Source organism: Sphaerisporangium rufum, assembly GCF_016863395.1.
Lineage (GTDB): Bacteria > Actinomycetota > Actinomycetes > Streptosporangiales > Streptosporangiaceae > Sphaerisporangium > Sphaerisporangium rufum.
This window is the reverse complement of sequence record NZ_BOOU01000014.1, coordinates 113,136-168,895: the sequence shown is the minus strand read 5'-3', so window position 1 is coordinate 168,895 and position 55,760 is coordinate 113,136. Positions and strand designations below refer to the sequence as shown.

The window sequence follows — 55,760 nt, the reverse complement described above, 5'->3', positions numbered from 1 at the left end:
GTCGGCCGTGGAGCTCGCCCAGCAGCGGCTCCCCCGGCTCGTCGACCGGCTGCGCCGGGGTGAGGACGTCGATCCGGCGACCGAGGCCCCCGACATCGAGTCCGCCGGCACCGCGGAGGTGGACGGCGTGGTGCACGCGTTCTCCGCGGTCCAGCGCACCGCGGTGGAGGCGGCGGTCGGGCAGGCCGCGCTGCGCAAGGGCGTCGGCCAGGTGTTCCTGAACCTCGCCTGGCGCAACCAGGGCCTCCTGCAGCGCCAGCTCGCGCTGCTGGACACCATGGAGCGCCGGGTCGAGGAGCCGACGATCCTGGAGGACCTCTTCAAGCTGGACCACCTCACCACCCGCATGCGGCGGCACGCGGAGAACCTGGTCATCCTGTCGGACGCGACTCCCTCCCGGCGGTGGCGCGAGCCGGTGTCGCTGTTCGACGTGATGCGCAGCGCCGTGCTGGAGGTCGAGGACTACACGCGGGTGATCGTCCCGCCGATGCCGAACGCCCCGCTGCTGAACGGCGCCGCGGTCGCCGACGTGATCCACCTGATCGCCGAGCTGGTGGAGAACGCCACCGTCTTCTCGCCGCCGGAGACCGTGGTCACCATCCGGAGCATGGTCGCGGCCAACGGCTTCGCCCTGGAGGTCGAGGACCGCGGCCTGGGCATGACCGACGCCACCCTGGAGCAGATCAACGCCAGGCTCGTCAACCCGCCGGAGTTCGACCTGGTGGACAGCGACCGGATGGGCCTGTTCGTGGTGGCCCGGCTGGCGGCCCGGCACGGCATCAAGGTCAGCCTGCGGCGCTCTCCCTACGACGGCACCACCGCGATCGTGCTGCTGCCGTCGATGCTGCTGGCCGGCCAGGGCACCCCGGCGGACGGCGCCGCGGAGCGACTGCCGCAGGATCCCCCGCCGGTGCGGGCCATCGGCGCCCTCCGGCAGCTGAGCGCGGCGCCGGAGGCCCGGCCGCGGACGCTCGCCGAGATGCTGGGCGAGCCGGCCCCCGCGCCGGAACGCCGATCGGACTGGTTCGCCGCCGAGCGCCCCGACCCGACCGGCCCCATCCCGGTCACGCCCGAAGCGCCGGGCACCGCCCCGGCCGGCGGCGTCCCGAACGGCGTCCCGAACGGCGGCGTCCCGAACGGCGCCCACCACAACGGCGCCCACCGGAACGGCACGCCGCAGAACGGCGGCCCCGCGAACGGCACCTACCAGAACGGCGCCTACCAGAACGATGCCTACCAGGATGGCGCCTACCAGAACGGCGCCATCGACGGCACCGTCCCGAACGGCGGCCACCACAACGGCACCCTCCCCTACGGCGACACCGGCGAGGTGCCCGCCGGCACCGAGCTGACGGACGCGGGGGACGATGACGACCTGGACGGCCTGCCGGTACGGGTGCGGCAGGCCAGCCTCGCCCCCCAGCTCCGCCGGCCGGAGCCCGGCGAGCCGCGCGACGTGACCGCGCGGTCCCCGGAGGAGCTCATGTCGCTCATGTCGTCGATGCAGCAGGGCTGGCGGCGCGGCCGCGACGACACCGGCCGCACCGGCCCGGTGTGAGCCCCGACCCAGGACCCCGCAGGCGTCAACGCGTCAACGCGTCACCGAAAGGAAGGCATCACGATGCCCGATCCCAGACCTGAACTGAGCTGGCTGCTGGACGACCTGACCCAGCGGGTGCCCGGCATCCGGCACGCCATCGTGCTGTCCGCCGACGGGCTCGCCATGGGCGGATCACGGGCACTCACCCGGGAGGACGCCGAGCACCTTTCGGCCATCTCGGCGGGCAGCCACAGCCTCGCCCTCGGCGCCGGACGGCACTTCGGCCTCGGCGGCGTCCGGCAGACCATCATCGAGCTGGAGGACGGCTTCCTGTTCGTCACGGCGGCCGGCCAGGGGGCCAGGCTGGCGGTGATCGCCGCCGGGGACGCCGAGCTGGGCATGGTGACCTACGAGATGGCCCTGCTGGTGAAGCGGGTCGGCGAGCACCTGTCCACCCAGCCGCGGGCGGCCGCCCCGGCGCCGGCCTGGAACGGGGCACGACGGTGACGGGAGACGATCCCGGGCCGCTGGTCAGGCTCTTCGGGCTGACCGGCGGCCGCGCGCGACCACCCGGAGAGGACTTCAACCTGGTGGCCATCGTCACGACCGTCCCCACCGCCCACGCGCAGGGCGACCTGTCGCCGGAGTACCTCACGGTGCTGGCGATGTGCCGCAGGCCGACGCCGGTGGCGGACGTCGCGGCGCAGCTCCGGCTGCCGCTCAACATCACCCGGGTGATCCTCGGCGATCTCCGGTACGAGGGCCTGGTGACCATCGACCGACCCCGGCCCGCCACACAGGCGATCGACGAACGCATCTACAGGGAAGTGCTGCATGGGCTACGCAGCCTCTGAGCCGGCGACCACCGGGACCACCCCGGCGATGGCCATCAAGATCCTCATCGCCGGCGGCTTCGGCGTCGGCAAGACCACCATGGTGGGGACGATCAGCGAGATCCGGCCGCTGCACACCGAAGAGCTGCTGAGCGAGCGCGGCGTCGGCGTCGACGACACCTCCGGCGTGGAGGGCAAGACCACCACGACCGTCGCGCTCGACTTCGGCCGCATCACCATCCGGGAGGGGCTCTGGCTCTACCTGTTCGGCACCCCCGGCCAGGACCGGTTCTGGTTCATGTGGGACGAGCTGGCGCTGGGCGCGCTCGGCGCCGTCGTGCTGGCCGACACCCGGCGCCTGCAGGACTGCTTCCCCGCGGTGGACTACTTCGAGCGGCGCGGCCTGCCGTTCGTGGTGGCCGTCAACTGCTTCGACGGCGCGCGGCGGCACGACCCGGCGAAGATCCGCCGGGCGCTGAGCCTGGACGGGGTGGCGCCGATCGTGCTGTGCGACGTGCGCGACCTGGAGTCGGTGAAGAACGTGCTGACCACCCTGGTCACCTACGCGGTCGGCGGCTCCTTCGGCGACCGCCTCCCGCCCCGCGACGGCTTCACCCACCCCCCCGCCGCCCCGGCCCGTCCTTCCTGACCGTCACCCCGGGAGGGTCACAGCGGGACGTTGCCGTGCTTGCGCTGGGGGGTGGGCTTGCGCTTGTTGCGGAGCATGGCCAGGCCCCGGGCGACGGCGGCCCGGGTCTGCACCGGGTCGATGACGTCGTCCACCAGGCCGCGCTCGGCGGCGTAGTGCGGGTGCATGAGCTGCTCGGCGTACTCCTCGACCAGTTCGGCGCGCAGCCGGGCCGGGTCGGCGGCGGCGGCGAGCTCCTTGCGGAAGATGACGTTCACCGCGCCCTCGGCGCCCATCACCGCGATCTCGTTGGTCGGCCAGGCCAGCGACAGGTCGGTGCCGATGGTGCGCGAGTCCATCACGATGTACGCCCCGCCGTAGGCCTTGCGCACGATGACGTGGATCCGCGGCACGGTGGCCTCGCAGTAGGCGTACAGCAGCTTGGCGCCGTGCCGGATGATGCCCGAGTGTTCCTGGTCGACGCCGGGCAGGAAGCCGGGGACGTCGATGAGGGTGACGATGGGGATGCTGAAGGCATCGCAGAACCGGACGAACCTGGCGGCCTTCTGCGCGGCGTCCACGTCCAGCACGCCGGCCAGCACCATGGGCTGGTTGCCGACCACGCCGACGACCTCGCCGTCGATGCGGGCGAGCAGGCAGATGACGTTCTGCGCCCAGTTCTCGTGCATCTCCAGGTACTCGCCGTCGTCGACCAGCTCGGCGACGACCGCGCGCATGTCGTAGGGCCTGTTCGGCTCGACCGGGACGATGTCGGCCAGCCGGGGCCGCAGGTCGGTGGTCGCGTCACACTCCGGTGAGCGGGGTGGGTACTCCAGGTTGTTGGCCGGGAGCATGGAGACGAGGTAGCGCACGTCGGCCAGGCAGGCGTCCTCGTCGTCGTGCACGAACGTCGCCACCCCCGACCGGCGGCCGTGCACGTCGGCGCCGCCGAGCTCGGCGTGGGTGACGCGCTGGCCGCTGACCGCCTCGACGACGTCCGGGCCGGTGAGGTACAGCTGGGCGGTGTCGCGCACCATGAAGGCGAAGTCGGCCAGCGCCACGGTGTACGCGGCGCCGCCGGCGCACGGGCCGAGCACCACGCTGATCTGCGGGATCACTCCGGACGCCTGCACGCTGCGCTGGAAGATGCCGCCGTACCCGCTGAGCGAGACCACGCCCTCCTGGATGCGGGCGCCGCCGCTGTCGATCAGGCCGATCAGCGGCGACCCGGTGGAGATCGCCAGGTCCATCACCTTGTGGATCTTGGAGGCGTGCGCGGCGCCCAGCGAGCCGCCGAAGATGGTGAAGTCCTGGGCGTACACGAAGACGCGGCGGCCGTCGATGGTGCCGGAGCCGGTGACCACGCCGTCGGTGTGCGGGCGGTTCTCCTCCATCCGCAGCCCGTGCGCCTGGTGCCGCCGGTACATGTCCAGCTCGATGAACGAGCCCTCGTCCAGCAGCGCGTCGATCCGCTCGCGCGCGGTGCGCTTGCCGAGCCGGTGCTGGCGGGCGACTCCGTCCGCACGGCCGGCCAGGATGTCCTCGCGCAGCTCATGGTGCCGGTCGCGCAGCGCGCGCATGGTGCGGCGCGGCGGGTCCAGCGGCGGCGGGGACGCGCCGGGTGCCGGGCCGTCGGCGGGGCGCGGCACCGGCACCGGGACGAAGTCGAGCTCGGCGACCCCGGACGGGGCCGCGGGCCGGACCCGGTCGAGCTGCGGGCCGGCGGCGATCCGGTCGCTCATGGCGGCATCTCCCCTCATCGCGCTCCTACGGACGCCAGATCCGGGCGCACCGCGCCCGCCTGGCGGGCGGTCAGGTGGCCGCTGTCGCGCAGCCACCGCACCGTGTCGCCCACGGTCTCGGCGAGGGGCCGGGGCGCCAGGCCGCCGGTCGGGGCGTGCTCGGCCACCCGGACGGCGCAGGCGCAGGTGTAGATGGCCCCGTACTCGGCGGGGATGTGCCAGGGCCACACCCGCTGCAGCCGGTCGGCCAGCCACCCCACCGGGAGCATGGCCCGGGCCGGCAGGAACACCGCCGGCAGCCGCCGTCCGGTCACCGCGCGCAGCGCCGCGACGTACTCGCGGGTGGTCAGGTGGCGGCCCGGGCCGAAGTACCGGCCGGCGGCGCCGTCGAGCAGCCGGGCATGCAGTGCCGCGGTGTCGCGCACGTCGCCGACCGGGAAGCCGCCGGCCGGCCACATGGGCGTCAGGCCGCGCAGCACGTCCCGCAGCCGGGCGGTCTGGTCGCCGAGGTTCGGGTCGTGCGGGCCGAGCAGCGCGGGCGGGTAGGTGATCACGACCGGCGCCCCGTCCGCCTGGTGGCGGCGGGCGATCTGTTCGGCGGCGGCCTTGGTCGCCATGTAGGTCTCCCGGGGCCGGCCGACCGGCGAGCCCGCGTCGAGCACCCGGGCCGGGGACGCCGGATACAGGGCGACGATGCTGGAGACGTGCACGATCAGGCCGGCGCCGGCCCGGCGGGCCTCGCCGAGCACCACCTCGGTGCCCCGCTCGTTGACCGCCCGCATCTCGGCGTGCCGCCGGCTGTCGAAGGAGTAGACCGAGGCGGCGTGCAGCACCGCGTCCGCGCCGCGCACCGCCGCGCGCACCGCGCCGGCGTCCCGCACGTCGCCCGGCACGGTGTGCACGGCGCCGGGGTCCACGCCGAGCGGCGCCAGGGCGCGCGCGGCCCGGTCGGGGTCGCGGACGAGCATTCTCACCCGGTGGCCGGCCCCGGCGATCGCGGCGACCGAATGGGCGCCGACGAATCCGGTGCCACCGGTCACGGTCACCAGCATCAGACCATCTCCTCAGGATCTACACCAGTGAAATGCCTGCGCCTACGCCATGTCATCTCCGATCGTGCCGTGGGCGACCCGGCATAACACCGGGAAACGGGCATGGTGCACCGCGATGGCGACCTGGAGAAATGGTGATCAGGCCGTGGAAACGGCCGTCAAATCCAATTCTCCTCCTTGGCCCGCAGCGCGGCCTGGAAACGATTGACCGCGCCGAGGCGGGCCATCAGGTCGGCGACGTAGCGGCGATAGGTGCGCACCGAGACGTCGATCTCCCGGGCGGCGATCTCGTCCTTGTCGGCGGTCGCCATCACGGCGAGGACCCGGCGCTCCAGGTCCGACAGCAGCGGCGCGTCGCTGCTCGGCTCGGTGAACTCACGCAGGTCCTTGGCGGCGTCCCACACGCCGTCGAAGTAGGTGACGAGCTGGGAGACCAGGCCCGGCTCGCGCACCAGCAGCGCACCGCGGGCGCTCTCCTTGGGATGGATGGGCACGACGGCGACGCTGCGGTCGAAGATCAGCATCCGGTCCATCGGGTCCTCGGTGATGTGGATCTGGCCGCCCAGGCTGACGATCTCGCGCAGGTAGGCGGCCATGTCCGGGTCGTCCAGCGCCTTGGGGTGGTAGACGGCCTTGACGGCGAGGCCGCGGCGCAGGGACCGGGTGTCCAGCGGTAGCGCGGTCTCGATGGCACCGCGCGACAGCGGGCCGCCGGGGTGCAGGCACAGCGTCTCCTTGTAGGAGAAGAACCCCAGGTCGTCCAGGCGCTGGCGCACCTGCTCCAGGCCCTCGACCCGCTCGATGCCGAGCGCCGTGGCGGAGCTCTCGCCCTGCCGCTGGTCCTCGATGAAGGAGGAGATGGAGTCGCGGGCGGCCAGCACCCGGCGGATCTCGGCGTTCAGCTCGGCCAGGCGCTGCTCGATGAGGCGTTCGATGCCGATGCGCGGCTCGACGGCGACGATGCGGTGCCGGTCGTCGATGTCGAGGAGGGCGAGCCGGCCGAGGGTCTCCACCGCGGCCTCGATGGTGTCGGGGTCGAGGTCCAAGGCCTGCCGGGCCGAGCCGATACCGTCACCACGGTTGCGCAGGAAGTGGCGGTAGATCTGCTCCGCTTCCGCGGAGACACCGATGACCGAAATGTCCATGGCACGCCTCCTGGCCATGTACCTCGAACCCAGGGGACCTCGGCGGTCCGCACCCTCGCCTGGCATTCCACGGATATGCGTATTTACAAACTATCAGAGAGTCAGACGGTCCGGACAACTTCCCGAGTGCGCCGCTCACGCCGGGCCCTCACCGGCCGGCGGGGCGGCCAGCAGGCCGAGGATGCGGTCCAGGTGGGCCCGGTCGCGGCGGCCGAGCCGCCCGGCGAACCGCTCGTGCACCTCGGCGGTGAGCGGGTGCAGCACGTGGGCGAGCAGCTCCTGCCCGGCGCCGGTCAGCTCGATGGCGTAGGCCCGGCGGTCGGCCCGGTCGCGGCCGCGGGCGACCAGCCCGCGCTCCTCCAGCACGTCGACCAGGTGCACCATGGTGGACCGGTCGACGGCGAGCCGCCGGCCGATCTCCTGCTGGGACAGCGGCCCGGCCTCCTCCAGCACGACCAGCACGCCGTACTCGCGCCAGCGCAGCCCGGTGGCGCGCAGCGCCTCCTCCAGCCGCTGGTTGAGAGCGCGGGCCGCGTCGTTGAGCAGCCAGCCGGTGGACCTGGCCAGCAGCCGCGCCTGCTCCTCCTCGCTCACGCCCATCGGCGCTCCGATCGGCAGGAGGGGCGGATTTCACGGATCGCGCCGCTCATCGGCCTGCGACTCCTCCCAGGACACCACGATCTCCCGCACCTCGGACCACACCTCCGGCAGCGCGCGCAGGTCGTCCCACGTGGTGCCGGCGGCCCGGCCGAACCGTCCTGCCGACATGGAACCCTCCTCGCCACGAGCGGCCGCGGGGCGCGGGGCGAACCCGCGGGCACCTTGCATATATTAGGCAGCATGGCAGATCATCAGCTTCCCTGTCAATCAGCGATACTGACGATTGGTGACCCGTTGTTGCGCAGTGCATGTCAGCGTGTGACACTCTTTCCTATATATAGGCATGCTTGATATGGACATGCCGCACAGAACGGGACAGGTGACCACGGAAGGCAAGATGTGAGCGCTGATTCTTCGAATTCCGATGTCTCCCTGCCGCACTTCCCGTCCAGTTCGACAAGCCTTTTGCTGAGCAAGGCCAACGACCTGTTCAACCAGATCCTGGAATCGGCGGTGGAACCTTTCGGGCTGCGCTCCAAGGATTTCATCGTGCTGACCGCAATCGACTCGATGGGCCCGCAGTCGCAGCAGCAACTCGCCCGCTCCCACGGCATCGACCGGACGACGATGGTCAGCGTGGTGGACGGCCTGGAGCGGCACGGGCTGGTCCAGCGGGCACGCAACCCCGACGACCGCAGGAAGTACGCGATCGGCCTGACCTCCGAGGGGCAGGCGCTGCTGCGCCACAAGCTGGGCCCGGCGATGCTGAACGCGCTGGACACCTTCCTGGAGCCCTTCACGCCCGAGGAGCGCAAGCTGTTCAACGAGTTCCTGTGGCGGCTGGTCCACGACCGCACGCCGGCCACCGGCTCCCCCGGCGGGCCGGAGCCGGCGGGCGGCTGACCCGGCTCAGGGCACCGGGCAGGGCAGCGTCGTCCCCGGCGGCAGCGTCCGGTAGCAGGCCGCGCCGGGACAGACCACCTTCACCGGCCCGCCGGGACCGGAGACCAGCACCGGCTCGTGCCCGAACCGCCGGCAGGCCATGTCCGCCCAGCTCAGCGTCTCGTGCCGCTCCTCGAACGGCGCCAGGAGCGCCGGATCGGCCGGCAGCGCCGACCACTCCAGATAGGCCAGGTAGTCCACCTCGCGGTGCCACACCGTCAGCCGGCGCAGCGAGTCGGCGGTCGGCAGGGTGTTCCACGGCTGCGCCCGGGCGGCGACCGCCCGCAGGAACGCCTCCGCCACCGCGGCCGGCGCCGATCGGGCCGCCGCGGCGGCGATCGTGGTGCCGTCCCCGCTGAGCCCTGCGACGGCGATCTGGAACCCCGGGCCGGGCAGCACGTAGGCCGAGACGCGCAGCCCCAGGGCGGGCACCGCCGCGGCGGCACCCGGCGGGATCAGCGTGCCGAGGTGCTCCGACACCCGCAGCAGCGGTGTCCGCGGGTCGGCCCACCAGCGGGTGACCATGTCGTGGGCGAGCAGGTCGGCGATCGCGGCGTCCACCCCGCCGTCCACCACCCCGACCGAGGTCGGCTCCACCCGGCAGTCCCGCTCGCCGAGCCAGACGACCTCGGCCGGCAGCAGGTAGGGTTCCCGGCTGAGCAGCCCGGTGCCCGCGACCAGGCTCCGGGTCTCCGCCGGCGCCTCGGGCATGAAGTCGTCCAGGCACAGCCGCCGGCCGTCCGCCCCGGTGCACGGCCCCGCCCCCTCGTCCGGCAGCCGGCGCAGCACGTCCATCGCCCCGGCCCGCGCCTGGGCCTTCGCCCGGGCCGCCGCCGCGCCGAACGCGGCGGCCACGGTGAGGACCCCCGACTCCGGGTGGCCGGCGTAGGCGAGGAAGACCTCCCCGCCGAAGCACTCGGCGACCTCTTCGGGCAGCGGGGCCACCGGCCGCGGCGCCGAGAGCGCCGACCGCGGGCCGTCAGATGCAGGCGCCATCAGTCACTCCTCGCGACGGCTCCCGGACCTCCCGGGAGTCCCGTGGTGAAGCCCGTCCGGCCGTGCCCCGCGGCCGCCCGGGCCGGGGTGCCCGGGCCCGCCCGCCGGGGCGACACCGCCGGTCGCCCCGGGCACCCGGCCCGGCACCGATGGAAGACGTGCCGGATGCCCAGGTCACGAAGCCGCGGCCTGGGCACCTGCTCGCCGGTCGCCGCTCAGGCGGCGCCGCGCGGGCTGTTCTGGTACCCGGCGAGCTTCCACTCCCCCTCGTGCCGGGTGACCACCCAGGTGGCCCGGATGGCCCGCTCGGCCGCCACCTCGGTCTCGCCGGGGGCCAGCACGCCGCCCTCGGTGATGACCAGCGCGGCGTCCTGGCCGAGGAAGCGCAGGTCGATGGGCGTACCGGTCACCCGGGTGCCCTGGTAGGGGCCGGCGAACGCCGCCGCCATGAACCCCTCGATGTCGGCGGCGCCCTTGCGGTAGATGCCGGGCAGGATCATCGTCCCGTCCGGGGTGAAGACCTCGGCGAAGGCCTTCGCGTCCTGCCGGGCCCAGGCCGCGACGATGCGCCCGGGGACACCGGCCACGGCGGCGCGGTCGGCGTCGGTCACCCCGGCGGTCGCGGTGGCGGTGGGTGTGGCCATGGGATCAACCCTTCTCCGTGGGAGCGTGCTTGCGCAGGTCGGCGGTCAGATGTAGAGCGTGTTGGGCTCCAGGCCGCACAGCACCCGGCCGTACAGCTCGTCGTTGGTGTTCGGGTGCATCAGGGCGTGCAGGTTCACCGCCTGGATGTCCCGCGCGATGCGCTGGATCGGCACGTGGCTGTAGATGGACGACCCGCCGCTCGCCGCGGCGAAGGTGTCCACCGCCTCCTTGGCCAGCCGGCACACCGCGCCCATGTCGGCGCGGGCGCGGGCCCGCTCTTCCAGCGTCCACTCCGCACCGGTCTCGCCCTTGGTGTCCACCAAGGAGGACAGGCGGTGGGCGTGGAACTCGGCCTGGTCGATCTTCATGGTCGCGGCGGCGACCTGCAGGTGGGTCAGCGGCGCCTCGCGCTGGCTGGCGTACCCGGTGTAGGTGATCTTCCGGTCCGGCAGCCGCTCCAGGAACGCGTCCCGAGCGCCGCGGGCCATGCCGATCGCGCTGCCCACCGAGGAGGCCGAGGCCACCGGCAGCAGCGGCGCCCGGTAGATCGGCCGGCCGGCGTTGGACGCCGAGGCGGCCTGCCCGGACAGGATCGCGCCCAGGTGCATGACCCGCTCGGCTGGGATGAACAGGTCCTGCGCCACGGTGCTGACGCTGCCGGTGCCCTTCAACCCGGCGGTGTGCCAGTCGTCGACGATCTGCAGGTCCGACATCGGCACCAGCGCCATGATCGGCGCCGGCTCGCTGTCCGGCGCGACCAGCACGGCCACGATCACCTGCCAGTGGCTGTGCCAGGCACCGCTGATGAACGCCCACTTGCCGTTGACGACGACGCCGCCGTCGGCCGGCGCCGCCATGGCGCTCGGGCTCAGCGTCCCGCACACCCGCACGTCGGGGGTGGCGAAGACCTCGTCCTGCACGTGGTCGGGGAACAGGCCGGCCATCCAGGTGGGGATCCAGTACACCGAGGCCACCCAGGAGGTGGAGCCGTCGCCGCGGCCGAGCTCGGCCGCCACCTCGACCAGGGTGCGGGTGTCGGACTCGTAGCCGCCGTAGCGGTGCGGCACGCGCATCCGGAAGACGCCCGCGTCCGCCAGCGCCTCGATCGAATCCTCGTGGACGCGCCGGTTCTCCTCCGCCCAGGCCGCGTTCCCGCGCAGCAGCGGCACCAGGTCGGCGGCGCGGCGAACAAGCTGCTCCCGCGTCGGAACATCGGTCGTCAGCACCATGTCCTCCTTGAACAGAATCCGGCGAGAATCCGTGGGAAGCCCGGGCGCGCCGGGCGGCCGGTCCGGCCGCGTGCACCTTCCGACGGTCGCACCCGCCGCCGGGCCGCGCATCTTCCGTATTGCGAAGGCACCCCCGGCGGCGCTGGTCAGCGGGCCGGTGACCGCGGACACCGCAACGTGAGAGATGCCCGGCCGGCGTCCCCGGTGTGACGCTGGACACCCGCGGACTTCTGAAAGGTGCCCCCGCGCCGGCGGGCGGCCCGTCCCTTACCCGGGCCCGGCGCCGGCGCCCGGGCGGTCGCGGAGCCTCGCGGACGCCTCCGCGAGGACGGCGACGCCCGGCAGCCACCGATTCATCGAGGAGTTGAGGTGCGAGTAGAGGAAAGAAGTCCGGCGAACGGCCAGGACGCCGCGGCCGCCCCGGCCGCCGCGCCGGCCGACGCGCGGCCCAAGACCCGCCCGCTGACCGGTGCCGAGTACATCGACAGCCTCCGCGACGACCGGGAGATCTACCTGTACGGCGAGCGCGTCAGGGACGTCACCTCGCACCCCGCCTTCCACAACCCCATCCGGATGACGGCCCGGCTGTACGACGCGCTGCACGACCCCGACAAGCGGGACGTGCTCACCAAGCCCACCGACAGCGGCGGCGACGGGTACACCCACCGCTTCTTCACCACCCCGCACAGCGTCGAGGACATGGTCGCCGACCAGCGGGCCATCGCCGAGTGGGCCAGGATGAGCTACGGCTGGATGGGCCGCAGCCCCGACTACAAGGCCTCCTTCCTCGGCACGCTCGGCGCCAACGCCGACTTCTACGAGCCGTTCGCCGACAACGCGCGGCGCTGGTACCGCGAGTCGCAGGAGAAGGTCCTGTACTGGAACCACGCCATCGTGCACCCGCCGGTGGACCGCAACCGGCCACCGGACGAGGTGGCCGACATCTTCGTGCACGTGGAGAAGGAGACCGACGCCGGTCTCATCGTCAGCGGCGCCAAGGTGGTCGCCACCGGCTCGGCGCTCACCCACTACAACTTCATCGCCCACTACGGCCTGCCGATCAAGGACAAGAAGTTCGCGCTGGTGGCGACCATCCCGATGGCCGCGCCGGGCATGAAGCTGATCTGCCGGCCGTCGTACTCCACCATGTCCACGGTGATGGGCAGCCCGTTCGACTACCCGCTGTCCTCCCGGCTGGACGAGAACGACACCATCCTGGTGCTCGACAAGGTGCTCATCCCCTGGGAGAACGTCTTCGTCTACGGCAACCTGGGCAAGGCGCTGCTGTTCACCGGGCGGTCGGGCTTCTTCGAGCGGTTCACCTTCCACGGGTGCACCCGGCTGGCGGTGAAGCTGGAGTTCCTGGCCGGCCTGCTGCTCAAGGCCACCGAGATGACCGGCACCAAGGACTTCCGCGGCGTGCAGACCCGGCTCGGCGAGGTGCTGGCCTGGCGCAACCTGTTCTGGGCGTTCTCCGACGCCGCGGCCCGCAACCCGGTGGAGTGGAAGGACGGCGCGCTGCTGCCCAACCCCGCCTACGGCCTGGCGTACCGGTGGTTCATGCAGACCGGGTACCCGCGGATCAAGGAGATCATCCAGCAGGACATCGCCAGCGGGCTGATCTACCTCAACTCCAGCGCCGACGACTTCAAGAACCCCGACATCCGCCCGTACCTGGACAAGTACGTGCGCGGCTCGGACGGCAGCGACGCCGTCGAGCGGATCAAGGTCATGAAGCTGCTGTGGGACGCGGTGGGCACCGAGTTCGGCGGCCGGCACGAGCTGTACGAGCGCAACTACGCCGGCAACCACGAGAACACCCGGGTCGAGCTGCTGAACGCCCAGCTCGTCAACGGCGAGGCCGACGGCTACAAGGCGTTCGTCGACCAGTGCCTGTCGGAGTACGACCTGAACGGCTGGACGGTCCCGGACCTGTCGTCCTTCGACCACCTGCGCCGCATCGGCAACGGCGGCTTCGAGGCCTGACCCTTCGTTCCTCCCCGGCCACCGGCGCGCCCCCCGGCGCCGGTGGCCGCCCCGTTCCCGACCGGCCGCCCCCTACTCCGGCTATTCCCTCCGGCCCACCGGCGCGACTCCGGCGCCGGCCGCCGGGCCGTTCACGGGTCCGGGGCGCGCTTGCGCCGGCGGTGGGCGGCGACCCGCTCGCGGGAGGCGCACGCCGCCGAGCAGTAACGGCGGGCGCTGCCTGGGCCGGTGCCGAGGTACAGGGCCGTGCAGCCGGTCGCGTCGCACCGCCCCCAGGGCACCCGGCCGTACTCGGTGAGGATCTGCGCCAGGGCCAGGGCGCCGGAGGCGAGGAACCAGTCGGCCCAGCTCGCGTCCTCGCCCCGGTCGACGTGCAGGTGCCAGGGGTGGCCGCCGTGCCGGGCCAGGTGCGGGCGGGCGCCGCACTCGGCCAGCACCGCGTTGATGGCGCCGGCCGCCCGGTCGGCGTCGGTCTCGGCGAGGATACCGGCCAGCCGGACGGCGGCGGCGCGCAGGCCGGCCGCGTCGGCGGCGGTGAACGCCTCCCCGGCGAGTTCTCCGGGCGCCTCCCCGTGCCGCACCAGCAGCTCGGCCAGGGCATCGCGGGACAGGTCCGGGGCGAGCCGGACCGCGTTGACGATGTCCAGCATGCGGCGGGCCGGCCGGAAGCCCGGCCCGATGCCGGCATCGCCCATCACCGCCTCCTCCAGTCGCGGCGATCTCCGATCCGCGACCACGTTACCCGCCTTCTCCGCCGGGCAGCATGTCCTGTAACGTCTTTTCCGCGAAAGACGTTACAGGACGAAGGGCGGCATGGGGATGAGACGCTACCTGGCCACCGCCTTCCTGGCCCGGCTGGCGGCCGAAGGCGTCACGGTGGCGGTGGTCATGCTGGTGCTGGCCCGCACCGGGGACGCGGCCCCCGGCGCCTACGTGCTGGCCGCCTGGACGGCGCCGCACGTGCTCGCCGCGCCGCTGGCCGGCACGCTGGCCGCGCGCACCCCCCGGCCCCGGATGTTCTACTGCGGCGCGCTCGCCGGGTTCGCCGCCGCCGTGGCCGCGCTCGCCCTGCTGGCCGGCCGGGTGCCGCTGCCGGTGGCGCTGGCCGTCGCGGTGGCCGGCGGATGCTGCGGGCCGGTGGTGACCGGCGGCCTGTCCAGCCTCATCGCCGGCCTGACCGGGCCGGGCCCGCGGCGTGACCTCGCCTACGGGCTGGACGCCACGGTCTACAACGCCGCGTCGGTGGCCGGGCCGGTGCTGGTCGGGGTGGCCGCCGCCGCGGCCGGCGCGGACACGGCGATGGGCCTGCTGGCGGCGGTGGCCCTGGCCTCGGCCGTCGCGGCCGGCACCCTGCCGTACGCCCGCGCCCGGGCCACCTCCGCCACCGGCACCGGGCCCCGCCCCGGCACCGGCGGGAAGGCGAAAACCAGCGCAGCGGCGGGCCCTGACGCGGAAGCCGATCCCGGCACCCATAAGGGCATGGGAGCCGATTCGGGCACGGCGACGGGTCCCGGCGGGACGTCGATGCGCGACGGCCTGGTGGCCGGGCTGGTGGCGTTGTGGCGGGTCGCCGAGCTGCGGGCGATCACCGCGGCCACCTGCCTGGCGTTCCTCGGCGTGGGCGCGCTGACCACGACCACGGTGCTGCTGGCCGGGTCGATGGGGAACCCGGCCGCGGGCAGCTGGCTGATCACCGCGTTCGCCCTGGGCGCGCTGGCCGGCTCGCTGGCGGCCGCGCGCTGGGGGACGCGGCTGCCCGCGGCCCGCCAGGCGGAGCTGGGCCTGTTCGGCATCGGCCTGGCCCTCGGGGCCGCCGCGCTGACCGGCTCGCCGGTCGCCGCGGCGGCGCTGTACGCGGTGGCCGGCGTCTGCGACGGGCCGGTACTGGCCGCCACGCTGCGAATCCGCGCCGAGCACGCGCCCGAGCACGCGCGGGCCCAGGTCTTCACCGTCGGCGCCGGACTCAAGATCACCGCGGCGGCGGCCGGTGCCGGGCTCGCCGGGCTGGCCGCCACCGCGCCGCCGGCCCTGCTGCTGCTCGGCATCGCCGCCCTGCAGCTCGCCGCCGCCGCCCTCTGCCGCGCCCTGCGCCCCCGCCGCCCGGCCACCCAGCCCCACCGCGAGCACCCGGCCGCCGCCTGACCTCCGTCACCCCCGGACGAAGGCTCCGGTGCCAGGCCCGGCGGCCGTCAGAATGTCGCGATCGGGTTGACCGGGCTGCCGGAGGTACCGGCGAAGCGGACCGGCGCGACCGCGAGGTGGAAGTCCCACTGGCCGAGCTCGGCGGCCGTCGCCGCGCACGCCTCCAGGTCGCAGTTGTCCAGCAGCCACAGCCCCATCGCGACCAGGCTCACCGCGTGCACCGGCATCAGCACGTCGTCGTACCCCGACGGCTGGACGTCCTGCGGGGTGTCCGCGCCGATCAGCGCGACCTCCCGTTCGTGCAGCCACGGCAGGCAGGACGCGTGCCAGCCGGCCTGGGTGAAGCCGCCGGCCGGACCGGCCTCGTGCCGAGCACGGCCCTGGCCGGTACGCAGCAGCACCGCGTCGCCGGACCGCACCCGCACGCCTTGACGGCGCTCGGCCGCCTCGAGATCGTCGGGGTACACGCCCTCCCCAGGTTCCAGCCACGGCACGTCCCGGACCCCGGCGACGTCCAGCAGCACCCCGCGCGTGATGATCCCGTTCACCGCCGCCGTGACGGCCGCCCATGACGACCCCGTCGCGGCGTCGACCAGCGAGTGCGTCCGCCCGTTGTACAGCTGGCCGTCCCAATAGATGTGGCACGGCGCGTCGAGATGGGTGACGGTGTTGCCGTGGAAGGAGATGCCGAGCCGCTCGGACGAGAAGCCCCAGCGCCGGTCGTCGTGGAACGCGCGTGGCATGTTCTCGGCACCCGGCATGTCGGCGGCGCACGGGCACGTCGTCGTCGACCGCTCCATGTCCTCCGGTGCGGCGACCTCCCACGCGCACGACACGCTCCGGCCGTGCCGCACCGCCCGCGCCGCCGCCAGCCGGACCTCATCGGTGATGTGGTTCAGCGTGCCGCGCTCGTCGTCGTCGCCCCACCGCCCCCAGTTCGACAGCGTCTCGAAGTACCCGAGCACCTCGTCCTGTGCGGGCACCCGCCGCCCTGCCGTCATCCCAGCATCCACTCCTCCGGTCGCGGACGAACGCCGCTCCTCGACCCATGCGACGGCGAATACGTTAGCCATTCGCGCAAGCGATCGACCGGCGTCGGCCCGGACGCTGTACGGTCTTCGCACCCTTCTGAGTCTCCTCGCCGGCGAACGGAGGACCTCGCGGCGGAGGCGGCGCGAGGTTTCCCGCGGACCGTGTCGATCCGCGGGCCGCCCGTTCGACAAGTGGGTGCGAGGGCCGGGAGGCGGCCTCGCGGGACGAGGAGGACACGATGGCGAAGTACCTGCTGATCATGCGAGGCACCGACGAGTCGAACGCGGCCATGATGGCCGACATCGACGAGATGATGGCCACGACCCGGAGCTTCATCGAGGAGGCGGTCAAGGCCGGCGTTCTCCTGGCGGCGGAAGGGCTGGACGATCCGGCTCAGGGCGTCGTGGTCGACTTCAGCGGCGAGGTCCCGGTGGTCACCGACGGCCCGTACGGCGAGACCAAGGAACTGTTCGGGGGCTTCTTCCTGCTGGACGTCGCCTCCAAGGCGGAGGCGGTCGAGTGGGCCAGGCGGGTCCCGGTGGCCCGCGGGACCAAGATCGAGATTCGGCGGGTGCCCGGGAGCGACGAGGTCCCGCAGGCCGGCGCGTGAGCGTCCAGGACCGGGGCGGCTGCGAGAGCGAGGGCCGGAGCTGATGGACGCCGCCGGCGTCGAGGCCGTCTGGCGGATCGAGTCGGCGCGGATCGTCGCCGCGCTGGCCCGGTTCACCGGCGATTTCGGGCTGGCCGAGGACGCGGCCCAGGAGGCGGTGGCCGAGGCGCTGGTGTCGTGGCCGCGCGCCCGGCCGGTGAATCCGGCCGGATGGCTGATGGCCACGGCCCGGCGGCGGGCGATCGACGCGATCCGCCGCCGGGCCGCCCTCCAGGACCGATACGCCCTGCTGGCCGCCGAAGTGCCGGCCGGATCGGCGGTCGAGGAGGACATCGATCCCGACCGGATCGACGACGACGTGCTGGCGCTGATGTTCATCAGCTGCCACCCGGTGCTCTCCGCCGAGGCCCGGGTGGCGCTGACCCTGCGCGTGGTGGGCGGCCTGTCCAGCGAGGAGATCGCCCGCGCGTTCCTCGTCCCGGTGCCGACCGTGCAGGCCCGCATCACCCGGGGCAAGAAGACGATCGCGGCGGCCGGGGTGCCGTTCGAACCGCCGCCGGCCGCCGAGCGCCGGGAGCGGCTGGGCGGCGTGCTCAGCGTGCTGTACGTGATCTTCACCGAGGGGTCGACGGCCACGTCGGGCGACCGGCTGTTGCGTACCGACCTGGCGTACGAGGCGATCCGGCTGGCCCGCACGCTGGCCGCGCTGCAACCGGACGAGCCGGAGGTGCACGGCCTGCTCGCGTTGTGCGAGCTGACCGCCGCCCGCTTCCCGGCGCGGACCGGCCCGGACGGCTCGCCGATCCTGCTGGAGGACCAGGACCGGCGGCGGTGGGACATCTCGGCGATCCGCCGCGGGCTGGCCGCGCTGGCCAAGGCCTCGCCCCGCGGCCTCGGCCCCTACGGCCTGCAGGCCGCGATCGCCGCCGCCCACGCGGCGGCGCCCTCGGTCGAGGCGACCGACTGGGACCGGATCGTGGTGCTCTACGAGGCCCTCGGCCGGGTCGCGCCCTCGCCGGTGGTCGAGCTCAACCGGGCCGTCGCCGTCGCCATGGCCGCCGGCCCGGCGCGGGGCCTGGAGATCGTGGACGAGTTGATCGCCGCCGACCGGCTCCCCGGTTCACACCTGGTCCCGACCGTGCGCGGCGAGCTGCTGGCCCGGCTCGGCCGGCGACCGGAGGCGCGCGCCGAACTCGAACTGGCGGCCCGGCTGTGCACCAACCATCGCGAACGCGAAGTGCTGCTCCGCAAGGCCGCCACACTGCCCTGACCTCTCCACCGGCCGGGCCGTTCCTGGCACGGATGCCGGGCCGACCAGGCGGCCCGGCACCGCCGGCGGGCCGCCCTGCGGCCTCGGACCGGCGATTCCGGACGGTCAGCCCGCCAGTGCCTGGCCCAGCAGGTTGCCGGCGTCCGGGGTGACCGGCTGCGCCAGCAGCACCGGTCCTTGGGCCATGAACCTCGGCCGCGTCCCCCGGTGCTCGTCGGCGGCGTGCACGGTGAACGGGTGCACCAGGAAGACGTCACCCGGCTCGCCCGTGGCGTACGCCACCGGGCAGTCCTGGGTGGCCTGATCGACCACCGGCCCGGCCTTCATCGGGTCCAGCACCTGCCCCGCGAGCGCCGCTCCGGCCGCCCGGTGCGAGCCCACCCGGATCCGGGTCGGCGCGTCCTCCGGGCCCACCCGCGACAGCAAGGTCAGCACCAGCATCATCTCCGGCCGCCCGCTCACCGCGTACGTGCCGTCGGGCAGGGCCACGTTCGCGTCGATGTGCCACCCGCGGTCGTCGACCACCGCCTTGCCGGGGAACCGGACCGGGATCATGCCCAGCGCGCCGCGCGGCGCCCGGCCGCGCGCCCCGCACACCTCGTCCAGGGCCCGCGCCAGCCGAGGGCTGCGCGCCATCTCACCCATCGGCCCCTGACCGGTCAGGTCCGACGCCCACATCACCGGTTCGTCCCAGCCGGACGGGTCATCTGGAGTTCGCCCGCCGAGCTGCGCCCATGCCTGCGCCAGTGCCTTCTCGGCCAGCTCCGGAGCCACCGTCGCGGCCACCTTCACGAACCCGTCGCGGACGAAAGCCGCCCCATCGATCTCTGCCACGACGAACACGTTAGTCAGCGGCGCAACCGATTTAACGGATAGCGGCCTCTCAACCCGTACAGACCATGTTGAGACCGATCAAGGCTTACGCAACCGAGCAATGAGGGCGGGTGTCAGCAGGCTCTACACGGCCGGTCGGCCTCAAGCAGTTGACATCAGACGTGTCAGGGTGCACCATGGGAGCGTCGTAGGCAATAGCTTGCGGAAGTGAACCCGGCAGCTCTCCGGACGGTGAGTCGGCCGGGTTTCGCGTTTTAGTAAGTCTATACCTTGATTACACCTTGTATTGCCCCTCGTGTTCGACGGCGCCAGTCACCTCCTTTCCCATATGCCCACGCCAGGGCGTCTGGTACCCATAGGAGCGGTTCCAACGCCGGGCGGTCATGCCCGTACACCAGAAGGTCATGAGCGTCTGCTTTGCTCAACGCCTCGTGGATTACCAGTCGGTCCTGTCGGTCTTGGTTGCAGGATTCGATGATCAGGCGCGAGACACCCATGGCGATCAGACTCGGAACAGCAGCACGGAAGCAGTCGTCACGAACCACCCGTTGAGCGCTCTTTGCTAGCTCTGCCTGATATACATGCGCAGCTACCTCGATCCCGTCGATCATACTCAAGATCTCGCGGCGGCGACTATCGCTCTCGCTGGCCATGTGGATCCGTTGCTGCCCCGGCTTACAGAGCTTCCTCAACGCGCGCCTACTCGCTGGCAGGTCTGCTGGTGCGATCGCCACCGCACAAATGAGGTAGCCCCCCCTCGCTGACTCGTCCACGAACGCATGCTTCATGATCGGCGAGTTCCTCGGCTAGCCATCATTGTCGGTACCGGATGCCCTGCTACCGCTTTGATCGCTTATTACTTCCGCCCCTAATGGCCGAAGATCGACACTTGGGATGCCTTCATCCAAGAATCCAACCCATTCACCACATGACAGCGGTATCGAAACCGCAGTACTCCGCGAAAGCGATTCGAGGGACGATGTACGGAACGTCGCCACGTTCGGCATGGTTACCTCTAGCAACTGGGCGCCAGGTCAAGAAATCACCGTAGCACGGCCACTACAGGCTCTAACGCTTCGAATGCATACGCAGAATCCGTCAGCTTGCTCAACTAACGCCGAAACTTATTCGGAAGGTGCATAAGGTGCAGGGAATGGGCGGCCCTGGCGAAGGGTCCTAGAGTCGACGCATGCGATGGGGGACCGGGCTGATGATCGCCGGAGTGGCCGCCCTGGCCTGGGGCGAGTGGCTGAACCGGCGCTGGTCTCGGGCCTTGGTCGGCGACGGTGAGGGAACCCGCGAGGTCGTGGTCGTGCTGGGCTTCCGCAACCCCCAGGCGACGGCGAACCTCGTCAACCGATGGCGGGTCCGGGCCGGCCTCTGCTCCATCGACCCGGGCCGCGTGCACGATACCAGGGTGATCTTCACTGGGGGTGCGACCGGCGAGGCGGCCACCGAGGCCCGGGTGATGGCCGACTACGCCAAGTCGGCGCTCGGCTTCGCCGGTAACGTGCTCCTCGAGGAGGAGAGCGCGACGACGTGGGAGAACATCACGAACGTGATCCCGCTGCTCGAGGACGCCGACCGCATCAAGATCGTGTCTCAGCCGGCGCACGCGCTCAAAGCCCGCGCCTACCTGCGACGGCAGCGCCCAGACCTGGCCGGCAGGCTCGTGCGCGTTGACGACTACCGCCTCGGCGAGTGGACGATCGCCAAACCGCTTCTCGCGCTGTACGGCCTCTGGACGCTGCGGGGCCTCACGCCCGACGAGCGAAAGGTCTCGCGCTAACCCTCCAACCTGGCCCGCTGGGAGCGCGGCGAGTGCGTCCCGTGGCCGGACATGGTCATCCGGCTGGACCAGGTCTACGACGCCAAGGGGATGCTGCCACGCTGCACCAGGTGCCGGCGCGGCTGGAGGCCGCTGAATCAGCCCGGCCTCCCGGGGATGGATACCCGGATGATCCCGCATATGGCATGGGAGACAATGAGATGGAACGTCGGAACGCCCTGCGATTCCTCGCCGGCCTCGGCACGCCCAGCGCCTTCGGCGTCTCCACCGAACCTCTCCGCCACCTGCTGGACACCTCCATCGAACATGCGCACCGTTCCGTCACCCCGCCGCCCGCCCCTCCCGTGATCAGTGAGCCGTTCACCCGACGCAGCCCTTCCCGGGCCGGTTCGGGCGCGCCGGTGTTGTGAGGAGGAGGGCGGAAGCGCGAGGAACGAGCGCTTCCAACCGACGAACGAACAACACCGGCTAAAGGGCGCCCGAACCCGCGCGCGCGAAGCGCGCGCCAAACAACACTGCGCGCCTGGGCCGTAACCCCACCGCCCATCCCGCCCGGTGGCGTAGCAGGTCACCCAGCCACGTCACCCACCCCGCGCGCGGAGCATGCCGTTCTCCCGCAGCGGGCCCCTCCCGAACCCGCGCGCGCGCGAAGCTACACAGTCAGCGGGACGCCAGGGGTCGGGGCGTCGGCTTCCAGGACGACGTAGGGGTCCTCCATCTCGTACCAGCCGAGGCCGGGCGGGCAGCGGTCGTAGCCGAGCAGCCGGCGCACCTCCTCGGGGTAGGCCAGTACCGCCTCGCGCGGCACCGCGAGGTACTGGTTCTCCTCCTGGCGGAGGTTGCCCAGGTCCAGCGCGATGGTCATGCCGGTGCGCGGGGTGTCGGTGGTGTTGCGCCCGCCGCCGTGGTAGACGCCGCCCAGCCAGATCAGCCCGGACCCGGCCGGCATCTCCGTCGGGTACGCCTCGCTCTGCTCGGGGGCGCGCTCGTCGTCCCAGTGGTGGCTGCCGGGGATCACCAGGGTGCCGCCGTTGGCGGCGGTGAACTCGCTCATCGCCACCATGAGCTGCACCCGGCTGGTCGGGCCGGGGTGGCGGCGCAGGTGCAGCGCGTCGTCGCGGTGCAGCGGCTGCTTGCCCTGCCCGGAGTGGATCTCGATCAGCTGGGTGCCGCTGATCTGGATCGTCGGCGTCATCTCCACCCGGGACTTGCCGATCCACATCGGCACCGGCTGCTGCATGATGCGGCGGGCGGCACCCAGGTAGAGCGGGTGGGTGACCACCGGCGTCAGGTGCGCGGTGCGGGCGAACAGCGACGACACCCGGCGGGTGCGCTTGCCGTTGTACCAGTCCTCACCGTAGGGGCAGGCGTCCAGCGCCGGCTGGAAGTCGCTCCACAGCGCGGCGAGCGTGGCCTCGTCGACCAGGTTCTCGACGATCACGCCCCCGTCCCGCTCGAGAATCTCCACGACCTCGTCGAGGTCGGCGTCGGGGGTCACCCTGATCAGACCCGCCATCATGGACCACCTTTCGTCACTTGGTCAGCCGTACGGCGCGCCGCCGCGCGGTCACACCCGGGACGGGTCGCCGAGCCGGTCGGCGACCATGCGCGCCAGGCCGGCGGCGTCCGGGTCCTCCTCGAACAGGTCGCCCACCTCGATGCGCACGCCGAACTCGGCCTCGATGCGCGAGGTGAGCCGGTTGGCGGAGATCGACTCGCCGTTCAGCTCGAAGAACGTGGCGTCGTCCTCGCCTTCGGCCACCTGCAGGACGTCCCGCCAGATCTTCTCGACCGCCGCGGTGAGCTCCGGGCCGGCCGCCGTCGTGCCGCTGCTGCCTGTGGTCATGATGTCCTCCCGCCTGCCTGGGCAGGCCCTGTCGTGCCGTTCGGCGACGGCTGGTCGGTTTCGCGAATCGATGGTGACCGGTGGCGGGGCGCCTCAGGCCCACTCCAGCGGCTCGTCCGGGGCGGTCACCGCCCTGCCGAGCACCCGGTGGAACCCGGCCGCCATGCCGGCGATGGTCGCCTCGTCGAAGAGGTTGGTGTTGTAGCCGAGGGTGCCGACGATGTCCCCGGAGGCGTCGATCTCCAGATGCCACATGGCGCCGTCGGGGATGTCGCCGCCCACCGGCTGCGACATGAGCCGCCGGCGGATCTCGGTGTAGCGCAGGTCGCCGGCCCGCTCCTCGGTGGCGAGCGGCGAGCGGAACACCTGGAAGGCGCACGCGGCCCGGTCGTCGGCCATGGAGGGCAGCATCAGCTCGGGGGCCTCGCCGATGACCACGGCGAACGGGATGTCGTTGGAGTACGCCTCGACGCAGGTGCGGCGGGTGCGCGCCACCACGTCGCGGAAGGTGACGCACCCGGTCAGGTCGATGCGCAGCGGGACGAAGTTGAAGAACGACCCGACGGTGTCCTGGAACTCGGGCCTGCCGCGGCCGGAGGTGAACGTCGGCACCACCACGTCGGTGATCCCGGTCATCCGGCGCAACAGGGTGGCGTACGCCGCGAGCAGCACCATGAACGGCGAGCCGCGCAGCCCGCGGCCGATCCGCAGCACCTCGGTGGTGAGTTCGGCGGGGATCCAGAACCGGTGCCAGGCGGTCGACTTGGGCAGCCCGGCCGACCGCGGGTGGTCGGTGGGCAGGGCCAGGATGCCGGCGCCGGCGAGCTTGTCCCGCCAGTACGCGCGCGGCCGCTCCCCCGCCCCGCCGCCGGCGGCCTGCTCCCAGGCCGCGTACTCGCGGTACTGCAGGGCGGGCGGCAGCTCGGCCGGGTATCCGGTGCGGGCGGCGTAGAAGCCGGCCAGGTCCCGCATGACCAGGCGCATCGACCACTCGTCCACGGCGGTGTGGTGCGCGACCAGGATCAGCACCGCGTCCCGCTCGTCGAACCGGCCGAGGACCGCCCGCACCAGCGGCAGCTCGTCGATGCCGTACTCCCCCGACTCGACCTCGACCAGCAGCTCCTCGGCGCGCAGCTCGCGCTCGCCCGGCGCCGTGCCGGACAGGTCGCGCACCTGGAGGGTGGCCGGGGACGGTGGCAGCACCTTCTGGTACCGGTCGCCCGGGTCGCGGACGATCAGGGTGCGCAGCGCCTCGTGCCGCACCACGACGTCGTCCAGGGCGGCGCGCAGCGTGCCGGCGTCCACCGGGCCGGCCAGCCGCCAGCCGCAGACGATGTTGTACTTGGGCCCGAACGGGCCCTCGCCGTCGCCGCGGTCGAAATTGCAGAGGAATTCCTGGTTGAAGGAGAGCGGAATCCGGTCCGCGACGTCGCCTGGTGCCGCCGGCACGGTGGAAATCGTCATGACGCCTCGATTCCTCCTTCTTCCTCCGCCGGCCGGTCGGACGGCGGGCCGGTGAATCAATTCCCGGCGTTTATCGACGGCCGCCCGGCCCGGACGGTGAATACCGCTGATCCGTTCTCACTGTAACCATTCCGGGCCGAGCCGCCGTTATTCTGGATTGCCGACCGGCGGCCGCTGGCGGCCGCCGGTCCGGTACGGTCAGCGCAGCTCGATCTGGGCGGCCTCGGCGACCTTGAGGAACTCGCCGCGCGACACCGCGGCGGCCACCAGCTCGATGTCGTCGGACATGTACCGGTCGCGGTCCAGGGTCGGCACCAGCGAGCGCACCAGCTCGTAGGTCGCCTTGCCCGCCGGGCTGAGCCCGTCGAAGCGGCCGGAGACGTCCACCGCCTGCGCCGCGGCGAGGAACTCCACGGCCAGGATGCGGGTGTTGTTGGACAGCACCCGGCGCGCGTTGCGGGCGGCGATCAGGCCCATGCTGACCACGTCCTGGTTGTCGCCGTTGGACGGCACGCTCTGGGTGCTGGCCGGGCCGATGGTGCGGTTCTCGGCGACCAGCGCGGTCGCCGGGTACTGGGCGCCGGCGAAGCCGCTGTTCAGGCCGGGGTCGCCCGCGACCAGGAACTCGGGCAGGCCGTCGCTGAGGTGCCGGTTCAGCAGCCGGTTGGTGCGCCGCTCGGAGAAGACGCCGAGCTGGGTGAGGGCGATCGTCACGTAGTCCATGGCGAACGCGACCGGCTGGCCGTGGAAGTTGGCGCCGTGGAAGATCTCCTTGCCTTCGAAGAAGAGCGGGTTGTCGTTGGAGGAGTTCAGCTCGATGCTCAGCTTCTCCACCGCGTGGTACAGCGCGTCGCGGACCGCGCCGACCACCTGCGGGATCGCCCGCAGCGTGTAGGCCTTCTGCAGGTAGACCTCGGTGCGGTGCACGCCGTCGCCGTTCTTGGCCTCCTGCGCCTGCCGGCGCAGCTCGGCGTGCTCCAGGGTGAGGCCGCTGCCGCGCATCAGCGTGCGCATGTTGGCCGCGGTGTCGATCTGGCCCCGGTGCGGGCGGGCCACGTCGTGCCCGTCGGCGAGGAACGGGCTGGTCGAGCCGCGCAGCGTCTCCACCACCAGCGCGGTGACGATCTCGGCTTGGCGCACCTGCTCCAGGGCGCGGCCGACGACCAGGCTGCCGAGGCCGGTCATCCCGGAGGTGCCGTTGATCAGCGACAGGCCCTCCTTGAACCGCAGCTGCAGCGGCTCGATGCCGTGCTCGCGCAGCACGGTGCCGGTCTCGACCCGCTTGCCGTCGCGCAGCACGTACCCCTCGCCGATGAGCGTGGTGGCGATGTGCGCCAGCGTCGCCAGGTCGCCGCTGGCGCCGAGCGAGCCGATCTCCGGGATGGCCGGGGTGATGCCCAGGTTAAGGTACAGCGCGAGCCGCTCCAGCAGTTCTGGTCGCACCGCCGAGTAGCCCTTGGCCAGCGCGTTCAGCCGGGCGACCAGGATCGCCCGCGCCTCGTCCTGCGCGAACAGCGGGCCCACGCCGGCGCTGTGGCTGCGGACCAGGTTGGTCTGCAGCTCCACCTCCTTGGAGGTGTCGACCAGCATGTAGATCATCTCACCGTAGCCGGTGGTGACGCCGTAGACCGGGATGTTCTCCCGCACGGTGTCCTCGAACATCCGCCGGCTGGTGGCCGCCCGGGCCAGCGCCGCCGACGAGATCGTGCACGGCGCCCAGTCCTCGGCCACCCGGCGGACGTCGGCGATCTCCAGGCTCTCGCCGTCGAAATCAACTGACCGTTCGGTTTCCACCAGAGTCACGTTCACTCACCCCATCATGGTTTGGGTTACTGCTTCGGTCGGTACGGCGTGCGAATCGATAAGAGACTCGACAAGTGCGGAAAGACCGGCCGGTGTCGGATCGGCGAAGAACCGGGCCACCGGAATGTCCACTCCGAAACGCGTGCGGATCCGGTCGAGAAGCGAAGGGACCAGCAGGGAATGCCCGCCGGCCGCGAAGAAGGTGACGTCCGGCTCGGGGGCGACGGCGCCGGGCCGGCCGGCGTGCAGGACCTCCGACCAGATGGCGGCGACCGCCCGGCCGGCCGGCGTGGCCGCGGCGCGGGCCGCCCGGGCCGACGGGCGGGACGGCCGCGGCAGCCGGGCGCGGTCCACCTTGCCGCCGGCGTTGCGCGGCAGCTCGCCGAGCGCGCGGAACGACACCGGCGGCATGCCCTTGCCGAACCGGCGGCGCAGCGCCGCGCGCCAGGCGTCCGCCGCGGCCTCGCCGCGCGGCACGACGTACCCGACCAGCCGGCTGACCAGCCCGTCCGGCCCGCGGACCGCGACGACGGCGCACTCGGCCACCGACGGGTGCGCGGCGAGCGCCGCCTCGATGTCGGTGAGCTCCAGCCGGACGCCGTTGAACTTGATCTGGAAGTCCGCGCGCCCGCCGAACTCCAGCGCGCCGTCCCACCGGATCCGCCCCCGGTCCCCGGTCCGATACGCCGGTACCGGTGCCCCGGGCCGGTCCGCCTGGCCGGGCCGGTCCGCCTGGCCGGGCTGGTCCGCCCTGGTGAACCGGGCCGCCAGGCCGGCCTGACCGGCTCCGCCCGCATCGGCGGCCGGGGCGGGCTCGTCTGCCTCGACGGCCGCCGCCGGGCCCGGGGTGAGCGGGCGGAAGCGGGCCCGGTCGCCGGCGGCGGCGCCGACGTATCCGGGGGTGACGTGCGGGCCGCGGATCACGATCTCGCCGGTCACCCCGGGCGGGCAGGGCCGGTCAAACCCGTCCACCACCAGGACCTGCCGGCCCGGGATGGGCCGGCCGACCGGCGCCACCCCCGATACCGGCCCGGTGATCTCGTGCCAGGTGGCCAGGATGGACTCGGTCGGGCCGTACAGGTTCACCAGCCGCGCGCCCGGCAGCGCGTCGCGCAGGCCGTTCGCCAGCTCGCCGGGCAGCGGCTCCCCGGCCAGCAGCAGGTGGTCCAGCGCTCCCGGGTAGGCCGCCGGGCCGCCGTCCCGGATCGCGGTCAGCAGGCCGCGGGCGAAGCTGGGCACCGTCTGGAACAGGGTGATCCGCTCGGCCGCCAGCCAGCCGGCCGCCTTGTCGGGGTCGCCGCGGCTGTCATCCGGCACCGGGCACAGCGTGCCGCCCGCGACCAGGGCCGCGAAGACCTCCATCAGCGCGGCGTCGTAGCCGGGCGCCGCCCACTGGGCGACCCGCGCCCCGGGCCGGACGCCGAACTCGCCGGCGAACCAGGTGACGAACTGCGCCAGGGTCCGCCAGGTGTGCGCGATCCCTTTCGGCCGCCCGGTGGACCCGGAGGTGTAGGCCACGTATCCCCAGGCCTCCGCGGCCGGTACGACCGGCGCCGCGACCGGTGGCACGTCCTCGTCCCCCGGCAGGACGGACAGGTCGAGCACCGGGGCGTCGAGCTCGTCGCGGTACCAGCGGGCCAGGTCGTCGCCGGCCTCCCCGTCGACCAGCAGGCGGACCGGCCGGATGTCGGACAGCACCGCCCGGCCGCGCTCGCCGAGGTCGCCGGCACCCAGGCAGACCAGGTGGGCGCCGGCCTCAAGGACGCCGAGCAGCGCGATCACCTGCCGCGCGCCCGGTCCCATCCGCACCGCCACCGGCCGCCCGGCGACCCCGTCCCCGGTTTCCCCGGTACGCAGCGCGGCGGCGACTCGGGCGGCTCCGGCCACCAGCTCGCGGTAGGTGAGATCGGCACCGGCCCAGCGGACCGCGACGGCGTCCGGAATCTCGGCCGCGCGCTCGCGGACCAGCTCCTGCACCGGCCGGATCGGCGCATCCACCGGGTCCGGTGCGAGATCGGCGGGCGGGGCCAAGGGGAGGTCGGCGACCGGGTGGTCGGGGTCGCGCAGCGCGGCGGCCAGCAAGGCGTGCAGCTGACCGAGGACCAGGCCGGCCGCGCCCGCGGAGAACAGGTCCTCCCGGTAGCGCAGCTCGCCGGTGAGGGACGGCCCGGCCGCGTCGACCGTCAGGGCCAGCGCCGCGCCGCTCCAGCCGTCCTCGGCCGCGACCGGCCGCACCCGGGTGCCGGGCAGTTCCAGCCGCGCCTCGGGTGCCGCGCGCAGCGTGAACGTCACCTCGGTGACCGGCGTCCGGTAGGCGCCGCGTCCGGGGTCGAGCGCCCGGGCCAGGTCGGTGAACGGCACGGCGTGCGCGGACGCCTCCCGGGCCGCGGCGGCCACCCGGCCGGCCACCCGCCGCAGGCCGGGCCGTCCGGACAGGTCGGCGCAGATGACCAGGTGGTCCTCGAACGGGCCGGCCTCCCCGGCGTGGGCCGCGTCCGGCCGGGTGTCCACCGGGACGCCGACCAGGACGCGGTCGTCGCCGCCGTACCGGCCGAGCAGGCTGTGCCAGGCGGCCAGCAGCACCGCGAACGGCGTGGTGTCCTCGGCGCGGGCCAGCTCGGCCACGCCACGGAACAGGCTCGTGCCCCAGTCGAAGGGCAGCCGTCCGGGCCGGTGCGACGGTCCGGTGCCGCCGGCCCGGTCGGCGGGCAGCGCGGGCGGAGCGGGCAGCGGGGCCAGCGCCGCCACCCACCACGCGATCAGCGCGGCATCCTCGGCGACGGGCGCGTCCGCGCCGTGCCGTCCGGCCCGGCCGGTACGCATCGACGGCACGAACGGCTCGGCCCGCAGGGACTCTTTGGGATATGCGGGCGGGGCGGTGGGGGCCGCCGCGGGCATCGGCCTGCCCGCGACGGCCGCCGCGTAGCACCGGGACAGGTCGCCGGCGACGATCGCCATCGATCGCGGGTCGGCGACCGCCCGGTGCAGCACCAGGGCCACCAGGTGCTCGCCGCCGCCCAGGGCGGCGACCGCCAGCCGGGCGAGCGGCCCGGTGGCCAGGTCGAACGGGGCGGTGACCGTCGCGGCGCACCACCGCGCGGCCACCGCCTCCGCCCGCGCCGCCGCACCGGCGGCGGGTTCGGTGTAAGTGAGCGAGCACGTGGGATCGGCGGAGATGTGCCGGACCGGGTGTCCGTCCGGGGCCGGGAGGGTGGTCCGGAGGGCGTCGTGCCGCCGGACGACCGCCTGCCAGGCGGCGGACAGGGCCGCCAGGTCGAGGTCGCCGGTCACCCGGTACACGCGGTGGAGATGGTGGGCCGGCGAGCCGGGGGTCAACCGGTCGAGGAACCAGGCGGCGTCCTGGGCGCGTGATGGCGCGGCGCGCCGGGGGGCGGGCCCGCCGGCCGCAGATGCCTCGGTCACTCTGGCTTCCTTCCAGGTTCGCACCGCCGCGCCGCGGGCCGGTGACGGCCGGGCGCGGCCGGCCTCCGGCGGTCGCGGGTGCCCGCCGCGCGGGGCGGCTCCGGCGCCCCGCACGCCGCGGCCGGCGCCGTCCGCGGGGATGGACGGGCGCGCGGCCGCGGCGGGGTGCGGCGGGCGGTCCGCGCCGGACACGGGGCCCGGGCCGCGCGCCGTCGCGCGGCCAGGGCCACCGGGCCGGGTCAGGAGATCGGGACCTCGCGACGCTCGGCGGCCCGGTTGCGCGGGCGGTCCGGCGACGGCTTGGTGATCCCGGTCGCGGCGAGCAGCACGCGGAGCAGGAACTTCGGCTTCATCAGCGTCTTGGGGTGCTCGACCTGGCCGGCGACGCGCATGTAGCCGGCGGTGACCCGGCTGTCGCGGGCGGCGGCGGTCTGCACCAGCTTCATGAACGCCTGCTCCAGCTTCAGCGACAGCGGGCGCTCGCCCTCCACGCCGGGGAAGCTGAGGTCGACGTTGTGGGTCATCTGCCACGGCGGGTCGATGACGTTGCGGGCCAGGTCGCGGAAGTAGTCCAGCGGCTGGGGGGCCGCGCCGCTGTGCAGGTGCTCGCGGATGGTGAGCGCCGACAGCGCGGCCACGGTCATGCCGCCCGCGTACACCGGGTTGAAGGTGGTGACCGCGTCGCCGACGACCAGCAGCCCGTCGGGGAAGCGGTCCATGTCCTCGTAGCGGCGCCGCAGCGTGGTCGGGAAGCGGAACGCGACCGGCTCCTCCAGCGGCTCGGCCTTGATCACCGCGTCGTACACCTCGGGGATGCCGAGGGACCGGATGAACTCGAACAGGCCGGCCTGGTCGGTGGGCGGGTGGTCGCCGAGGATGCCGTAGGTGGTCATCTCGGCCCGGTCGCCGTCGGTCTTGGCGAACAGGATGCCGCGTGGCAGCTTCGGCCAGGCCACCCCGTTGATCGACAGGTCGCCCTGGTAGGGGTCGTTGCGCAGCCGGTAGTGCTGGGTGACGTAGCCGAGGCCGATCTTCTTGCGGTCCTCCTTGACCCGGGGGTAGCCGAGGTCCTCCAGCCAGATGGGGGTGCGCGAGCCGCGGCCGGTGGCGTCCACGACCAGGTCGGCGTCGATGGTCTCCACGCCGCGGTCGGCGTCCAGGTCCTGCACCCGCACCCCGACGATCTTGCGACGGTCCGAGGTGGCGGCCAGGCCGAGGATGTCGTGCCGCTCGGCGAACTTCACGTTGCCCAGCGCCTGGGTGCGCCGACGCACGTGGTACTCCAGCATCGGCCGGCTGGCGCCCACGCACAGCATGTCGGCGTCGCGCTGCTTGAGCCGCTTGCCGCGCACGTACCACCGGACGGTGCCGGCCAGGTCGCCCCGCGGCACGCCGTCGGCGAAGAGCTCCTCGGTGATGCCTGGGTACATGCTCTCGATCGCGCGCTGGCCGCGGGTCAGCAGGCCGCTGATGTGCCGGCCCTGCGGGCAGCCGCGCCGGGCGTCCTTGACGTCGACCAGCTTGTCGCGGTCGACGATGACGACTTCGTCGTAGGCGTCGGCGAGCACTCTGGCCGCGAACAGCCCGCCGAGGCTCCCGCCGAGCACCACCGCGCGGGTATTGGCGTCGTTGCCCATCGTGGTCATCTCCTCGAAAATCCGTATTCTGGTCCGGCATCGTCTCTGCGGCGGGTCCATCGGTGATGGACCGGGAATTCCGCGCCCGATCGGCCACCGGCGGCGCGTCCGGCCGGGGCGCGTCCGGCATGTTCTGCGCGGCCTACGGAAAGGCGTTGTTCCGCGGGCCGGAATCACCGATCGCGGCGCCGGGAACGCCTTTCCCGAAGGCGGCGGACCGGCCGGCGCGGCCGGAGGTGTCCCGGCCGGCGCGGTGGCCGCCGCGCTGGGATGAGTACTGGATTGCCACCGTCGTCACCAGGGGCTCCGTCGGGCGGCGGCGTCGCGCGGCGCCGGCCCGGCCTGGGCGCGTCCTGGGGTCCGTACGGTCTGCCGTCGGCGATGCGCTAGCTACGGGTACGAGGCACGGCAGGCTCCTTCCTTGACCTCTTCGGCCGGTCCGGTCGGCGGGGACGGGCGCGCGGGCGGCGATTGACATTCGCCCGGGTAATACGCTTTCGGCCGCCGATCGGCACCGCTACATCGTCACGTCCGCCCAAGCGGCACCGCATCTCCGGAAATGCTGTGCTCCGCACCTGGACGGCCATTGCCCGGGATTAGGGAACACCCCGGAAAGAGGCCGGTGAAAATAAGTCAGCAATCGCGGAGATGTCGGCCCGCGGCGCGGATGTGAGGCTGGCGGCATGGCCGAGTTCAAAGACAGAACCGTATTGATCACCGGTGGCGGCAGCGGGATGGGGCTGGCCACCGCCGGACGCCTGGTCGAGGCGGGCGCGAACGTGGTGCTCGCCGGCCGCCGCGCCGACAAGCTGGAGGCGGCCGCCAAGGAGCTGGACGCCGGCGACCGCGTCCTGACCGTGCCGTGCGACGTGTCCAGCACCGCCGACCTGGACCGGCTCGCCGACCGGATCGGGGACCGGTTCGGCGAGCTGACCGGCGTCTTCGCCAACGCCGGCGCGCTGGGCTTCGCCCGGGCCGGCGACGTCACCGAGGAGGAGTTCGACCGCCTGGTGGGGACCAACTTCAAGGGCGTGTTCTTCACCGTGCAGAAGTCCCTGCCGCTGCTGGCGGACGGCGGCGCCATCGTGGTCAACGGCTCCTGGCTGACCCACCGGGCGCTGGCGTTCACCCCGGTCTACGCGGCCACCAAGGCCGCGGTGATCAACATGGTGCGCAGCCTGGCCGCCGACCTCGGCCCGCGCCGGGTCCGGGTCAACGCGGTCAGCCCCGGCTACATCGTCACCGAGATGTTCGAGGCCGCGGCGAGCACCGAGGAGGCGCAGGAGGAGTGCCGTAGCCAGGTGGCGATCGGCCGGCTGGGCGCCGCCGAGGACATCGCGGACGCCGTGCTGTACCTGCTGTCGTCGCGCGCGTCGTACATCACCGGCCAGGAGATCCGGGTGGACGGCGGGCTGACCACCTCGGTCGCGCTCTGACCCGTCCCGGCCGCCGCGCCACCGCACGAAGGGAACTGTGATGGACTTCCGGCTGGACGAGGAGTACGAGGCGCTGCGCAAGACGGTGGCCGACTTCGCGCGCACCGAGGTCGCGCCGGTCGTCGCCGGGCTGTACGAGCGGGCGGAGTTCCCGTACGCCCTGGTCGCCAAGATGGGGCGGATGGGACTGTTCGGGCTGCCCTTCCCGGAGGAGTACGGGGGCGCGGGCGGCGACTATCTGGCGCTGTGCGTGGCGCTGGAGGAGCTGGCCCGGGTCGACTCCTCGGTGGCCGTCGCGCTGTCGGCCGGCATCTCGCTCGGCGCGATGCCGCTGTACCGGTTCGGCACCCGCGAGCAGAAGGAGCGGTGGCTGCCCGCGCTGTGCGCCGGGGAGGCGCTGGCCGCGTTCGGCCTGACCGAGCCGGGCGGCGGCACCGACGCGGGCGCGACCCGCACCCGGGCCGTGCTGGACGGCGATCACTGGGTGATCGACGGCAGCAAGTCGTTCATCACCAACTCCGGCACCGACATCACCAGCCTGGTCACCGTCACCGCGGTGACCGGGACCCGGGACGGCGGCCGCAAGGAGATCTCCGCGATCATGGTGCCGGCCGGCACGCCGGGCTTCGCGGTGGCCCCGTCCTACTCCAAGGTCGGCTGGTGCGCCTCCGACACCCACGAGCTGTCGTTCACCGGCTGCCGGGTGCCGGCCGCGAACCTGCTCGGCGAGCGGGGCCGCGGATACGCCCAGTTCCTGGCCATCCTGGACGAGAGCCGGCTGGCGCTGGCGGCGGTCGGCGTCGGGCTCGCGCAGGGCTGCGTGGACGAGTGCCTGCGGTATGTGCGCGAGCGTGAGGCGTTCGGCCGGAAGATCGGCGAGTACCAGGCCATCCAGTTCAAGATCGCCGACATGGAGGCGCGGGTGCACACCGCGCGGCTGGCCTACTACCAGGCCGCCGCCCGGATGCTGCGCGGCGAGTCGTTCAAGAAGGAGGCGTCCATCGCCAAGCTCGTGTCGTCGAACGCGGCGATGGACAACTCCCGCGAGGCCACCCAGATCTTCGGCGGCTACGGCTTCATGAACGATTTCCCGGTGGCCCGGTTCTACCGGGACGCGAAGATCCTGGAGATCGGCGAGGGCACCAGCGAGGTCCAGCGCATGATCATCGCTCGGCAGCTCGGGCTGTGATCCCGGCGGTCCCGGCCGGCCCCTATGCGGCCGGGACCGCCGGGTCACAGGTCGAGCGCGTCGAAGGGGATCGCGTCCCACAGGGCGCGCTCGGCGCCGGCCGGGTCGTCCTCGGTCCGCGGGGCCAGATCCCAGATCTTGGTGGCCCGGCGCGGCACCGAGTAGGCCGGCCACGGCGCCGCGCCGCCCGCGCCCGGGTCGCCGGTGCGGGCGAACGACGTCCAGGCGTCCATCATCCGGCCGGACAGCCGGCCGAGCCCGGCCGGGTCGGCGCGCAGCGCGTCCGCGCCGCCCGGGATGCCGGTGAAGCGCAGGCTGCCGAAGACGAACGGCAGCTCGGCGGTGTGCACGGCGCCGAGCCCGCCGGACGGCGCCCAGTCGAACCGGTAGGTGAACGTTCGCCGCCAGCGGCTCTGCGCGTCGGCCAGCCGGGTGGCCGGGACCCGGACCATCTGGTCGGTGAACATCGCCAGCGCCGCCTGCTGCTCGCTCCGCCCGGCCCGGTACACCTTGGTCATCTCCTCGCGCCGGTCGGCCAGCGCGGCCGGGAAGAGCGCGTCGTACTGGGCCGCCAAGGCCGGCAGCCCACCGGGGGTGAACTGCGCGAAGTAGTTCACCTCGTCGCGGTTGCTCCCCACCAGCAGCTCGACGTGGCGGGCATGCCCGGCCTCGACCCGCTCGGTCACCGGGCCACGGACCAGCGTGCCGTCGATGTACGGGCCGAAGTACAGCGCGCCGCCGGCCGCACCGGGGACGGTGGCCACCGCCTGCTCCTGCAGCTCCAGCACGCGGGCGGCGGGCAGCGCGGCCAGCTCGGCCACGCTGCGCACCGGCAGCGCGGGGGCCAGCCGGCGCTCCAGCGCCGCGGAGTGCACCAGCGCGCCGCTGCCGCTCTGCAGCACCGCCCGGCGGAACAGCCGTTCGGGGTGGTCGGTGGCGAGCATGGCGCTGATCGAGATGGCGCCCTCCGACTCGCCCGCGACGGTGATCCGCCCGGGGTCGCCGCCGAACGCGCGAGCCTGCCGCCGCACCCAGCGCAGCGCCGCCATCTGGTCACGCAGCCCGTTGTTGCCCGACCCCCGGTAGGCGGGGTCCAGGTGGCCGAGCTCGGCCCAGCCGAACGCGCCGAGCCGGTAGTTCAGCGTGACCACCACCGCGTCCCCGCGGGCGGCGAGCGCCGTGCCGTCGTAGCGCGGCTCGTTCGCGCCGCCGAACCGGGCGGCGCCGCCGTGGATGAAGACGATCACCGGACGCCGGGCGCGGCGGTCCGGGCTCGGTGTCCACACGTTGAGGTACAGGCAGTCCTCGTCGGTGTACACCGGGCGGGCGTCGGGGTACTCCTCCGACACATCGTCGCGGAACTGCGGGCACACCCGCGTCCCGTCCACGGCGCGCAGCGTGCCGCGCCAGGGCCGGGCCGGCCGCGGCGGCCGGAACCGCAGCGCGCCGACCGGGGCCTGCGCGTACGGGATGCCGCGGAACGCGCACACGCCGCCCCTGGCCGTCCCGGCCACCGCGCCGAGCGACGTGCGGGCGGCGCACTCCCCCGCCGGGCGCGCGCCGGCCGGGACCACGCCCCCCGGTGCGGTGGCGGACCATACGGGAGACGCCGCCGTCCTGGCGACCGGCGCGGCCCTGGACGGCGCGGCGGCGGACGGTACGGCGGCGGACGGTACGGCGCCGGGCGCGGCGGCCAGGGTCAGCGCGGCCACCGTGGCGGCGACGGCGGCGGCGATGGCAGATGGCATCGAATCCTCCTCTGATCGGTGGAACGGCCAGAGTCTGTTCCGCCCGCGCCGCCCGCCACATCGCCCGCCGGAGCGGACCGCCCCTCCCTCTCGCGGGCGACCGATCCGGCCGGCGCGGCATCCGGCACGGCACTGGCCGGCACGGCACTGGCCGGCACGGCGCCGGACGATGCGGCGCCGGACGATGCGGCGCCGGACGGCCGTCGCACGCCGCCGCCCGCAGATCCTGGTCCGGTGCTATTCGGCACCCGGGACGGCCAGGCCGGATTCGTAGGCGAACACCACGGCCTGGGCGCGGTCGCGCAGGCCGAGCTTGCCCAGCACGCTGCTCACGTGCGTCTTCACGGTGTGCTCGCTGACGGTGAGCTCGGCGGCGATCTCGGCGTTGGACAGACCGCGCGCGACCTGGCGCAGCGTGTCGCGTTCACGGTCGGTCAGGGCGGCCAGCCGCCGACGCAGCTCCGGCCGCGCCGTGCCGCGCCGGACGACGTCCTCCACCAGCCGCCGGGTCACCGAGGGAGCGAGCAGCGCCTCCCCGGCGGCGACCAGCCGGACCGCCCGCACCAGGTCGTCCCGGCGGACGTCCTTGAGCAGGAAGCCGCCGGCGCCGGCCCGCAGCGCGTCGTACACGTGCTCGTCCACGTCGTACATGGTGAGCACCAGCACCTTGGCGGAGGTACGGCGGCAGATCTCGGCGGTGGCCGCCACCCCGTCCAGCCGCGGCATCCGGATGTCCATCAGCACCAGGTCCGGGCGCAGCGCGACGGCGCGCTCGACCGCCTCGGCGCCGTCGGCGGCCTCGCCGACCACGGTGATGCCGTCCTGCGCGTCGAGGATCATGGCGAACCCGCCGCGGATGAGGTCCTGGTCGTCGGCCACCAGGACGCGCAGCGGGCCGCTCATGCGAGGGGAAGGACGGCGGTGACGGTGAACCCGCGCGGGTCGACGGTGAGGGTGCCGCCGCAGGCCGCCGCCCGCTCGCGCATCCCGATGATGCCGTGGCCCCCGTGGTACTCCTCCCGGCGCCCTTCCCCGCGTCCCGCCCGCCGGCCTCGCCACGGTCGATCGGTCGCGGCGGCGCCGGTCGCCGTGCCCGTCACCGTGCCCGTCGCCGTGCCCGTCGCCGTGCCCGTCACCGTGCCCGTCACCGTGCCCGTCACCGTGCCGGCCGGCGGCGGCGTCCCGGTCCCGCCCGGCCACGGCACCGCCCGCCCCGGCCCCGTCCGGCCGACCCGCCGGTGCCGGCCCTGGCGGTCACCGGCGCCGTCAGTGACCTCGACGGTCAGCGTGCGCGGTTCCCAGGCGAGCCGGACCAGCGCGGCGGGGACCTCGGCGTGCCGCAGCACGTTGGTCAGGCTTTCCTGGACGATCCGGTAGGCGGCCACGCCCACCGCCGGCGGCACCGGCCGCCGGGTGCCGTGCTCCTCGACGGTGACCGCGACCCCGGCCCGCCGGGTGCGGTCCGCCAGGTCGGGCAGCGCGTCCAGGCCGGGCAGCGCGCCAGGTCGCGGGTCGGGGCCGCCGGGGCCGCGCAGCGTGCCGAGGATCGCACGCAGCTGGCCGACCGCGTCCCGGCCGGCGTCGGCGATCGCCTCGAAGGCCGCCTCGGCCCGCGCCGGGTGGGTGCGTACCGCGAGCGGACCCGCCTCGGCCTGGACCATCATGAGGCCGACCGAGTGGGTGACGATGTCGTGCATGTCGCGGGCGATGCGGGTGCGCTCCTCGGCCACCGCGGCGGCCCGTTCCTCGGCCAGCCGCCGGGCCCGCTCCCGGTCCGCCTCGCGCTGGGCGCGCCGGGCCCGGGTGCTGGCGCCCAGCGCGTAGGCGGCGACGAACGAGGTGAACACCGCCCGCGAGGTGTCCAGGCTCTCGTGCGGCAGCACCAGGGACGCGGTCACCCCGGCGGCGAGTCCGGCCACGCCGATCGGCCGCCAGGCCGGCGGTGCCTGCGCGGCGAAGGTGTAGGTGCAGATCAGCGGGCCGTACGGCAGGAAGGGCAGCACCGGGTGGGCCAGCGCGCTCTGCGACAGCGCCAGGGCGGTGGTCGCGGCGCCGGCCACCAGGCCGGCGGCCACCAGATGGGTGCGCCGCCACAGCACCGGTGCCGCGCCGAGCACGGCGAGCGCCACCGCCCACCAGGCGCGCGGGTACGGCACCAGCATGGGTGCCACCGAGGCGGCCACCGCCGCCGCGGCGATCAGGGCGTCACCGCGCGACACCCCGGGTAGGTACAGCACGGCGCTCCTCCCGATCCGGCGTCGCCAAGCCTAGGACGGCGAGCCGCGCGCCGCCTCCCTCTGCCCGGCGAGCCCGGGGTCGCTCGCGCGGGCGAGGCGCGGGCTCGGGTGGGCGGAGGTCGTGACCCGCTCCGGCGGGCGAGGCTAGCCCGGGCGAAGCGGGAGGAACGTGGCCCGCTCCCTTGACGCCTTCGGTGGCGAGATCGACCTGTACCCGGCCCGTCAGGTGCACGAGCGCGTGCTCGACCTGCCACTCCGGGTACCGCCCGGCGTCCGGGGCGGGCAGTGTCAGACCTTCGCCGGGGGCACGGCGGTGAGCGCGGCGCTGACCGGGGCGTCCCAGTCGATGTGGTGGCGCTGCTCGAAGCCGTGGGCCTTCTCGGGGGTGAAGAAGGCGCGGGAGGCCAGCGGCATGATCACCCCCATCACCGCCCGGGCCGCCGGGCCCAGGCCCTTGCTCTGGTTGGTGCGGGCGGCGCGGGCGGCCACCTTCTCCACCCGGGCGCGGCGCAGGGCCTCGTAGGCGGCGAACGCGGACGGCACGTCGGGCAGGTCGCGCAGGCAGCGGGCGAGCTGGACCGCGCTCTCGGCGGCCAGCGCCGCGCCCTGGCCGGAGCTCGGGGACGGCGCGTGCACCGCGTCGCCGACCAGCACCATCCGGCCGCGGTACCAGTGCGGCACCGGCGGCATGATCTCGGAGGTGCCGAAGATCTGCAGATCCTCCGGCCGGGTGTGCCGGACCAGCTCCGCGGCGGGCACGTCGCCGGCGTACACCTCGCGCAGCCGGGCCAGCCATTCGGCGGGCGAGGTGCGCCGCGCCTCGGCCGCGGTCATCGGGGCGGCGTGCGGCACGTTGGCGAACCAGGCGGTGCCCTCGTCGTGGGGCCAATAGCCGGCGAAGGCGCGCCGCCCCCAGGCGAAGTACATCGTCTCGGGGTCGGTGGGCACCTGGACGCCGGCGAGCGCGCCGAAGTTGAGCAGCGGGACGTGCCGCGGCCCGGGCGCCGCCGGGTCGATCAGGCCGCGCACGGTGGAGCGGATGCCGTCCGCGCCGACCAGCACGTCGGCGCTCGCGGTGCTCCCGTCGGCGAAGTGCGCGGTGACGCCGCCGGCGGTCTCCTCGGCGGCGACGAGCCGCCGGCCGGTCTGGACCGGCACGCCCTCGGCCACGGCGTGGTCGTGCAGGGCCCGGTACAGGTCGGACCGCCACAGCACCTGGGAGGCGGGCAGGCCGGGGAGGCCGGGCAGCTCGCTGAGCCGCCGGCCCCGGCCGTCGGTCATGACCATGCGGGCCGAGGGCCGGGCGGCCGCCCGCACCGCCTCCTCGGCGCCGACGGCGCGCAGCGCGTCCAGGCCGTTCGGCGCGACCGACAGCATGCCGCCCACCCCGTCGGCGGTCTCCGCGTACGCCTCGTACACGGTGGCCTCGATGCCGGCCCTGCGCAGCGCCAGCGCCGCGACCGGCCCGGCGATGCCGCCGCCGACGACGATGGCCGTCCTGGCTGATGTCATGGTTCTCTCCCGAACATGTCGTGCCACGCCCGCGCGTAGCCGGGCTGCCTGAGCGACTCGGTGAGGGTGGTGACGAAGCGCTGCTCGGCCGCCAGCACGGCCAGCCGGTACTCCTCCTCGATCAAGAAGATCCACTGCACGCCGCCCTCGGTGGCCCCGGCCATCTCCGCCCGGATCTCGGCGGCCTCGGCGTCCAGCGCGGCCAGCCGCCGGGTGAGCAGCTCCACCGCCTCCTGCGGGGGCAGCACGCTGAGCAGCGACAGCGCCACGCCGAAGTGCGGGTACTCCCGCCGGGGCTCGGCGACCAGCTCGCGCATCCAGTCGTAGAGCTCGTCCCGTCCGGCCGGAGTGAGCCGGTAGACGGTGCGCTCCGGGCGCTGGGTATCGCGGACGGTCTCCTGCTCGGCGATGAAGCCGGCCTTCCGCAACTGCTCCACGACCATGTAGAGCGAGCTGCGGTTGAACTTGACGCTGCGGTCCTTGCGGGTCTCCTTCAGCCGCTTGCCGAGCTCGTACGGGTGCATCGGCTCGGCCACCAGCCAGGCCAGCACGGCCAGCGCCAGCGGGTTGGCCACCTTGCGCCGCTTCTCCACGATCCCTCATCCCGATAGTCGATATCGACTATCCAGCATCGATTAGTCAGTGTCAACTATTTGTCCGGGCGGCGGGCGCCACCCCGGACGGGAGAAGGGTCTCGCGCGGGCCGGGCCGGAGGCGAGCCGGCCACGCCCGCCACGACGGCGGCCGGACACGCCGACGGCCCGCCGCGCGGATCGCGGCGGGCCGGTAGGGTCCGCGGGGGTTTTTCCGGGGTCAGTCCTTCACAGCGGTGATGAAGGCGAAGGAGCCCGGGCCGGAGGCGTCGACCACCGACATGCCGGCATCGGCCAGCCAGCGGCGCAGCTCGGGCAGCTCGAACAGCAGCATCCCCTCCGGGCGGCTGGGGAAGAAGTGCGACTCCTGGAAGTAGCGGGCGACCGGGTCCTCGTCGAACAGGAACGTCATCATGGTGAAGGTGCCGCCGGGGCGCAGCACCCGGCCCACCTCGGCGACGGCCCGCTCGGCGTCGTCGGGGAAGGCCTGCAGGGCGTTCCAGCAGTTCACCGCGGCCAGCGTGCCGTCACCGAACGGGATGTCCAGCGCGCTGGCCCGCACCGCGGGCACCTCGGGCAGCTTGCCGCGCATCACGGTGAGCATCGGCAGCCCCATGTCCAGCCCGATCAGCCGGTCCCGCCCCACGGTCTGGGCGACCACGGTCGTCCACCGGCCGGCGCCGCAGGCGAGGTCCAGCACCGGGCCGTCGACCGGCCGGATCCGCCGGGCGATGTAGCCGTCCTCGTCGGCGGGGGTCACCGCGCCGCCCCAGTTCGCGCCGGCGATGCGCAGGAACGCCGGGCGCAGCACGGTCTCGTAGTAGACGCCCATGCTGGGCATCTCCGCCAGCTTGGCCAGCAGGTTCGCGGTCGCCTCGTGCGGCGCGTCGGCCGAGGACTCGCTGACACCCTCCGACAGGTCCAGGATGCCGCGGGCGATCGGGTAGCGCACCGCGCAGGCCGCGCAGCGGACCGCGTCGGCGCCGAAGTCCAGCGCCCCGGAGCAGGCCGGGCAGCGCAGCTCGGCCGCGTACCGGGCGAACGCGTCGACGCCGAGCTCACCGGCCGGCGCGGCCGGGGCGGCCGGCACGCCGGCCGGCGGCGGGGTCGGCACCTCGACCGGCGGGGTGCCGTTGCGCACCGCCCAGTACGCCATCGCGCCGGAGTAGCCGAGCATCGTGCGGGTGTCGTTCTCCCAGTTCTTGGCGATCTGGGCGGGGGTGAGGCCGCCGATCCACTGGCGGTCGAACTCGCGCTCCTCCGCGGTGAGCTTCCAGACCGACGGCGCGGGCCAGCACCGGCCCAGGTCGGGGGCGGCCGGGTCCAGCTCGCGCAGGCCGCGCTCCAGCCGGGTGCGGTCCTCCTCGTCCAGCGCCAGGTGCGCGGTGGCGGCCAGCACCCGCTCGCGGTCGGCGGGGAAGTGCGACAGCAGGTAGAGCAGGGCCAGGGTGAGCGGCGTGCCGCGCTCCGCGCGCGCCACCAGGTCCAGGTAGGCGCCGAGGCCGTCCCGGACGGCGGCGGTCAGCGGGCCGCTGCGCGGGTACTCGGCCTCGGCGAGCAGCCCGAGCAGCACCGCCAGGTAGCCCTTGCGCCGGTCGTCCACCCGCCCGAGCGCGGCCACGATGTCCGGCACCGCCGCCGGCGCCGCGGCGTCCGGCGCGCCGCCGTTCCACACCGCGCCCGCCAGCCGCCGGAATTCCGCGTCCAGGCGATCGGGGGCCGCGTTCGCGAAATCGTCCAGCGGACCGGCGACGGCCGGTCGCGTGGTGGAGACACTCATGTGCGCGTCCTTTCCGAAAACCCGAGAAACCGAGAACCCGAGAAATGGCGAGAGGGTGGACATCCGCTCAGGAAATGGTGGCACCGGCCCTTTCCCGGCGTCTTCTCCTAAGGTGCGCAGGCGGCCGGAACCCGTGGTGGCGGCTGGGGAGAGCGCACGCGCGGAGATGCGGCGCGGGCCGAATCGCCGCGAGGATGGGCGCACAGCGAACGATCGCACTCCACGCCGGCCACCGAGAGCCAGAGGGTCCGCGCATGACGAAGGAAATGGTCGACCCGGCCGATATCGGCGTCCATTATGACGAGCGCTCGCCGATCGGGGACGAGTTCCGTAACGGCCAGATGCACATGTGGTACTGGTACGACGACCAGGACGCCACGCCGTTGAAGGACGCGGTGCACCGGATCAGCCGCAAGGTCACCGAGACGCTCGGGTTGCGGCCCGGCGAGCGGGTGCTGGACGCCGGGTGCGGCCCCGGCGAGACCGCGATATACCTGGCCCGCACCTACGGGGTGCACGTCACCGGGGTGACGGTCAGCGCCTTCGAGATCGCCAAGGCCCAGGAGCGGGCGGCGGCCAACGGCGTGGCCGGCCGGGCACGCTTCGAGTACGGCGACTTCATGGCGCTGTCCTACCCCGACGACTCCTTCGACGCGGTGCTCGCGCTGGAGTCGCTGCAGAACGCCCCCGACCTGCGGCAGGTGCTCGGCGAGCTGTTCCGGGTGCTGCGGCCCGGCGGCCGGATCTCCTTCTCCGACTTCAGCCTGGAGTCGGCGGCCGACCCGGCGCGGGTGGCGAAGTTCATGGACACCCTGCGGCTGCGCGAGCTGCCCACGCTGGCCGAGTGGATCGCCTACACGCGGGAGGCCGGCTTCCAGGTCGAGGAGTACACCCAATGCGGGCCGCGGGTGTTCGGCAAGAAGACCAAGTACCTGCGGGCCGCGATGGAGGACCGCGAGTCCATCGCCGCCAAGTTCGGCGAGGAGGCGCTGACGGAGTTCTCCCGCCGGCACCTGGGGTTCTTCGCGCCCCGCAAGGACCAGATCGGCTACGTCATCATGTCCGCCCGAAAGCCGGCCCGCTGACCGCGGGCCGACCGGCACCCGGCCCCGCCACGGCGGGGCCTTTCCCGTCCATCGAGTGGAACCGAGGACCCGACATGACCACCGAACCTGCCTTATCCGGTTCAGCCGAGTTATCCGACTTATCCGACCAGACCGCCGAGTTCTACGACATCTCCAACCTGATCCTGGTGGAGCTGTGGGACGAGAACTTCCACCAGGGCTACTGGCTCTCCGCCGACGACGAGAGCTCCAACAAGGTCGCCACCGACCGGCTGACCGACCTGCTCATCGAGAAGTCCGGCCTTTCGGCCGGCGGCCGGGTGCTGGACGTGGGGTGCGGCATCGGCACCTCGGCGTTCCGGCTCGCCGAGGCCACGCCGGCGCAGGTCGTCGGCATCTCCAACAACCAGGCCCAGATCGACGAGGCGAACCGCCGGGCCACCGAGCGTGGCCTGGCCGGCCGGGTCGCCTTCGAGTACGCCGACGTACTGGCCCTCCCCTACCCGGACGCCTCCTTCGACGTGGTGTGGGTGTTCGAGGCGCTGATGCACATGGACCGGACGCGCACCCTGCGCGAGATCCGCCGGGTGCTGCGGCCGGGCGGCCGGGTCGTCATCACCGACCTGCTGCAGCACGGCGAGCTGGCCGGCGAGGACGCCCGGCTGATCCACGAGCACATGGCCGAGATGCAGGCCAGCCCGCTGCTCGACGCGGACGCCTACCGCGCGCTGGTCGCCGGCGCCGGGCTGGAGCTGGCCGAGCTGAGCGACATCAGCGAGCACACCGGCAAGACCGCCCGCCGGGTCTACGACGCGGTGAACGAGCGGTACGACGAGCTGGTGGCCAAGTACGGCGCCGAGGCCGCCGGGCTGCTGGAGGTCTTCCGCAACCCGATCGGCCTGCTGCCGCAGATGGGCTACCTCATCGCCGTCGCGCACCGCCCCGCCTGAGCGAGCGGACGCCGGGCGACCGGACCTGACCGCCGGCCGGCGCGGGAGGGATCTCGACGCCTCCCCCGCCGGCCCGTGGCGCGGTCAGCTCTGCACCAGGGTGAAGCCGCCGGGCAGCACGTCCACCTGGAAGGTGCCGCGCCCGGCGGCCCGGCGGCGCAGCACGCCGTCCGGCCCGTACACCTCGGCGGTGGCCGCGCCGCCGCCCGGCACCCGTACCTCGGCCCGCCGCGGCGCCCGGCCGGCCGCGCGCAGCAGGGTGGTGGCGCGCCCTCCGCCGCGCAGCACCAGCCGGGAGACCAGCGGTTCCAGCAGCACCGCGTCCAGCACCGCCTCGCCGCCGCTCGCGGCCGCCGACAGCTCGGTGGCACCGGCCGGCAGCTCGCCGGCCAGCGTCACCGGCAGCAGCGCGCCGGGCGCGGGCGAGTCGCCCTGCTCCCCCACCCGGCCGTGCCGCACCTCGCCGAGCCGGCGGTCGCCGGACCGCCAGGTGGTGACCGCCCGGCTGCCGGGCCGCAGGTCGGCCACCGGGAGCACCAGGCGGTCCCGGCCGGCGGCCGGCACCGCCAGCCGCAGGCCGCCGCCCGCGCCCAGCCGGACGTAGGAGCCGCTGAACAGCGACTCCCCGGTCCAGGGGGCCTCCGGCGCGACCACCGCCGCCTCCCCCGACAGCGTGCCGGTCTCCGCCTCGACGACCAGGCAGCCGTCCCGCTCCACCACCTCGCCGCGCCGGGCGAGCGCGGCCACCTCGGGCCGGGCGTCCAGCGCGAGCATGGTCAGCAGGCCGTGGATGGTGGACTCGGCGCCGGAGTTGCGGTTCACCGTGCCGTCGGCGGCGATGCCGTCGACGGTCCGGCCGGTCGCCGGGTCGTAGGCGGGCCGGCCGGACGCGTTGGCGCCGAAGAACCAGGCGGCCGCGACGGCCGCCAGCCGGTGGAAGCCGGGCCGGCCGGTGGTGTCGCCCACCGCGAGCAGCGACTGCACGCGCGAGTCGGCGCCGTAGGCGATCTGGTTGCGGTCCGCCGGGGTGGGCTGGCGCCCGTTGTCCGGCCCGCCGGAGGTGAGCAGCCAGGGGGTGAAGCCCGCCGCGTCGGTGACCGCCGGCCGGGCCAGCGCCGGCCGCCGCAGCGCGGCCGCGGCGCGGGCCAGGCCGGCGGGCATCTGCGCGCCCCAGGCGTGCCAGACCGAGCGGGACAGCGCCCACGGCCGCAGCGCGCCGAACGGCCAGGTGCGCACGTCGCCGTCCGACAGCGCGGCGATGCCTTCGGCCAGCCGCAGCAGCGCCCGGCGGGCCGCCGCGCCGCCGCCCGCCTCGACGTAGGCGGCCAGGCCGAGGGCGGCCTCGGCGGAGGCGTCCGCGCCGTCGGCGATCAGCCAGGCGGGCGCCCGCTCGCCGTCGATCGTCAGGTACTCGCCGTAGCGGGCGAGCACCTGGCGGTCCAGCGCGGCGATGGCCAGGTCCAGCCGCTCGCGCAGGAAGGCGGCGAAGCCGGCGTCGGCCCGGCGCCAGGCGGCGTACCCCTCGCCGAGCGCCCAGATGGTGCGGGCCAGCCAGTAGGAGGCGTCGCTGTCGGAGGGGTCGGGCAGTTCCTTGGGCGTCGGGCTCGGGTTGAGCGTGCCGTCGGGCTGCATCCACAGCACCACGTTGCCCGCGTCCGGCCCGGTCGCGGTCTGCAGGTAGGTCAGGCCGCGCAGCAGCCCGCGGGCGGCGTCCCGGCTGGTGGCGGCGCCGGTCAGCCGCCAGTGCCGCAGGTAGACGACGGCGGCCCGGGAGACGTCGTCGGCGTTGTAGGCGCCCTGCCCCCAGGTGTCGGTCGCGGCGTCGTAGGCGCCGCCGCCGACCCGGCGGAACGTGCCGTCCGGGCCGGGCTCGGCGTAGGTCCACAGCATGCCCACCCGGGGTTCGGCGGCGAGCCGGTAGGTGGTGTGCCCCTGCTGGTCCGGCGGCCGGACGTCCTGCCGCAGGAAGTCCAGGTGGGCGAGACTGGTGAGCCGGGCGGTGGTGCGGGCAGGGCCGGCGGCCCGGGCGGTGGCCTGTGCGGTGGCGGGCAGGAGCATCGGGACGGGCAGGGCGAGGCCGCCGAGCAGCAGCGAGCGTCGTTTCACGGGCTTTCCTTCGGTCGGCGGCACCGGGGTGCCGTCCGCGAGCGGTGGTGCGGAGGGAAGGGGACGTCGGGGGCGGCGGGACGGGGTGCGGCGTCCGGGGCGCGGCGGTCGGGGTACGGAAACGCGCGTACTAAACCGGTTTGAACGGATGCTAAACCGGTTTGAACAATGCGACAAGGGTGCACTGGGGGGAATCCGTGACTTCTGGTGCGCGGCAGCGCGCCACCGGCGGGCACGAGAACGCCCCGGCCGGCCGGGCACTGGCCCGGCCGGCCGGGGCGTCACGGCCGATGGCGGATCGGGCGGGCGCGTCCGGCTCGTCCCGCGAAAACACCGCCACGAGGGTCAAGCGGCGCGTCCGGCCCGATCCGCGAGCGCGCCTTGGCGCGGGTCAGGCGCATGGGGCCTCACCGGCCCGGCGCTCGGATCAGGCGTGCGCGTCCTCGCCGACACCAAACCGGGCCCGGGCCAGCTCCCGCTTGGCGATGGTGGACAGGAAGACCGCGAACCCGGCGTGGCTGTGGAACATCGACATGTCCCGCCAGACCCGCTCGATCCGCTGCCCTTGCCGGACCGCGCTGGACCCGGCGGTCGGGAAGAGGTAGTTCTCCACCGCGTGCCAGCACAGGTCGACCACCTGGTGGCAGATCGCGGCGATCCGCATCTCCTCTTCCTTGGTGACCGCGGCCGGCCCGCGCGCGCAGGTCTCGGTCCACTGCCGGATCGCCTGCAGCACCGCCGCCTCGCCGGTGGCGATCATGCCGGCCGCCTGGCCGTACCAGAACTGGTAGTCCGGGTCCTCGGTGCGCGGCACGTTCGGCGGGAACATGGTGATCCGCGACCGCATCAGCTCCTCGTAGGCGTCCAGCGCGCCCAGCGCCATGCCCACCGCGAGGATCGCGTCCTCCATCACCATGAAGCTGAGCTGCCCGCCGCCGTACTCGGGATTGCCGTGCAGGTCGCGGCCGGGGGTGCCGTCGGTGACGCTGACCTGGCTCATGTGGCTCGGCAGGGTGTGGTGCGCCGGCACCAGGCCGCCGTCCATCGCGATGCTGTGCGAGCCGCTGCCCTTGAGGCCGAGCTGGCCGCCCCAGTCCGACAGCCGCCGCCACTGCTCGCGCGCGGCGATGAACATCATCGGCGCCAGGTCGCCGCCCTCGCCGGCCGGCACCATCGTGTGCCCGATGAAGTGCGTCGCGTACGGCGAGCCGGAGCAGTAGTTCCAGGTCCCGGTGAGCAGCCAGTCGCCGTCCGGGGTGCGCCGGGCGGTGCCGGCCGGCGCCACGGTGGCCGGGCAGATGAAGTCGCCGCCGGCGAACACCTCGGCCTGCGCCCGCTCCTCGAACAGCGAGGCCACCACCAGCGCGTGCGCGTGCCCCAGGCAGTACATCCACCCGGTGGACGGGCAGCCGCGGGTGAGCGCCATCGCGATCCGCAGGAACGTGTCGATGCCGAACTCGTAGCCGCCGTAGCGGCGCGGCACCAGCACCCGGTAGAACCCGGCCCGCTGGAACTCCCGGTGGGTGTCCTCGGCGTAGAAGGTGCGCTCCTCGGTCTCGGCCTGCCGCGCCACCAGGGTCGCCGCGATGGCCTCGGCCCGCGCGACCATCTCGGCCGGGGTGAGGCCCGGCTCGGGCGGGGAGGTGACGTCGGAGTCGGAAAGGTTCGTGGCCACTGCCATTGCCGCGCACGTCCTTGTCTCGAAATAGCCGGTGGGAACGGTGGTGCGGTGACTCTCCACGAGCGTGCGACCAGCGTCCCGCCCGCCGCGCGCCCCGGGCATCTTCTGGATTGCGGATCCGCCGCCCGGCGCCGCCAGGCCCCGTCCGGCCGGCGAAAGACCGCAATCTGGAAAATGCGCGGCCGCCCGCGCGGTGCGATCGTCAAGACCTGCTGATCGATGCGAGGTGGCTCCCCGAGCAGGTGGAAAACGATGCCGGGCCCGCCCTCGCGCCGGCCGGCCCCACGCCGGCCGGCGGAAAAGGAAAAGAAGGGGCGTCCGACAATGGTGGCGTCGTCGAAGAATGCCGATAATCCCGTCCAGCCCGCACCACAGGCCGCGACCACCCTGCCCTCCCGGCTGCCGTCGCTCACCGGGATGCGCTTCGTCTCCGCGGCGATGGTGTTCCTCACCCACGCGATCGGGGCGAACCTGTTCGTCTCGGCCCAGTTCACCGGTAGTTACATGTCCGTCGTCATCCAGGGCGGCTGGGCGGCGGTCTCGTACTTCTTCATCCTCAGCGGCTTCGTCCTCACCTACGCGCGGCGCCCGAGCGACACCGCGCGGACGTTCCTGCGCCGCCGGTTCCTGAAGATCTACCCCAACTACGCGATCACGCTGATCGCCGCGCTGCTGCTGGTCGGCCTGGCCGCCCGGCAGGCGATCGACAACGGCACCGCGATCCTGCACTTCCTGCTCGCCCAGGCGTACGTGCCGAACCTCGCCGTGCGCACCGCGTTCAACGCGCCCGCCTGGTCGCTGTCCTGCGAGGCGCTGTTCTACCTGTGCTTCCCGCTGCTGGCCCGGTACGTCGGCCGCATCCGCGGCGAGCGGCTGTGGCTGTGGGCGGGCATTATCACCGCGGCCATCTTCGCGGTGCCGCTGGTCGCCAAGCTGCTGCCGGCCCAGGCGCCCATCCCCGGCTTCGGGCTCACCGAGCTGGAGATGTGGTTCATCATGCAGTTCCCGCCGACCCGGATGCTGGAGTTCGTCCTCGGCATGGTGCTGGCGCGGATCGTGATGACCGGCCGCCGGCTGCCCGTCGGGCTCGGCGGCGCGCTGGCGATCGGCATCGCGGTGTACGCGCTGGCCAGGTTCTTCCCGGTGAGCTACAACGTGGTCGCCACCTCGGTGATCCCGCTCTGCCTGATCATCGGGGCCGGTGCTGTCCGCGACACCGAGCGCCGGACGAACTGGCTCGGCTCGCGGCCGATGGTCTGGCTGGGCGAGGTGTCCTACGCGTTCTACATGTGGCACTTCCTGGTCCTGATGTACGTCCGCCAGTGGTTCGGCTCGCCGAAGGGCTGGAGCGTCGCCGGCGGGTTCGCCGTCATGGCGGGGCTGGCGGGTATCACCCTGGTGCTGTCGTGGGCCCTGTTCTCGCTGGTGGAGAACCCGGTGATGCGGCGGTTCGCCTCTTCCCGGCGGCCGGGCGCGGGAAGCCCGCCCGGCGGCCCGGGCGCGGACGCCGGCACCACCCGGCCGGTGCCGGCCGCGGCACCCTAGCCCGGACCGGGGCGGGGCTCGGTGGCCCCGCCCCGGCGCACACCTGTGCGCAGCCCGTACGAAGCCCGTGCGCAGCCCGTGAGAAGGAGTGAGATCGTTGACCGTCTCCGTCCTGGAGGACGAGCTCCCCGGCGCGGCCGGCCGGGGCCTGCTGCCGAGCCTGGACCGCGGGCCGCGCGACACCCCGCTGCTGGAGGAGACCGTCGGGGAGAACTTCGACCGGATGGTCGCGGCCTACGGCGACCGGGAGGCGCTGGTCGACCGGACCACCGGACGCCGGTGGAGCTACGCCACCCTCGCCGAGGCGGTCGACGCGCTGGCCCTCGGCCTGCTCGGCCTCGGCATCGGCCGCGGCGACCGGGTGGGCATCTGGGCCCCCAACTGCGCCGAATGGGTGCTCACCCAGTTCGCCACCGCCAAGATCGGCGCGATCCTGGTGAACGTCAACCCCTCCTACCGGTCGCACGAGCTGGCGTACGTGCTCGGCCAGGCGGGCGTGCGGGCGCTGGTGGCCGCCGAGCGGTTCAAGACGTCCGACTACGCCGGCATGATCGCCGAGGTGCGGCCGCGCTGCCCGGACCTGGAGCACGTCCTGATCATCGGGACCGAGGCCTGGCACACGCTGCTCGCCGCCGGCCGGCACGCCGACCCCCGGCTGCTGGAGGAGGCCGGGGCCCCGCTGAACCCGCACGACCCGATCAACATCCAGTACACCTCGGGCACCACCGGGTTCCCCAAGGGCGCCACCCTGTCGCACCGCAACATCCTCAACAACGGCTTCTTCGTCGGCGAGCTGTGCGGCTACACCGACCTGGACCGGGTCTGCGTGCCGGTGCCGTTCTACCACTGCTTCGGCATGACCATGGGCACGCTGGCCGCGATCAGCCACGGCGCCTGCGTGGTGATCCCCTCCCCGGTCTTCGACGCCCGGGCCACCCTGGACGCGGTGGACGTCGAGCGCTGCACCTCGCTGTACGGGGTGCCGACCATGTTCATCTCCGAGCTGGCCCACCCGGACTTCCCGACCTTCGACCTGTCCTCGCTGCGCACCGGGATCATGTCCGGCTCGCCCTGCCCGGTGGAGGTGATGAGGCAGGTCGTCGACCGGATGGGCATGCGCGAGATCACCATCTGCTACGGCATGACCGAGACCTCCCCGGTGGCCACCCAGACCCGGCCGGGCGACTCGCTGCACCGCCGGGTCTCCACCGTCGGCCGGGCCGGCCCGCACCTGGAGATCAAGCTGGTCGACCCGGAGACCGGGCTCATCCCGCCGCGCGGCCTGCCCGGCGAGGTCTGCACCCGCGGCTACTCGGTGATGCTCGGCTACTGGGACGAGCCGGACAAGACCGCCGAGGCCATCGACCGGGACGGCTGGATGCACACCGGCGACATCGGCGTCATGGACGACCACGGGTACGTCAACATCACCGGCCGGATCAAGGACATGGTGATCCGCGGCGGCGAGAACATCTACCCGCGCGAGGTCGAGGAGTTCTTGCACACCCACCCCGACGTGCTGGACGCCCAGGTGGTCGGGGTACCCGATCCCCGCTTCGGCGAGGAGCTGATGGCGTTCGTCCGGATGCGGGCCGGCGCCGAGCCGCTGACCGCCTCCGCGCTGCGCGAGTTCTGCACCGGGAAGCTGGCCCGCTTCAAGATCCCCCGGTACGTGCAGGTGGTGGACGGCTACCCGCTCACCACCAGCGGCAAGGTCCGCAAGGTCGAGCTGCGCGAGCAGGCCATCGACCTCCTCGGCCTCCGCCCCCTCGCCCACACCCCGCATGCCTGACCGCTCTCCAGCATGGTGAAGTACGGTTGAGTCAAACGTACTTCGACAAAGTACACTTCGATACATGCGGAAGCCTGAGCATGTGTTCGACCGGGAGCGTGAGTGGGCGAGCCTGGTCTCGTTCGCGTCGGACACCGGCCGGCAGGCGCGGCTAGGCGTGGTCAGCGGCCGCCGCCGGCAAGGGAAAAGCTATCTGCTGCAGGCCCTGGCGAGCAGCATGGGCGGTATCTACTTTCCGGCCCTGGAGGTGACGGAGGCGGTCGCGCTGCGCCTGTTCACCGATGAGCTGATCAGGTTCACCGGCGCCCCGGTCCCCGCCTTCCGTGACTGGATCGACGCCATCCCCTACCTCTTCAGCGTCGTCCAAGATCGGGCGGTGCCCGTCGTGCTGGACGAGTTCCCCTACCTCGTCAAGGCGTCCCCCGAGCTTCCCTCGATCATCCAGCGGGAGCTGGGCCCCGGCGGTTCCGGTGCCGCCAGCACCGCCCGCCTGCTGCTGTGCGGCTCGGCGATGTCGGTGATGGGGGGATTGTTGTCGGGTACCGCTCCGCTGCGCGGGCGGGCGGGCCTAGAAATGATCATCAGGCCCTTCGGCTACCGCGAGGCCGCCCGGTTCTGGGGCATTACCGACCCGCGACTGGCGGTCCAGGTGCACGCGGTCGTGGGCGGCACACCGGCCTACCGCAAGGAGTTCGTCCGGGGCGACGCGCCCGCCGGGCCGGCGAACTTCGACGACTGGGTGATCCGGTCGGTACTGAACGCCGAGGTTCCGTTGTTCCGCGAGGCCCGCTACCTGCTGGCCGAGGAGACGGAGATCCGCGACCCGTCCCTCTACCACTCCGTCCTGGCCGCCGTCGCCGACGGCAACACGTCCGCCGGAGCGATAGCCGGCTATGTGGGACGCAAGTCCAACGAGATCGCCCACCCGCTCCACGTCCTTGTGGACAGCCACCTCCTGGTCAAGGAGCACGATCTCTTCCGGCCGAACCGGAGCCACTACCGGGTGGCCGAACCGCTCATCACCTTCTACCACGCGATCATGGCCCGGGAGTGGGCGCGGCTGGAGCGCGGCGACGCGGCGACCGTGTGGCGGGGCAGCAGGGCGCGCTTCCTGTCGCAGGTCGTCGGCCCGCACGTCGAGATGCTCTGCCGTGAATACGCCCTTCACGCCGACCCCGCGGCGGGTGAGGTGGGAAGCGGCGTCGTACCCGACCCCGCCAACCGCACCCAGATCGAGATCGACGTCGCCGTCCTGGCACCCGTGGACCACGGCCGTCCACGAAAGGTCCTCTCGCTGGGCGAGGTCAAGTGGGACCGAAGCATGGGGCTCGAGCAGGTGACCCGGCTCCGGCGAGCGCGCGACCTGCTCACCGCCAAGGGGTACGACACCGGCGACACGGTGCTCACCTGCTACTCGGGCGCCGGCTTCACCCCCGAACTCGCCGCCGCCCCCGGCCGCGACGTCCGCCTGATCACCCTCAACGACCTCTACACCTGACCACTCCCCTCGCGCTGGGGAAACGCCCGGCGCCCCGCAGCCGTTGGGCACCCGTTTTCGCAGGGCGAGTGCCAGTGAACGGGCACGGGCAGCCGATTACGGTTTGGCAGTAGTGTGCGGCAATGTCACGAACAGACATGGCGACCCGAGTGATCGCCGCTCCGCCCGATCGGGTCTACGATGCCCTCGTCGATCCGGACGCGCTTACCGTATGGCTGCCGCCTGACGGAATGAGCGGCAGATTCGAGCGGTTCGAGCCTTGGTCCGGTGGCTCATACCGATTGATCCTGACCTACGCGGACGCTTCAGCGGCTCCGGGCAAGGCGACGGCGGACTCCGACATCGTCGAAGCACGGTTCGTCGAACTCGTCCCCGGGGTGCGGGTCGTGCAGGCGGTGGACTTCGTCTCCGACGATCCCTCCTACGCCGGCACGATGACCATGACGTGGGAGGTCGTCGCCACCGATCACGGGGCGGAGGTCAGGTTCCGGGCCGACGATGTCCCGGCCGGCATCTCCGCCGAGGACCACGCCGCCGGCCTCGCATCCTCGCTGGCCAATCTCGCCGCCTACCTGGAGGCGTAGTCTCAGCGCCCGAAGGGGGCGGCACCTGGCGGCGAGGACCCCGGCACGGTCCGGCGCGGTTGCCGGGGCCGGCTGTGACGATCGTCGGCGACCGAACCCTCACCCGGCAGGTAACGCGTCGCCGTACGAAACCGGACGCCGTCATCCAGCGGCGCCGGCTCGGTCCAGCCACTCCGACAGCAGGGCACGCTCGGTGTCGGTGAGCGTCGGCAGCTCTGGCGCGACGGCGCGGAACGCGATGGCGGCCGCGGCCGGGTCGTCCATGGGAAGCGGGGGCGTGTCGGTGAGGATCGATCGCGTCACCGCCTGGTACATCGCATCCGCCAGGTCGAGATCCCGATGTCGCGGCGGGGTGGCGAGCAAGGCGAGCACGGCGCCGGTCCCGGCGGCGTGGATGAGCTCGACGGCCCGCCTCTCCGGGACCCGAAGCCGGCCGATCGCCGCGACGCGGCGCACCCGGGCGCGCAGAATCTCCAGGCCGGCAGCCGACGCCGGTGAACGAGCCGCACGACCAGGGTCGACAAGGAGGCCGAACAGCGCCGGGTTGGCGAGGCCGAAGCCGATATGGGCGTCCCATCCCGCCCGAAGATCCGCGATCGGGTCGCCGCCGGCCTCGGCGAGGGTCTTCCCGGCGACATAGGCGGCGAAGACGTGTTCGGCGACCGCGTCGAGCAGCGCGTCCTTGTCCTCGAAGAACCGGTAGATGGTCGGCGCCTGCACGCCGGCCGCCTGCGCCACCGCACGGGTGGTGACCGCGCTCGCCCCCTGTTCGCTCAGGAGCCGCGCCGCGCACTCCACGATGTTCGCTCGCGTCTTGCGCCGGTCGGCGCCATCACCTCGCACCTCTGCCACGCTTCCAACGATAACACGTGCTTGCTAACCTCGTTATTAACGATGTTAGCATGACAGCGATATCAACGTTAGCAAGAAAGAGGCAAGTAATGATCATCGTTACCGGCGCCACCGGGCAGCTCGGCTCCCAGATCGTCGCCCGGTTGCTCGACCAGGTCCCGGCGGACCGGATCGGCGTCAGCGTCCGCGACCCCGGCCGGGCCGGCGACCTGGCCGCGCGCGGGGTCCGCGTACGCCGCGGCGACTTCACCGACCCCGGCTTGCTCACCGATGCGTTCGAGGGCGCGACGCAGGTGCTCATCGTCTCGACGAGCCAGGCGGGCGAGGAGGCGGTCGCCCAGCACGTCGCGGCGATCGACGCCGCCCACGACGCCGGAGCCCGGCGCGTCCTCTACACGAGCCACCAGGGCGCCGCCGAGCATTCGCTCTTCGCGCCGATGCCCGACCATGCCGCCACCGAGCGCTACCTGGCGAAGGCGGGCACACCGTTCACGGCGCTGCGGAACGGGTTCTACGCCGGCACCATCCCGCATCTACTCGGCCGGGCCCTCCAGACCGGCGAACTCGTCGCACCGGCCGACGGGCCCATCTCCTGGACCGCGCACCGCGACCTCGCCGAAGCGGCGGCGATCATCCTCGCGGATCAGGGCAGGTTCGATGGCCCGACCCCGCCGCTCACCGCGCCGGACGCGCTCGACCTGGCGGACATCGCCGGCATCCTCACCGAACTCACCGGCCGCACCATCCGCCGCGTCGTCGCCGACGACGCGGCGTGGACGGCCGCGATGATCGGCAACGGGGTGCCCGCGGAGCAGGCGAACATGCTGCTCGGCATGTTCCGCGCGGCACGGCGCGGGGAATTCGCCACCACCGGCCCAGACCTCGAGAACCTCCTCCAGCGCCCGGCCACGTCGGTCCGTTCGATCCTGGCGGAGCTCATCGGGTAGCGAGCCGCTGGAGCGACTCATGGCCCCGCGCCGCGATTCTCCGGCTGGAAGGACTCGCGGCGCCGGCGTGCCATCTCCCGGCCATGGGTCTGCTCTTCCGCCGGCCGCGGATCAAGAGCGCGCCCCCTGGCCCGGACGTCGGCCCAGGTGGAGTAAGCGCCGCTCCTGGGCGTGGAGCGGCCCGCTGGTTCGCTGGGCGTCATATCGACACCTTTGGAATCATCGTCTCGCAGCGGGCCCGCCCCTCGCTGGTGATCCGTCTGGCCACCCCGCCGGTACGCGACCTCGAACCACACCGTTCGCCCTGCCTCGCCCTCGTATATGCCCCAGGTGTCCGAGATGACGTCGACCAACAGCAGACCGCGCCCGCCCTCGGCGAACACGTCCCCGCGAACCTCCGGAACCGACGCTCCCCCTTCGTCCACCACATCCACGTGGATGCGGTCGAAGCAGTCGGCCAGCGCCACGGTCACCCTGCCCCCGTTCTGCGAATCGGAGTGAACCGCCGCGTTCGTAACGACCTCCGATACCAGCAACGTCACATCCTCAACCGCCGGATGATCCGCACCGAGCCTTTCCTTGATCCATTCACGCGCCCGGAAAGGTGACTCCATCGCCCCTATGAGATTAATAACCCCCAGCAGTGACGCTTCTGTCCCACTTTGCCGGACGGATGGCCCCGCCTCATCCTCTGCCAAAGAATCGCACCTCCCGCGTGCGGTCCAGGAATCCGCACGGCGTGCACAGCGCCCTCCGGGTTCCGCCTTTCTTACCTCGCCGTCATCACATCGCGCCGAATACCTGCGCCGACAGTGGGACCCAGGGAAACTGAGGGGGCAGGTAGAGCCGGGACACCCCCAAGGAGCACGCGGATGAATGATGTCCCCGCCTGGGCGGCACGCTTGCGTGCCGAGCGGCACGAGAGGCTATGGACGCAACGCGAGATGGCCAAGCGACTGGCCGACGCGGCCGACGAGCATGTCCGTCTACCCGAACGCGATTCGCTGACCCGAAACATCAAAGACTGGGAGGCCGGAAAACACCATCCAAAAGACCCT

General features: G+C 73.3%; 48 protein-coding genes (1 of these 48 only partly in view). 21 read left to right on the top strand and 27 right to left on the bottom strand.

What is annotated here, in order from left to right:
* The 4 genes from Sru01_RS35360 to Sru01_RS06280 all read left to right on the top strand — a co-directional run.
* A partial coding sequence (locus Sru01_RS35360; protein WP_239136994.1) for a sensor histidine kinase occupies window positions 1-1,558 on the top strand: 1,558 nt, incomplete at its 5' end.
* A gap of 63 nt (window positions 1,559-1,621) precedes the next feature.
* The gene (locus tag Sru01_RS06290) at window positions 1,622-2,047 is read left to right on the top strand and encodes a roadblock/LC7 domain-containing protein (RefSeq protein WP_203982910.1); all 426 of its coding nucleotides are present in this window, start codon (window positions 1,622-1,624) and stop codon (window positions 2,045-2,047) included.
* Window positions 2,044-2,394 (top strand): DUF742 domain-containing protein, encoded by a 351-nt coding sequence (locus Sru01_RS06285; RefSeq protein WP_203982909.1) that lies wholly within the window; start codon window positions 2,044-2,046, stop codon window positions 2,392-2,394. Before Sru01_RS06290 ends, Sru01_RS06285 begins: the two co-directional genes overlap by 4 nt.
* On the top strand, window positions 2,375-3,022 hold the full coding sequence (locus tag Sru01_RS06280) for a GTP-binding protein (RefSeq protein ID WP_203982908.1): 648 nt from the start codon (window positions 2,375-2,377) through the stop codon (window positions 3,020-3,022). Before Sru01_RS06285 ends, Sru01_RS06280 begins: the two co-directional genes overlap by 20 nt.
* Before the next feature lie 17 nt (window positions 3,023-3,039).
* On the opposite strand, the gene Sru01_RS06275 is transcribed toward Sru01_RS06280, so the two are convergent.
* The 5 genes from Sru01_RS06275 to Sru01_RS06255 form a co-directional block, all read right to left on the bottom strand.
* Entirely contained in the window at window positions 3,040-4,581 is a 1,542-nt protein-coding gene (locus Sru01_RS06275) for an acyl-CoA carboxylase subunit beta (protein WP_203982919.1), read from the bottom strand.
* A 176-nt stretch (window positions 4,582-4,757) separates the two neighbouring features.
* The gene (locus Sru01_RS06270; protein WP_203982907.1) at window positions 4,758-5,795 is read right to left on the bottom strand and encodes an NAD-dependent epimerase/dehydratase family protein; all 1,038 of its coding nucleotides are present in this window, start codon (window positions 5,793-5,795) and stop codon (window positions 4,758-4,760) included.
* A gap of 158 nt (window positions 5,796-5,953) precedes the next feature.
* The gene (locus Sru01_RS06265; protein ID WP_203982906.1) at window positions 5,954-6,940 is read right to left on the bottom strand and encodes a helix-turn-helix domain-containing protein; all 987 of its coding nucleotides are present in this window, start codon (window positions 6,938-6,940) and stop codon (window positions 5,954-5,956) included.
* Between the two features lie 135 nt (window positions 6,941-7,075).
* Window positions 7,076-7,540 carry a MarR family winged helix-turn-helix transcriptional regulator gene (locus Sru01_RS06260; RefSeq protein ID WP_203982905.1) on the bottom strand — a complete coding sequence of 155 codons (465 nt, stop codon included), beginning with the start codon at window positions 7,538-7,540 and terminating at the stop codon, window positions 7,076-7,078.
* Window positions 7,541-7,570: 30 nt separating this feature from the next.
* Window positions 7,571-7,708: a hypothetical protein gene (locus Sru01_RS06255; RefSeq protein WP_203982904.1), complete on the bottom strand. Its 138-nt coding sequence runs from the start codon at window positions 7,706-7,708 to the stop codon at window positions 7,571-7,573.
* Window positions 7,709-8,005: 297 nt separating this feature from the next.
* Here Sru01_RS06255 and Sru01_RS06250 point away from each other — a divergent pair, with 297 nt between their 5' ends.
* Window positions 8,006-8,443: a MarR family winged helix-turn-helix transcriptional regulator gene (locus Sru01_RS06250; RefSeq protein ID WP_203982903.1), complete on the top strand. Its 438-nt coding sequence runs from the start codon at window positions 8,006-8,008 to the stop codon at window positions 8,441-8,443.
* Between the two features lie 6 nt (window positions 8,444-8,449).
* On the opposite strand, the gene Sru01_RS06245 is transcribed toward Sru01_RS06250, so the two are convergent.
* The 3 genes from Sru01_RS06245 to Sru01_RS06235 all read right to left on the bottom strand — a co-directional run bounded on the left by Sru01_RS06245 (window position 8,450) and on the right by Sru01_RS06235 (window position 11,352).
* Window positions 8,450-9,478: a hypothetical protein gene (locus tag Sru01_RS06245; protein ID WP_203982902.1), complete on the bottom strand. Its 1,029-nt coding sequence runs from the start codon at window positions 9,476-9,478 to the stop codon at window positions 8,450-8,452.
* Window positions 9,479-9,693: 215 nt separating this feature from the next.
* On the bottom strand, window positions 9,694-10,122 hold the full coding sequence (locus Sru01_RS06240) for an SgcJ/EcaC family oxidoreductase (RefSeq protein ID WP_203982901.1): 429 nt from the start codon (window positions 10,120-10,122) through the stop codon (window positions 9,694-9,696).
* Window positions 10,123-10,167: 45 nt separating this feature from the next.
* Window positions 10,168-11,352, bottom strand: coding sequence for an acyl-CoA dehydrogenase family protein (locus tag Sru01_RS06235; protein ID WP_239136991.1), 1,185 nt, complete (start codon window positions 11,350-11,352; stop codon window positions 10,168-10,170).
* A gap of 369 nt (window positions 11,353-11,721) precedes the next feature.
* On the opposite strand from Sru01_RS06235, the gene Sru01_RS06230 reads away from it, so the two are divergent.
* On the top strand, window positions 11,722-13,338 hold the full coding sequence (locus Sru01_RS06230) for a 4-hydroxyphenylacetate 3-hydroxylase family protein (protein WP_203982899.1): 1,617 nt from the start codon (window positions 11,722-11,724) through the stop codon (window positions 13,336-13,338).
* Between the two features lie 131 nt (window positions 13,339-13,469).
* On the opposite strand, the gene Sru01_RS06225 is transcribed toward Sru01_RS06230, so the two are convergent.
* Window positions 13,470-14,033, bottom strand: a complete 564-nt coding sequence (locus Sru01_RS06225) for a CGNR zinc finger domain-containing protein (RefSeq protein ID WP_203982898.1) — start codon at window positions 14,031-14,033, stop codon at window positions 13,470-13,472.
* 118 nt (window positions 14,034-14,151) lie between these two features.
* Between Sru01_RS06225 and Sru01_RS06220 the strand changes: the two genes are divergently transcribed.
* The gene (locus Sru01_RS06220) at window positions 14,152-15,480 is read left to right on the top strand and encodes an MFS transporter (RefSeq protein ID WP_203982897.1); all 1,329 of its coding nucleotides are present in this window, start codon (window positions 14,152-14,154) and stop codon (window positions 15,478-15,480) included.
* Between the two features lie 47 nt (window positions 15,481-15,527).
* Here the strand turns inward: Sru01_RS06220 and Sru01_RS06215 are convergent, their stop codons facing one another.
* Window positions 15,528-16,481 (bottom strand): cyclase family protein, encoded by a 954-nt coding sequence (locus tag Sru01_RS06215; RefSeq protein WP_239136989.1) that lies wholly within the window; start codon window positions 16,479-16,481, stop codon window positions 15,528-15,530.
* A 269-nt stretch (window positions 16,482-16,750) separates the two neighbouring features.
* Between Sru01_RS06215 and Sru01_RS06210 the strand changes: the two genes are divergently transcribed.
* Window positions 16,751-17,122 (top strand): YciI family protein, encoded by a 372-nt coding sequence (locus Sru01_RS06210; protein WP_203982896.1) that lies wholly within the window; start codon window positions 16,751-16,753, stop codon window positions 17,120-17,122.
* Between the two features lie 43 nt (window positions 17,123-17,165).
* Entirely contained in the window at window positions 17,166-18,392 is a 1,227-nt protein-coding gene (locus Sru01_RS06205; RefSeq protein ID WP_203982895.1) for an RNA polymerase sigma factor, read from the top strand.
* Window positions 18,393-18,497: 105 nt separating this feature from the next.
* Here the strand turns inward: Sru01_RS06205 and Sru01_RS06200 are convergent, their stop codons facing one another.
* Window positions 18,498-19,226 (bottom strand): phytanoyl-CoA dioxygenase family protein, encoded by a 729-nt coding sequence (locus tag Sru01_RS06200; RefSeq protein WP_203982894.1) that lies wholly within the window; start codon window positions 19,224-19,226, stop codon window positions 18,498-18,500.
* A gap of 1,189 nt (window positions 19,227-20,415) precedes the next feature.
* On the opposite strand from Sru01_RS06200, the gene Sru01_RS06195 reads away from it, so the two are divergent.
* Window positions 20,416-21,015: a YdcF family protein gene (locus Sru01_RS06195; protein ID WP_239136987.1), complete on the top strand. Its 600-nt coding sequence runs from the start codon at window positions 20,416-20,418 to the stop codon at window positions 21,013-21,015.
* Between the two features lie 200 nt (window positions 21,016-21,215).
* Window positions 21,216-21,425: a hypothetical protein gene (locus Sru01_RS06190; protein WP_203982893.1), complete on the top strand. Its 210-nt coding sequence runs from the start codon at window positions 21,216-21,218 to the stop codon at window positions 21,423-21,425.
* A gap of 242 nt (window positions 21,426-21,667) precedes the next feature.
* Here Sru01_RS06190 and Sru01_RS06185 read toward each other — a convergent pair whose 3' ends face one another.
* The 6 genes from Sru01_RS06185 to Sru01_RS06160 form a co-directional block, all read right to left on the bottom strand.
* Entirely contained in the window at window positions 21,668-22,534 is an 867-nt protein-coding gene (locus Sru01_RS06185; RefSeq protein ID WP_203982892.1) for a phytanoyl-CoA dioxygenase family protein, read from the bottom strand.
* Window positions 22,535-22,582: 48 nt separating this feature from the next.
* Window positions 22,583-22,861 (bottom strand): phosphopantetheine-binding protein, encoded by a 279-nt coding sequence (locus tag Sru01_RS06180; protein WP_203982891.1) that lies wholly within the window; start codon window positions 22,859-22,861, stop codon window positions 22,583-22,585.
* 93 nt (window positions 22,862-22,954) lie between these two features.
* Window positions 22,955-24,325 carry a condensation domain-containing protein gene (locus tag Sru01_RS06175; protein WP_203982890.1) on the bottom strand — a complete coding sequence of 457 codons (1,371 nt, stop codon included), beginning with the start codon at window positions 24,323-24,325 and terminating at the stop codon, window positions 22,955-22,957.
* A 198-nt stretch (window positions 24,326-24,523) separates the two neighbouring features.
* The gene (cmdF, locus tag Sru01_RS06170) at window positions 24,524-26,134 is read right to left on the bottom strand and encodes a tyrosine 2,3-aminomutase (RefSeq protein WP_203982889.1); all 1,611 of its coding nucleotides are present in this window, start codon (window positions 26,132-26,134) and stop codon (window positions 24,524-24,526) included.
* Window positions 26,135-29,551 (bottom strand): AMP-binding protein, encoded by a 3,417-nt coding sequence (locus Sru01_RS06165; RefSeq protein WP_203982888.1) that lies wholly within the window; start codon window positions 29,549-29,551, stop codon window positions 26,135-26,137.
* Between the two features lie 239 nt (window positions 29,552-29,790).
* A complete protein-coding gene (locus Sru01_RS06160; RefSeq protein WP_203982887.1) occupies window positions 29,791-31,197 on the bottom strand; it encodes an NAD(P)/FAD-dependent oxidoreductase in 1,407 nt (468 codons plus the stop codon).
* A gap of 674 nt (window positions 31,198-31,871) precedes the next feature.
* Between Sru01_RS06160 and Sru01_RS06155 the strand changes: the two genes are divergently transcribed.
* Together Sru01_RS06155 and Sru01_RS06150 are read left to right on the top strand one after the other, a co-directional pair.
* A complete protein-coding gene (locus Sru01_RS06155) occupies window positions 31,872-32,624 on the top strand; it encodes an SDR family NAD(P)-dependent oxidoreductase (RefSeq protein WP_203982886.1) in 753 nt (250 codons plus the stop codon).
* A 40-nt stretch (window positions 32,625-32,664) separates the two neighbouring features.
* A complete protein-coding gene (locus Sru01_RS06150; protein WP_373869492.1) occupies window positions 32,665-33,813 on the top strand; it encodes an acyl-CoA dehydrogenase family protein in 1,149 nt (382 codons plus the stop codon).
* A gap of 44 nt (window positions 33,814-33,857) precedes the next feature.
* Here Sru01_RS06150 and Sru01_RS06145 read toward each other — a convergent pair whose 3' ends face one another.
* The 6 genes from Sru01_RS06145 to Sru01_RS06120 all read right to left on the bottom strand — a co-directional run bounded on the left by Sru01_RS06145 (window position 33,858) and on the right by Sru01_RS06120 (window position 41,683).
* Window positions 33,858-35,561 (bottom strand): carboxylesterase/lipase family protein, encoded by a 1,704-nt coding sequence (locus Sru01_RS06145; RefSeq protein ID WP_203982884.1) that lies wholly within the window; start codon window positions 35,559-35,561, stop codon window positions 33,858-33,860.
* A 237-nt stretch (window positions 35,562-35,798) separates the two neighbouring features.
* Window positions 35,799-36,464 carry a response regulator gene (locus Sru01_RS06140; RefSeq protein WP_203982883.1) on the bottom strand — a complete coding sequence of 222 codons (666 nt, stop codon included), beginning with the start codon at window positions 36,462-36,464 and terminating at the stop codon, window positions 35,799-35,801.
* Complete coding sequence (locus tag Sru01_RS06135) at window positions 36,461-37,798, bottom strand: sensor histidine kinase (protein ID WP_203982882.1); 1,338 nt, start codon at window positions 37,796-37,798, stop codon at window positions 36,461-36,463. The genes Sru01_RS06140 and Sru01_RS06135 overlap by 4 nt, the downstream gene beginning before the upstream one ends.
* A gap of 288 nt (window positions 37,799-38,086) precedes the next feature.
* The gene (locus Sru01_RS06130) at window positions 38,087-39,310 is read right to left on the bottom strand and encodes an FAD-dependent monooxygenase (RefSeq protein ID WP_203982881.1); all 1,224 of its coding nucleotides are present in this window, start codon (window positions 39,308-39,310) and stop codon (window positions 38,087-38,089) included.
* Window positions 39,307-39,903 (bottom strand): PadR family transcriptional regulator, encoded by a 597-nt coding sequence (locus Sru01_RS06125; RefSeq protein WP_203982880.1) that lies wholly within the window; start codon window positions 39,901-39,903, stop codon window positions 39,307-39,309. The genes Sru01_RS06130 and Sru01_RS06125 overlap by 4 nt, the downstream gene beginning before the upstream one ends.
* A gap of 220 nt (window positions 39,904-40,123) precedes the next feature.
* Window positions 40,124-41,683 carry a class I SAM-dependent methyltransferase gene (locus Sru01_RS06120; protein WP_203982879.1) on the bottom strand — a complete coding sequence of 520 codons (1,560 nt, stop codon included), beginning with the start codon at window positions 41,681-41,683 and terminating at the stop codon, window positions 40,124-40,126.
* A gap of 254 nt (window positions 41,684-41,937) precedes the next feature.
* Between Sru01_RS06120 and Sru01_RS06115 the strand changes: the two genes are divergently transcribed.
* Together Sru01_RS06115 and Sru01_RS06110 are read left to right on the top strand one after the other, a co-directional pair.
* The gene (locus Sru01_RS06115; RefSeq protein WP_203982878.1) at window positions 41,938-42,768 is read left to right on the top strand and encodes a methyltransferase domain-containing protein; all 831 of its coding nucleotides are present in this window, start codon (window positions 41,938-41,940) and stop codon (window positions 42,766-42,768) included.
* Window positions 42,769-42,842: 74 nt separating this feature from the next.
* Window positions 42,843-43,697, top strand: a complete 855-nt coding sequence (locus tag Sru01_RS06110; RefSeq protein ID WP_203982877.1) for an SAM-dependent methyltransferase — start codon at window positions 42,843-42,845, stop codon at window positions 43,695-43,697.
* 84 nt (window positions 43,698-43,781) lie between these two features.
* Here the strand turns inward: Sru01_RS06110 and Sru01_RS06105 are convergent, their stop codons facing one another.
* On the bottom strand, window positions 43,782-45,803 hold the full coding sequence (locus Sru01_RS06105) for a hypothetical protein (protein WP_203982876.1): 2,022 nt from the start codon (window positions 45,801-45,803) through the stop codon (window positions 43,782-43,784).
* 427 nt (window positions 45,804-46,230) lie between these two features.
* Window positions 46,231-47,484 (bottom strand): acyl-CoA dehydrogenase family protein, encoded by a 1,254-nt coding sequence (locus Sru01_RS06100; RefSeq protein ID WP_203982875.1) that lies wholly within the window; start codon window positions 47,482-47,484, stop codon window positions 46,231-46,233.
* 324 nt (window positions 47,485-47,808) lie between these two features.
* Between Sru01_RS06100 and Sru01_RS06095 the strand changes: the two genes are divergently transcribed.
* The 4 genes from Sru01_RS06095 to Sru01_RS06080 all read left to right on the top strand — a co-directional run bounded on the left by Sru01_RS06095 (window position 47,809) and on the right by Sru01_RS06080 (window position 52,903).
* Window positions 47,809-49,029: an acyltransferase family protein gene (locus tag Sru01_RS06095; RefSeq protein ID WP_203982874.1), complete on the top strand. Its 1,221-nt coding sequence runs from the start codon at window positions 47,809-47,811 to the stop codon at window positions 49,027-49,029.
* Window positions 49,030-49,126: 97 nt separating this feature from the next.
* Window positions 49,127-50,821 (top strand): AMP-binding protein, encoded by a 1,695-nt coding sequence (locus Sru01_RS06090; protein WP_373869491.1) that lies wholly within the window; start codon window positions 49,127-49,129, stop codon window positions 50,819-50,821.
* Window positions 50,822-50,885: 64 nt separating this feature from the next.
* Entirely contained in the window at window positions 50,886-52,319 is a 1,434-nt protein-coding gene (locus Sru01_RS06085; protein ID WP_203982873.1) for an AAA family ATPase, read from the top strand.
* A 122-nt stretch (window positions 52,320-52,441) separates the two neighbouring features.
* Complete coding sequence (locus Sru01_RS06080) at window positions 52,442-52,903, top strand: SRPBCC family protein (RefSeq protein WP_203982872.1); 462 nt, start codon at window positions 52,442-52,444, stop codon at window positions 52,901-52,903.
* 141 nt (window positions 52,904-53,044) lie between these two features.
* On the opposite strand, the gene Sru01_RS06075 is transcribed toward Sru01_RS06080, so the two are convergent.
* Window positions 53,045-53,755, bottom strand: a complete 711-nt coding sequence (locus Sru01_RS06075; RefSeq protein ID WP_239136985.1) for a TetR/AcrR family transcriptional regulator — start codon at window positions 53,753-53,755, stop codon at window positions 53,045-53,047.
* Window positions 53,756-53,844: 89 nt separating this feature from the next.
* Between Sru01_RS06075 and Sru01_RS06070 the strand changes: the two genes are divergently transcribed.
* The gene (locus tag Sru01_RS06070; protein ID WP_203982871.1) at window positions 53,845-54,702 is read left to right on the top strand and encodes an NmrA family NAD(P)-binding protein; all 858 of its coding nucleotides are present in this window, start codon (window positions 53,845-53,847) and stop codon (window positions 54,700-54,702) included.
* A 17-nt stretch (window positions 54,703-54,719) separates the two neighbouring features.
* Here Sru01_RS06070 and Sru01_RS06065 read toward each other — a convergent pair whose 3' ends face one another.
* Window positions 54,720-55,316, bottom strand: a complete 597-nt coding sequence (locus Sru01_RS06065) for an ATP-binding protein (RefSeq protein WP_203982870.1) — start codon at window positions 55,314-55,316, stop codon at window positions 54,720-54,722.
* 258 nt (window positions 55,317-55,574) lie between these two features.
* On the opposite strand from Sru01_RS06065, the gene Sru01_RS06060 reads away from it, so the two are divergent.
* Window positions 55,575-55,760 carry the 5' portion of an NsdA family TPR-like regulatory protein gene (locus Sru01_RS06060; protein WP_203982869.1) on the top strand. It continues 1,233 nt past the right edge of the window, so the window shows 186 of its 1,419 coding nt (coding positions 1-186); it begins with the start codon at window positions 55,575-55,577; its stop codon lies beyond the right edge, outside the window.

Coding starts and splice junctions, on each gene's coding strand:
- Sru01_RS06290 (WP_203982910.1), top strand. CDS start 1,622: ATGCCCGATCCCAGACCTGAACTGAGCTGGCTGCTGGACGACCTGACC.
- Sru01_RS06280 (WP_203982908.1), top strand. CDS start 2,375: ATGGGCTACGCAGCCTCTGAGCCGGCGACCACCGGGACCACCCCGGCG.
- Sru01_RS06275 (WP_203982919.1), bottom strand. CDS start 4,581: ATGCGCGCGCTGCGCGACCGGCACCATGAGCTGCGCGAGGACATCCTG.
- Sru01_RS06270 (WP_203982907.1), bottom strand. CDS start 5,795: ATGCTGGTGACCGTGACCGGTGGCACCGGATTCGTCGGCGCCCATTCG.
- Sru01_RS06265 (WP_203982906.1), bottom strand. CDS start 6,940: ATGGACATTTCGGTCATCGGTGTCTCCGCGGAAGCGGAGCAGATCTAC.
- Sru01_RS06260 (WP_203982905.1), bottom strand. CDS start 7,540: ATGGGCGTGAGCGAGGAGGAGCAGGCGCGGCTGCTGGCCAGGTCCACC.
- Sru01_RS06255 (WP_203982904.1), bottom strand. CDS start 7,708: ATGTCGGCAGGACGGTTCGGCCGGGCCGCCGGCACCACGTGGGACGAC.
- Sru01_RS06245 (WP_203982902.1), bottom strand. CDS start 9,478: ATGGCGCCTGCATCTGACGGCCCGCGGTCGGCGCTCTCGGCGCCGCGG.
- Sru01_RS06240 (WP_203982901.1), bottom strand. CDS start 10,122: ATGGCCACACCCACCGCCACCGCGACCGCCGGGGTGACCGACGCCGAC.
- Sru01_RS06235 (WP_239136991.1), bottom strand. CDS start 11,352: ATGGTGCTGACGACCGATGTTCCGACGCGGGAGCAGCTTGTTCGCCGC.
- Sru01_RS06225 (WP_203982898.1), bottom strand. CDS start 14,033: ATGGGCGATGCCGGCATCGGGCCGGGCTTCCGGCCGGCCCGCCGCATG.
- Sru01_RS06220 (WP_203982897.1), top strand. CDS start 14,152: ATGGGGATGAGACGCTACCTGGCCACCGCCTTCCTGGCCCGGCTGGCG.
- Sru01_RS06215 (WP_239136989.1), bottom strand. CDS start 16,481: ATGACGGCAGGGCGGCGGGTGCCCGCACAGGACGAGGTGCTCGGGTAC.
- Sru01_RS06210 (WP_203982896.1), top strand. CDS start 16,751: ATGGCGAAGTACCTGCTGATCATGCGAGGCACCGACGAGTCGAACGCG.
- Sru01_RS06205 (WP_203982895.1), top strand. CDS start 17,166: ATGGACGCCGCCGGCGTCGAGGCCGTCTGGCGGATCGAGTCGGCGCGG.
- Sru01_RS06195 (WP_239136987.1), top strand. CDS start 20,416: ATGCGATGGGGGACCGGGCTGATGATCGCCGGAGTGGCCGCCCTGGCC.
- Sru01_RS06190 (WP_203982893.1), top strand. CDS start 21,216: ATGGAACGTCGGAACGCCCTGCGATTCCTCGCCGGCCTCGGCACGCCC.
- Sru01_RS06185 (WP_203982892.1), bottom strand. CDS start 22,534: ATGATGGCGGGTCTGATCAGGGTGACCCCCGACGCCGACCTCGACGAG.
- Sru01_RS06180 (WP_203982891.1), bottom strand. CDS start 22,861: ATGACCACAGGCAGCAGCGGCACGACGGCGGCCGGCCCGGAGCTCACC.
- Sru01_RS06175 (WP_203982890.1), bottom strand. CDS start 24,325: ATGACGATTTCCACCGTGCCGGCGGCACCAGGCGACGTCGCGGACCGG.
- Sru01_RS06160 (WP_203982887.1), bottom strand. CDS start 31,197: ATGACCACGATGGGCAACGACGCCAATACCCGCGCGGTGGTGCTCGGC.
- Sru01_RS06155 (WP_203982886.1), top strand. CDS start 31,872: ATGGCCGAGTTCAAAGACAGAACCGTATTGATCACCGGTGGCGGCAGC.
- Sru01_RS06150 (WP_373869492.1), top strand. CDS start 32,665: ATGGACTTCCGGCTGGACGAGGAGTACGAGGCGCTGCGCAAGACGGTG.
- Sru01_RS06145 (WP_203982884.1), bottom strand. CDS start 35,561: ATGCCATCTGCCATCGCCGCCGCCGTCGCCGCCACGGTGGCCGCGCTG.
- Sru01_RS06140 (WP_203982883.1), bottom strand. CDS start 36,464: ATGAGCGGCCCGCTGCGCGTCCTGGTGGCCGACGACCAGGACCTCATC.
- Sru01_RS06130 (WP_203982881.1), bottom strand. CDS start 39,310: ATGACATCAGCCAGGACGGCCATCGTCGTCGGCGGCGGCATCGCCGGG.
- Sru01_RS06120 (WP_203982879.1), bottom strand. CDS start 41,683: ATGAGTGTCTCCACCACGCGACCGGCCGTCGCCGGTCCGCTGGACGAT.
- Sru01_RS06115 (WP_203982878.1), top strand. CDS start 41,938: ATGACGAAGGAAATGGTCGACCCGGCCGATATCGGCGTCCATTATGAC.
- Sru01_RS06110 (WP_203982877.1), top strand. CDS start 42,843: ATGACCACCGAACCTGCCTTATCCGGTTCAGCCGAGTTATCCGACTTA.
- Sru01_RS06100 (WP_203982875.1), bottom strand. CDS start 47,484: ATGGCAGTGGCCACGAACCTTTCCGACTCCGACGTCACCTCCCCGCCC.
- Sru01_RS06095 (WP_203982874.1), top strand. CDS start 47,809: ATGGTGGCGTCGTCGAAGAATGCCGATAATCCCGTCCAGCCCGCACCA.
- Sru01_RS06085 (WP_203982873.1), top strand. CDS start 50,886: ATGCGGAAGCCTGAGCATGTGTTCGACCGGGAGCGTGAGTGGGCGAGC.
- Sru01_RS06080 (WP_203982872.1), top strand. CDS start 52,442: ATGTCACGAACAGACATGGCGACCCGAGTGATCGCCGCTCCGCCCGAT.
- Sru01_RS06070 (WP_203982871.1), top strand. CDS start 53,845: ATGATCATCGTTACCGGCGCCACCGGGCAGCTCGGCTCCCAGATCGTC.
- Sru01_RS06065 (WP_203982870.1), bottom strand. CDS start 55,316: ATGGAGTCACCTTTCCGGGCGCGTGAATGGATCAAGGAAAGGCTCGGT.